Consider the following 57,671-nt stretch of genomic DNA (forward strand, 5'->3'; position numbering starts at 1 on the left):
GGATATCTTGATATGCGTAATACAAGGGAGGGTGGATGCACTGCCGCTCAGGAGATAGCATTTGGTGTTGCCTTAACTATGGCTACTGTTGATGAGCTTATCAATAGAGGTCTAAAGATTGATGATTTCCTTCATCGGATAACCTGGTTTGTCAACTCAGGTCCCGAATTTTTTGAAGAGGTCGCTAAGTTCAGGACATTGAGGAGGATATGGGCTCGAACATTTCGTGAAAGATATGGTGTTACTGATCCTCGATCTTTAATGGCAAGGATGCATTGCCAGACCTATGCTCCAACCCTTACAAAATGTCAACCCTTCAATAACCTGATCAGGAGCACAATCTATGCCCTTGCTGCCATTATGGGCGGCGTTCAGTCAATTCATATAAACTCATTCGACGAGGCCTTTGCCACACCGACTGAGTTCTCTTCTTCGCTCTCTGTTAGGACACAACAGATTATTGATCTCGAAACAGGGATAACATCAGTGATCGATCCTTTGGGCGGCTCATATTACATTGAATGGCTTACAAATAAGATTGAGGAGGATGCTCGAAATATTATTGACACCATTCAGTCTAAGGGTGGTGCATTTAAGGCCTTTAATTGGATGCAGGATGAACTCCGAAAAGCGGCCCTCAGGTGGCAGGAGGAGATCGATAGTGGAAGGCGGCTCCACGTAGGTGTTAATACACTGGTTGATGAGTATGATATACAGATGGAGGCATTTAAGGTATTACAGGAATATGCAGACTTCCAGGCAATTAACGAGTATAATCCTTCTATTAGGGATAAACAGATCAGACGGCTGAATAAGGTCCGAAGTGAGAGGGATGACAAGAAGGTTGAGATGGCCAAGGAAAGGCTTCTTGCGGCCTATAAGAGCGAAGAGAATATCCTTCCTCCAATGATTAAGGCGGTAAAGTGCTATATAACACAGGGTGAGGTTGGGCAGGTTATGGCAAAGTCTCAGGGCTATTCTTCAATGGAGGAGATTTTCAATGAAATAATCTCATCTAGATTGCTTGCGTGATATATCTTAACAAATAAAGTGGATTAAATGGATTAATCTTGTTATTGTGATTATTGGAATAAGCCCCTCATTGCTGTATTGACCAGCATTTTAAACCCCATAAGCAAGTATTGATTGTACCCCTCATGGTGATCAGCACAGCGTTTTTTCGGCAACGCGCCTAGTTGTTGAGAAAGCTTTTCCTCAGATAGAAGGACTCATATGATTAATTCATAGAATTTGAGGATTTTATTTTATCTTAATAATATTATATCAAATATCACTTGCAATTATATCCACTGAGTATAGTTTTTGAAACCTTATTGATTCAAGTGATGTTATAGAATGAATAGGGATCATTAAATTGCAGGAAACCTATACATCTTTGCATTTGAATCTTGGAGTTCTATCTCGTTGAAGACGTTTATCATGAAGATCGGAGGATTCAATGAACAGTTTCAATAATCGTATGATTCGTGCTGCTAAACTGGATGTCGACCTTTATGAAGAGGTTGAGGCTGATACTGGAGCAACTAGTCAAGCGATGGGGGTTGTTGTTCTCTCAAGCATTGCTTCTGGAATAGGAAGCATAGCAATTGGAGGACTAAGCGGAATAATTATGGGAACCATAGTAGCCCTCATCGGATGGTATGTATGGGCCTATCTCACCTATCTAATAGGCACTAAATTCCTACCCGAACCACAGACAAGCGCGGATTTAGGAGAACTGTTGCGCACTATCGGTTTTTCAAGCTCCCCTGGTATTATTCGTGTGCTGGGTATTATTCCTGGACTTGGTGGATTGATCTTTATTGCAGCCTCTATTTGGATGCTCGTTGCTATGATTATCGCTGTTAGGCAAGCCCTTGATTACAATAGCACCTTACGAGCTGTAGGGGTTTGCTTCATCGGATGGGTAATATACTCTTTATTATCGGTATTATTATTCTCTATTTTTGGTACTAACTAATTTAATCCAACATTATATCAAGAGGTTCTTGCTCCTCCCTTGAGGTGAGGAGTATAATCACTCTTTCAATAATATTATCTAATCTATTTCAGTCAACCTAAGGTACGAACATCCCTCACAGTAATGAACAACAATGTCTAAATCCTATTGACATATTTATTAACACCAAATACCCTTTCAAAACCATATGTATTAACTATGAGTAACATGAGTAAAAGAGTTAAATATAAGTATTCTACTCTAATAAAATCACAATCAACAAAACAGGAGGTCGCATGTCAGAGAATACACTCTATGCAATCATCTTCATCCAAAATTGGGGAGAAAGTAACGAATTAACTAGAGTACTAAAGACCAGTAGTAATGTAGTATCATTATTTCATATTATGGGAAGATATAGTTATTTGATTGATGCAAATTTCGACAACAAGAAACAGTTGGAGGATTGGATCAACCAATTCAAATCTATAGAGCTATCATCAGGAATGCCAGCAATAATATCCCTGCATACACAGAAGGTAATTGATGTTCATAAACAGAAGACCGATTTCAAACTTTCATGTTATCAAAATCTAAAGGAAAAATTTCATTTTTTCATGATGATCGATAACCCTCATCACGATAAAGAACTGATAGAATTACTAAAGGTTCACTCAATTGTCCATTCCATTCTTCACATACAGGGTCAAAATTCCTTTATTGTTGAGATTATATCCGATTCTTATGATAAATATAAAAAATTACTCAATGAAATGAAGGCGCTTGAATCAATTCATCATATAGAAACCCTTGAAGTAATTTTTGTTAATAAATATAGAAACCAAATACTTGATGAAGGAGGAAATCTAGTCTATCCAGAGAAGGATATAAGAGAAATTTATACATTGTAGATTTTATAGTAGACATCTTCAAATTGGGAGATGATTGCCTAAACTATTACAGATTATTAGATTCTTACTCCGATTAGGCAGAAATATCTCATACTCTTTAATTGCTCTTCGAGAAATTTTATTGCATAATAATCTATACCAGTTTCTAAATAAAGATGCTTAGCAAATCTGTATTCAATTGAAAGACCAACCCTATAATAGGGATCCTGAGATGTTGTTACATCCTCTTCTTCATTAAAATCAGACATATCTCTATCCTGTTTCGTAAATGCGACCCCACCTCCACCTCGTAGAATAAAGTTGAATGGAATGCTGAATCGTGTTGTAAAGAACAGATTGCATCCGGCAATAATATTACTCATTTCAACATGTTCCCTGTTAAATGCATCTTTTGATTTAAATCGTGTATAAGTGCTCTCGATCTCTAATCCTATAAACCTGAAAGCATGAAACAGGTTAAAATGGAGAAAATTACCTAAACAATAACCGATATTAACGTATACACCTGAAAAAGAATTATGATAAAGAGAATCCCATTCAGATAGAAGCTGGAAATAGGGAACACCAATACCCAGTTTTAAACCAAATTCTGATGGGACCTTATCCCTTTTCTTCTCCTTTATTTTGTATTTCGTGGCCCTCTGTATTTTTATATCTGCCCAATCAGACCAACTGCCCACCTTATTAAATTTATTTATCGCACCAATCCTTATACGATAATTTCCAGGCGATATGATGAAATCAACAAAATTTGAACTGACATCCCTTTTTAAAATAAGTTTTCCATATACATTTGTTATATGAACCCTATATCTTTTCGCGCCTTCAACCTCTTCCCAACTAATTCTCGTTTTTTTCGTTTTTATCTCAGCACTTTTTTGGGCATAGGTATTATCTGTATTATTAAATATTAGAATAATAAGGGTTAGTGATAGTGTTTTAATAACATTGAGCATGGAATATTATTCAAGGGTGAGAATTTTAAGTGTTCTTACCTTAGGTTTTTTCATGCGTTTCCCAAGAGTAATAACAAAATCTGTTTTTATCATAGGGCTCTCTCTAATAATCTTATGAGTACTATTATCCTTATCAAAGGCTTGTAATGTCCAGAAAAATTTTCCTTCAGCGAGTTTACTCAATTCACCAAATCTTATATTGGTTTTCTTAGTCTTCCTCCTCATTATCTGATATTTTATGTTGTTCTTTATCTGAAACAGATTTATACTGTATACATTCGCTCCCTTCAATCCCTTCCATGTGAAGGTTAATTCATCACGATCGCTCATATTGACGATATCTTTGTTGTGCGGAAATATTACATCGGGCTTATCGAGTCTATCCTTTACCAAAATTGCCCGAGGATTGCTCTTTATTAGTTCGGTTCCGTCATTATCAATAAGTGAAACCTTCCAATAATATCTACCTGGTTTAATATCAGATAAACTCTCAGAATATTTATCTACAAGACTCTCCTTAAATATCTTTTTAAAATTCTGGTTCTTGGAAACCTGAAGACTGTATCTCCCATCAATATCTGTCCTCTTCCATGTAAACCGCACATTAGCATATTTATCATCCCCTTTAGGGGTTAATATAGAATTCACTTTGGGTGAAATAAGTTCAAGAATCTCCGTCTTAATAACATGAAAAGCCCTCGCAAGTGAAGGGGCTGTCTCCTCTTCACCTTCAAGAACACCCACTACTCTCCAAAAATATCTGCCTAAAGGAAGATTCTCATTGAATTGCAAGAAATTCTGATTGCTGGTTGAAGAATATACAATATTTTCAAAATTTTCATCTTTAGCTATATAATACTTCGATTTAATAATCTCAAAATTCTTTTTCCATGAAAACGCTACACGCCGCTTTTCTATTAGCACTTTGCTTATATTCTTGTTATTTACAGGATAAATCAACTCAGGCGGCTCAACCAATTCCTTTTTATCAATAATTAATTTATATATCTTACTCGATCTTACTGGTGAATCAGCGCTTATTCCAAATACCTTCTCGACCCTCCAAAAATAGGTGCCTTGTGTTAATGAGTCAACTGCAAAACTGTTATCCAAAGCCTTAAATGTATGCAGTATATTAGTCATTGCCTTCTCCCTTGAAAGGATCAAATCGTAACCCTTGGCAATCTCACTCTTACTCCATTTAAAATTTATTATTGGAAGTGATGTTCTATAGGCCACAGCTGCCCTATCCCTTGGAGAAAACAATATCACTGGTTCATCTCTGAGAACTGTCAGCCTTCTGGAATCACTCAAATCAATCTTCTTTGTAATTGTATTTACTGATTTTATCCGCCAATAGTATATCCCCTCTTGGAGCATAATATTTGTGAAATTTTGCTTTACCTTCTTCTTTACGATAGTTTTATCAAACGTATTGTCTCGAGACATCTCTATGAATAAAAGGAGTTTACCTTTAACAGGTTCCCATGAAAAATTTATCCTTTTCTTTTTTGAAGCGACAAGAAAATAGCTATTAGGTATTGGATTTACTAATTTTAATTTTAATTTCTCCACCTCAAACTCTTTAGCATCCTTAGTCACTATTACACGCTCATCTGTATTAACCACCTTTGCTCCACTGCCAGCGCTGATCTCCGCATTCCCCTTGCTTACTGATAGATTTAAATCTTTTCCTTTATTTTGTGAAAGTTTCACATTGCTATTCTTGAGTGAAATTGTGGTCTTCCCAGATTTTATATTCAATTTTTGCTTTCCAGATGCGCCATCCCTTAATGCAAGCATTGATCCATGAGAAAAGTCTACGCTAATCTGATCTTTTGATAATGCTAGCATAATCATGCTATTTTCATTGAGTGCAATTTCAGTGCCATCCTTAAGATATATCACCGCTTCAGAAAGATCAGCAGTTCTAATAGAATCGTTATTATATAAAATTTCATCCCTTTCAATATTCTCCCATACAACCTGTGAAGAATACTTCCTCTGAGCAGTATTTCTCTTATATTTGATATTGCCAACCACCTCAGCCGCGCCAACCTCTACCTTGTTAGTTATATCAAAATAGAATAAGAAAGAAAAGGTGCTGATTATAACAGCTCCAAATCCCAAAGCAATATAATCACCATTAAACAACTTCATATTTTACTTCTTCTCCGTCCAGATCTTCCCTTCTGCGACGAAATGGTTGCTCCTCAATATCTAAAAGAGCCCTAAGCTCATCAATAGTCCTTGGACATTGCGAATCATCAATCCTCCCGAGAACTGCATATATCTGTTGAGGCTCCTCTTTTCCCTTAACCTTTATTGGCTTCATCTTCTCTACAGCAAATACATCTCTCACTAAATTATAGGTCTCTTCACTAACCAATATGTCCGTGCCAAAGGGCTTATTCAGCGCCTCTATTCTTGATGCAAGATTCACTGCATCTCCAATAACCGTATACTCCATCCTATTCTCAGAGCCGATCTGCCCTGCAAGAGTCGGCCCAACATTTATTCCACACCCAATCTTTATTGTTGGTCGTTTCGGTCCTCCCCTACCCTTATTAAACTCTATCAGAGCCTTTCTCATTAAAAGAGCCCCATTGATTGCGTTCTCTGTATCATTGCCCTTTGAAACTGGCACCCCCCATACCGCCATAATCGCATCACCGATGAATTTATCCACAACACCGCCCATCTGATCTATACAGTTTACCATCAATGTCATATACTCATTAAGAAAATCCACTACCTCCTCAGGTTCAAGTCTCTCAGAAATTGCTGTGAAGGAGCGTATATCAGAAAATAGAATCGCAACGGTCTTCCTCTCCCCACCCAAATGGATCTCATCTCGAACTACCATATCAGCCAACTCTGGATTCACAAATTTACCAAAGGCCGTCTTTATCTTTTCCCTCTCCTCAAGCCCCCTGCCCATATCAATAAAAGCATTAGTCAATTCGCCGATTTCGTCGCTCGTAGAAGGCCTTATATCCACATGATAATCACCACCCTTGATCTTCTTAGTGGCGTAAAGGAGCCTGATAATAGGTGTGGTAAGGGTCTTCCCAAAGAAAAAAACTATCAAAATCACAACGGTTAGTGTAATAATCATCAAATAGATATTTCGTCGCTGTATATTATAGACCTCCTGAAAGGCTATCTTTTCCTCTACTGTGGCGATAACCCCACATCCTCCAAAACCTATCTTATTGAATGAACCAAGATGAATTATGCCATTCTCATCTTTATAACGCGTCTGACCATTATTAAGAGTGCTCTTTATCATCGATTTGACAATTGGAAGGTTAATTTTACTTCCACCTGATAGGACAAAAGCACTATCAGGATGAGCAATAATATCACCCCGATCATTTACCATAAATGCCTTGGTGATACCTGTAGACCTAAATGCCTTGAGAAACTTATCCAAATTTATATAACTTACCAGAACTGAGCTTGCTCCTCCATTTTTTTTCTTCTGAAATGGATAGCATAGTCCCAATACAGGAAGCCTGAATACCTGAGATACATTTTGAACAATGGTCTCTCCATCAAAGGATCGTACAAATATTTTATTATTTGCCCTATGCGCTGCTTTAATATCATCCCTCGAGACCTGAATCTCATTCATTAAAGAATCATTATAGGTATATCTCACAAAATTAAGGGATGAATCCCTTTTATTCATAACTGCAATGCCAGAAAAGATGAAATCCTTATCATTTCCCAGTATCAATTCAGAATAACGCTTCCTTTCTTGTTTATTAGTATTCTGTATCATAGCATTAACAATTAGTCTGGATTTTTCAATGAGTGAAACAAAATCTGATTTAACCTTTAATGCAATGACTTCTGATATCTTAAGATTATTCTCCTGAATCCTGATCTCATTATCACCCTTAAAAAAATGTGTAGCTAAAAATATCATTAATGATATAGCAAGCACTATGAGAAATGATATTATTGAAATCAGCTTAAATCTAATTGATAAATAGAATCGGCCAAACTTGGAGTTCTCTACTTCATCTTCAACTGAAGGCTTTCTATCTCTAATACCTTCCTTCCTACCTCCCTTATCTAAAAGGGATTCATCATCCCTCTCTTTCTGCCTTGATACAGTATCTATAATAGGTTGATCAGAAGGTCTATCTTCTCCCTCAGCTAAATCCTTAAATATAGGTTGTTGTTCTTCCCCCCTTAATCTATCCTCCTCAGTTATTCTAATGACATCTTCATCTTTTTGTATTATCCGCTTGGGTATTGCATCTTTAATATCTCTGGGATCTTCGCCCTCAGATTCTCTGTCTCCACCAATATCAAATACTAACCGATCCCCAACTACATGTTGGCGAGACCTAATATATCTCTGAAAATTATAGACGAAAAGGAACTCCTCTTCACTTGTGACAAAAGCAGAGTTTATTTCCCTGCTTCTGTCTATAGCATCTTCCACATTCTCTCCGCCATAGATCAAGACACAGGAAATTAGGGTTCCAGCATAACTCTCCCCATAGGATACAACCTGACAACTCCCCTTCTTAAAACATTCATAGATCTCCCTTGCTGCATTCTTTACATTCGGAAGATTCTCTACATCTACATCCTCAATATGAATACTCTTCACTTCAAATCCAGATCCCTGATAAAATCGTACTAACCGTAAGTAAGATTCATGATAAACTGGATGAGAAGAGATAATAAATATGGTTTTGACCCTCTTTTGTTTTAACTTCTCAATCTTCTTTTTAGATAGCCCAAAAGTATATAAAGAGGTCGAATCATCAACAGAATAAAAATCAAATAATAGTGTTCTCTTTTTGGAGGATGTTAGGGTATTCATTTTACTCTTTTTCCTACATAAAAAAAAGTGTATGCATTTTGTTGAGTAATTATAATCAACATTAATATGAAAAAGCAAATAAAAAAACATGAAAATATTTAGGGTCTCCCGAATATAAATTCGAAATGCAACAATAAATTAATTTACACTGAATTATGATCAAAGGAACTCCAGGGTAGATTTAAGTAATACAAAATTTTATCTAATTTTTTCAATTGAGAAGATTCTATTATTAGGTATAAAAATAGATTATAAGTATTGACTTTTTGATGATATCTCCTAAGTTAGGGCAAATTATTTGTTTAAATTAAATGAAAATTCGATTGATCTTTACTATGTTTTATAGTAAAAGTCATCTAGTTTTGCTTAATTGCTAAAGATTCAAGGCTTGCCCTACTAGTATTGAACTTTATCAATAGAAGCCTCTCAATGGAACCATCCTAGGCTTTTTAAAGGGATTCAGCTTAAAGCCTAAAAAGAAGTGATTAAAATCAACAATTTTTCACTTCTTAACATACTTTGGATTTACTCTTTAGACCTTGAATTCCTGAATCAACCACTGAGATGTATATTTGTAAGTAAATACAAGGGATGTCAATAATACCTCTTGAATATTCTGATGATATGTAATTCAAGAATTATGAAATATTCAAAAAAATATTTATATATACTTAACATAATCATCTTTATGACTTTTTTTTTATGTATTCCTGAGTATGAGGCTGAGGGATATAAATTTGAGTTTATAACTGTTAGTGATATTGTTAAGAGTGTTAAAAAACGATTTTCAGAGATAGATTCTTATCAGGCAAATTTTAAGATTGAGACTAAAAGACTCGAAGCAAAAAATGTTCAACATGGAATAATCAAATATAAAACATCTGACAAGTTGCTTGTCAATTTTCACAATCCCTATGGATTAAAGATAATCTCAGATGGCAAAACAATGTGGATATATATCCCTTCTATGAACGTTGTAGCTGAACAGGATTTACAGGTAGAGTCAGGATCGTTATTTTTCTCACAGACAAAGAGTGGTTTATCGAGACTATTCTCAAAATATCATTATAAATTTGCCACTAAGGAACAGCCTGAATTGCAAAAAGATGGCACCAAGAAATATACATTGCTTTTAAAACAGAGAGAGAGCAGAAGTGGATATAGAACACTCAAGTTATGGATTAGAGAAGATTATATAATTACGAAAGCTCATGGAGATACCTCAACTGGCAAAAGTGTTGATATCGAATTTAGCAATATAAACACGGACATTAATCATCCAAAAGGAATATTCAAGTTTAATATTCCATCTAAAGCTAGAATTATCAAGAATCCTATTGTTTCAGAGGAGTAGAAAGTGGAAGGAATTGGCGAAAGACTTAGAAGTGCACGAGAGGCTAGAAAGCTAACAGTGAAGAATGTTTCTAATGATACGAATATAGCATCAATATTTATTACTGCTTTAGAAAATGAGGAGTTCGATAAGTTCCCTAGCGAAACATATATTGTCGGTTTTTTAAGAAATTATTCTGAATATCTAAAACTGGACGCTGAGGAGATGGTACAGTCCTTTAAGGGGTATAAAATAGGTGAAAGCGCAACCCCTGTTGAGCAGCTGATAAAACCAACCCAACCTAAAATTATATTAAATTTCTCTAGTCTTTTTCATAAGTATAGAAATATATTTTATTTATCCGGAATCATTATCATTTTAGCGTTTGCTGGATGGATATTTCGAGGGATCTTTCAATCTGATATTGATATAGAGAATGTAGATTCAATTGAGAATATTAAGAATGAGTATAATAATACAAAAAAGAGAACAAATATTCGTAACATAAGAAATTTATCATTATCAAATGATAGCGGATATGCTCTTGTATATCGGGATGAGGCGGTTCAGCTTCTTGTGGATAACGAAGAATTCATGTTTCTTTTAAAAGATATAAAGAACAATTTAGTAATATTGGAAATATTTCCTGGCAACACCCTAGAAATTTTCAAAATTGAAAAGCCAAGGACTATTAGGGTTAAGGATTTTTCAAGAGAGATTATTTTTACACTAAAGGGTTTAACAGAAAATCGTGCAAAGTTATTAGTGATGTTAGGTCAAAAGATAGAGGGTGAAACAGAAAGCGCTTCCATTGTTAACGATATATCAAAGGATAAGGATAATACCAAAGTCTTTGCACAAAATGAAAAAAATCTAAAAATTGTATTTGAAGCTCAATTTATACAAAAGACTTATCTTGAATTATATCTTGATGGCATGAGGAAGATGAAGGGTATAATCCCTGCTGGAAGAAGAGAAAGATGGGAGGCAGTGGAGTATATCCAGTTAAAGATTGGCAATGCTGGAGGTTTGAAAGCGAAGATAAATGGGAAGGCCTATACATTTGGCCATTCAGGTCAAGTAGCAAATAAGGTAATCACCTGGAAAAAGGATTTAAAAAATCCCAACCTATATCATATTGTAGTTAAAGATTGGTGATAAGTGTTTTTATCCAGTGATATTTCTTTCTATATTATTTCTCTTGGATGTTCAAAAAATCTGGTTGATTCTGAGAAAATTAATGGAGAAATGCTATCCTGCGGATTTAAAAGAGCATCCACACCTGAGGAAGCTGACATCATCATCATCAACACCTGTGGTTTTATTGAGGAGGCGAAGAAGGAATCAATTGATGTTATCTTTGAGTCAATAAATCTAATAGAGGTATTCCAGAATGAAGAGCATCTATTGCCATATTATAAGGGTGATCAAATAGATGCCCTGAATTTTAAAAAAAAAATAGTAGCTATTGGTTGCCTATCCAAAAGATATTATGATGAAATATTAAGTGATATACCTGAAATTGACCTTCTTTACGGTCTTGTGGATGATAATCTCATTAAACACCTATGCCATAGATTTGATATTAGATCAGCACATAGTAACAGAAAAAAAAGAAGTCCTCTTATTGATAACCTTCCATATTCATATATAAAAATTTCAGAGGGTTGCTCCAATAACTGTAGCTATTGCGCCATTCCTCTAATTAGGGGAAATCTTATATCTTTCCCCATTGATATGATTTTGCATGACTCCCAGGAGGCTGTCCAAAAAGGAGCAAAGGAATTAATCATCATTGCTCAGGACATCGCCTCATATTCCTATGATAAATATCGTCTACCGGATGTTGTAAAAAGGATCTCAGATATTGATGGAGTAGAATGGATTAGATTGTTATATTGTCATCCGGATAATCTATATGATGATATTATTGAATTAATACATATTAACAAAAAAGTAGTAAAATACATAGATATACCATTTCAGCACGTAAGCAAACGGATACTCAAATCAATGAGTAGGAAGGGAGACTATCAGAGCTATTACAGGTTAGTAATGAACCTAAGGGAGAGGATTCCGAATATAAGAATACGATCAACCTTTATGATTGGATATCCTGGTGAGACAAAAGATGAGTTTTCAGAGTTAGTGAAATTTATTGAAAGGGTTAGACTCGATAGGATTGGATGTTTCATGTATTCCAAAGAGGAGAATACAAGGGCATCGATGTTGAAAGGTCATCACCCCGAAGAAATTAAGAGGAATCGATATGATGAATTGATGATGATTCAGAAGGATATTTCAAAACAGAAATTGAGAGGGATGATTGGTTGGGAAGTGGAGGTTATGATTGAGGATGAAATTGATGAAAAGACCTGGCTTGGCAGATCAACATTTGACGCGCCAGAGGTGGATGGTGTTTTTTACTTGACAGGGGATGATGTCGCTCTAAACACAATTGTGAAAGCTAAGATTACTTCAACGTTAGAGTATGATTTAATTGGAGAGCTGATTTGAATATTCCCAATTTGCTTTCAATATTAAGAATTGTATTAATACCACTATTCTTGTATCTTATCTTCATCCCCAATGTTCAATCAAGGGTATTGGCGCTGATTGTATTCTGTTTTGCTTCATTAACTGATCTTCTGGACGGATGGAGCGCTAGAAAATTGGGCCAGGAAACGAGTACTGGGAAATTCCTGGACCCCCTTGCTGACAAATTTTTAGTAATCTCCGCCTTAATCGCATTTCTCATTCTCGATTCTCTTATTCCCTTTTGGATGATATTGATAATTGTGAGTAGGGATATACTCATCACTTTTATGAGGTATCTTGCGTTAAAGGAGAATAGAATTCTCAGAACCACCAGATTTGGGAAGATAAAAACGACATTCCAAATGATCTCTATTATAGTTATAATAATGGTATTTATCTACAGAAGCACAGGGATGAACGTATATGATCAATTTGAATATGGGTATTATCCGGAATTTGCTTCAGTTTATGACATATTTATTTCTGATCATCCCAATAAGTGGTTAATTATTGGCCCCTATTGTCTGATGGCTATTGTCACCCTCCTCACTGCTATTTCAGGAATTAGGTATATTATGACAAATTGGAGACTTTTTTGGCCTTCACATTCCGAAGATGAAAGAAGTTAGTTGATGTGGTGGAAGAGACTCTTATTTACTGGCCTTTATACAGGATACTCCCCTATCGCCTCTGGCACCACAGGCAGTTTGCTAGCGCTTGTAATATATGTATTTGAATATTTAATATTTGGAGATATTAGCTGGGTCTTAAATGTAGTTATAGTCCTAGTGATGTTATACCCCTCTATCAGATTAGGGGATGCTGGAGAGATATATTTTGGGAAGGAAGATCCTTCAGAGATTGTCTTGGATGAGATTATGGGATATTGGATATCTGTATTGTTTTATCCATTCAGCTGGAAGATTGCCATTCTTGCATTCCTTATTTTCAGGTTCATAGATATCCTAAAACCATATCCACTTTACAAGCTTCAGGAATTAAAGGGTGGTCTTGGAGTGATGTTGGATGACTATGTTGCAGGTATACTAACAAATTTATTATTGCTTATTATTGTAATAATAACTCATTTAATGGGCATATCAATATATTAATACTTTTGAAATTATTAGATTACTATTGAGATTTCCATGTTTTGGATGTGGAAATACACCAATAATAAAAATCTCAACAATAATCATTCCATATAATAACCTGTTGAAAATTCAGGGGGAATAAATGGTAACAGGAACCTTTCGAAAGATTCTAATACTAATCACTATACAACATTTAATATTTGCTTTTAATACCTATGCAAAAAATGGAGAAAAGGAGGATTCTCAAGCTGTTGGTGATGAGAGCAACTCCTGTATAGATTGTCATATAAAGCTAAAGGGGAAACTGAGATCTGTAGTACTCGAATGGCAGAGGAGTGTTCATGCGAAGAAGGGAAATAAATGTCATATATGTCATGGCGGCAATCCGAATTCCTCTGATAAAAAGCTTTCAAAGGCTCGGGATTATGATTTCATTGGAAGGCCAAAGAAGGATGAAATTATAAACTTTTGTGGAAGAAGCGAGTGTCACAGCAAGGCCTTTTACCAATTTAAGAAAAGCCCGCATTATCAATCTGTAATTGATTCAGGGGACCCAAATTGTACAAGCTGTCATGGCAAGCATAATATACAGAAATCATCTATTCACATTATTTCAGATAAAACCTGCTCCGGCTGCCATTCAGTTGAATACTCAAGGGAGATAATCGATTCGATATTTAAGATTGAGAATGACATCAATGATATTCAAAAAAAAATAGATTATTTGGCAAGTGAGAATACTGATGTTAAGGAATTAACGAATCTCCATTGGATGGCCATACACCTTTTTCATCAACTTGTTCATGTTTTCTCACGTGATGAAATGGAATTCACAAAAAAGATACTTGATCTAGAGGTTCAATCTCTGAAAAGTGCCCTGGATACAAAGATAGCTCTGGTCAAGAGATTAAAACTATTATATAATCTCACTATTATTAATATAATAATAATCTCTGTTGGATTTATAATCTATATTCTTTGGGGTAATGTCAGAAGGAGAAGAAAAGAGAATTAGATTATCTGCAATAATTCCTAAATTCAAAGGACAGGAAAGGGATTGGATTTATTAGCTAGCTGAATGGTAGAGTGATAATTGTGAAGAATCATTTATTCAATACTGAAAAAATCAGTTATATAAAGGGCGACAAACCGAAGGTTGACTGTATACTCTGTGCGATTAGAGATCGACTCTCAGAGGTAAAGATTCTTGAGGTTTTCAGGACAGAGAGCTTTATAGTATCATTAAACCTCTACCCCTTCAATCCTGGACATTTAATGGTTTTTCCATCAAGACATGTAGAGAATCTTGTCGATATTACTGATGAGGAGGCTCTTGAGATGCATCATCTGACCACAAAGGGTATTAATATTTTAAAGGATGAATTTAATCCATCAGGCTTTAATATCGGATATAATTTAGGTCAGGGAAGTGGAGCCAGCATTGCTCATATTCATCAGCATATTGTTCCAAGATATGGGAATGAGATTGGATTTATAGATATTCTTTCTGGTACAAGGGTATATGTTTCAGATCCAGTTGAAATTATGAATAGGCTGAAGGATAAATTTGTACTCTGAAAGGAGAACAAGTAAGGAGAAACATGCTTCAGATAAGGATGAAAAAGGGCATAATGATGATCAGTTGTTTGTTTTTCGTTTTTAATAATTGTGGAGGTGAATCCTGTCAGGATTACTTCACATTTAAGTCAGTTCGGACTGTAAGTAAGGAGAACATAAAAGAGCTAACTGAGAGAGCGAGTAAACATGAAGAAATATTAAATGAAAAGATAGAGTCAGCGGATAATCTCGGCATTATTTACCAACAACTTGGAGAGAAGTATCTTGATAGGAGGGTTTGGAATTTAGCAATTGAATCATTGGAGAAGGCGGTCGGATATGGTCAAGATACCTCTATTGTCCATTATTCCTTGGCAATTGCCTATGCAAACAGAGGGCAAGAGGTAGCCAGCGATGAGGATATAAGAAAAGCGGAGAATCATTATAAGAGAGCCTTGGAGATAACACCCAATTATTATGATGCGAGTTATGGTTTAGGAATCCTTCTATTTTATGCTAAGGGAGATAAAGAGGAAGGGCTCAAGATAATTGAGGGTCTCATCATTAAAAATAGGGATTATTACAGGGCTAGATTTGTTCTTGGCAGGTTCTATTATGAATTGGGAAGGCTCAATAAGTCTCTATCGATTTATGAATCACTCTATTCTGATCTGAATACACTAACGGACTCACCACAGACAAAGGAGTATCGAAAGAGTTGTCAGGAGAATATTGAGAGAATTATCCTGGAACTCTCGAGAAAAGGATGAACTCTGAAGAGAAGTTATATTCAATTGCTCTATCGATCATCTCATCACCCGCTCATAACAAGATATGGGATTACATCTACACCTCACATCCTTCAGAGATATACAATAGGATTGAAGGAAAAAACAAATTAAGGGTTCAAGGATTTATCTCTGCCAAGTATAAAGGGGAGCCGTTTGAGGCAGCTAGAGCAATCTATGATCATGCGATTTCCCAGTCAATTAAGATGATTGATTTTTGGGATAGAGATTATCCGCCTTTATTAAAAGAGATAAACAAACCGCCATTGCTCCTGTATTATAAGGGTCATCTAAATACATCTAGATCACTAGCGATTGTTGGAACCAGAAATAATGATAAAAAATCATCCCAAGTAACTAGAAGAATTTCCAGTGAACTCTCCAAATTAGGATTTACTATAATAAGCGGAATGGCAATTGGAATTGATAGAGAAGCTCATCTTGGCGCGCTTCAATCTAATGGATCAACGATAGGTGTATTGGCTAATGGCATAGGTATAATTTATCCATCCTTTAACAGAGATTTATACACAGCAATCCTATCAACAGATAATTCATCTCTAGTATCTGAATATCCACCGGATGTATTTGCCGGCAAGTGGACTTTTGTCAGGAGAAACAGAATCATCAGCGGATTATCACTTGGGACAATAGTAATTAAGGCAGGAATGAATAGCGGAGCCCTAATAACCTCGAGATATGCTATTGAACAAAACAGGGAGGTATTCGCATGTCCGGGATTAGCCTTTGATGAGGAATATTCAGGTTGTCACAATTTGATTAAGAATGGAGCAGTGTTGGTTTCTAGTACAGAGGATATATTAAGGGAACTACCTATTTCAAATGATATACAAACAAGCCTCAATGCTCTTGAATTTGAAAATAGGAGTGAAGATATCAGCAATAGAAAAGTCTTTGTTGATGAAAATAATTTGAAGGGTGAATTTAAGGAAGATTCGATTGAACGAAAAATATTGAATCTATTAACAGATGGTGATAAAGATATGGATAGTGTAGTGCGTTTAATAGATTGCAATACAAGTGAGGCAAATAAGGCGATTCTTATGCTTGAGCTATCAGGTGAAATAACACGAGATGGTAACAGGATATCTAAATCATAAATCTATACAGAGAGAAGGATCATCAATCACCTGCATTATTACCGCATAATTCCCACAAACTCGTAATAATAAAAAGCTATATGCATTCTTTATTTTTAATGGAATAATACGATAAATATATTATAACACAAAGGTGATACATGGAGAGCAATATTGATTATCAAATATATGTTTATTATTATTTTAGTCTTATTGACGTTGATTTCTATCTCCCAGATCTTTTCTATTCCCCCCTTTGCTGAGGATATTTTTTATATCTATAAATCTGGATATTTTTCCGAACTAGAAAAAGAATTTGATATAATCAAGGATTCATTTATTAATATAAAGATGATGAGCAAAGCTGTCTATGCTTGGATATTTCTTCAAGATATTAGCAAAAAGCATGAAATAGATATAAGGGTATATAACAGAAGAGGAAATGAGGTTTTCGCACCGGGGGAAGAGACTGTTGAGGAAAATGAAAGGGTAATAAGATTATTGAATACCTCAAATCCAGATATTATATCTGAGGCAAAGGGAGAGAAATATTATTCTGCTATTCCAATTTTAATAGAAAGAAGGTGTAGATTTTGCCATACTATCAATAATAAAAGCAATATTGTTGGGGTAATGACATTTGAGAGGGAGTACAATCCCTATATCTATTATTCATCCGAGAGGGTTATTCTTTTCGCTCTTATCTCAACAGCTTTATCTATCATCTTGTACTTTGTTGTAAGATGGGATCCAGAGAAAAGGATAAAACGACTCTTCAACGATTAATATATTTCCTGCTTAACATTTGACAAAATGTAATTTTTTTTTTAATTTGACATCCTATTGTATTCATATTGTCAATTAATATATACTGACAAATATACAGACAAAATTGAGATTGTAGCGCATATTACATAATATCGGATAATAATTATAAGAGTACTAGATGAAAAAAGATAATGAGAAGACACTGGTAATTGTTGAGTCACCATCAAAATCGAGAACAATCAAGAAATACCTTGGCAAGAAATTTGTTATTTCATCATCAATGGGACATATAATTGATCTACCTAAATCACGTTTGGCTGTTGATGTTGATAATAATTTTACTCCAGAGTATATTACCATACGAGGCAAGGCCAAAATCCTTAATGACTTAAAGAAAGAGGCATCAAAGTCCTCTCAAATACTGCTGGCAACAGATCCCGACCGTGAGGGAGAAGCAATCTCCTGGCATCTCTCCAATGCACTCTCCCCAAAAAACAGTAATATAAAAAGAATAGAATTCAACGAGATAACTGAATCTGCCATTAAAGAGGCTGTAAAACATCCTAGAGAAATAAATATGGACCTTGTTAATGCTCAGCAGGCAAGAAGGATACTGGATAGGATTGTTGGATACTATATTAGCCCCCTACTCTGGAAGAAAATCAAAAAGGGGCTTTCAGCGGGTCGGGTTCAATCCGTTGCGCTTAAGATAATCTGCTCCCGTGAAAGTGAAATAGAGAGATTTGTCCCGGAGGAATATTGGACTATTGAAGCCCTTCTCTATCATAATAGAAAAGAATTCACAGCATCTATCCATACATACAGGGGGGAAAAAATATTACCGAAAAGGAAGGAGGAAGTAGACAATATCCTTAAGCAGTTGGAGAATGAAAAATTCATAGTTGAAAATATTCAAAAGAAGGAGAGGAAGAGATACCCAACTGCCTCCTACAATACAAGCAAGCTACAGCAGGATGCCGCTAATACCCTCAATCTAACATCTTCAATTACAATGATGATAGCCCAGCAGCTATATGAAGGGATAAATATTACAGGCCAAGGACCTGTGGGACTTATTAGCTATATGCGAACTGATTCAACAAGGATCTCCCAAACGGCATTACAATCTCTTCGTGAATATATCGGAAATAATTACGAGGATGCTTATCTTCCGGAAAAAGCAAATTTTTATAAGAATAAAAAGGGGGCTGAGGATGCACATGAAGCGATAAGACCTACTAATGTATTATTGACTCCAGAATCTATCAAACAAGACCTGACAAGGGATCAATTCAGACTATATAACCTTATATGGAGGAAATTCGTTGCCTCCCAAATGACCCCTCAGGTTCTGGAAATAAACACAGTGATTCTGAAGGCCGGGGAATATCAATTTAAGGTAACTGGCAGCCAGGTCCTTTTTGATGGATTCAGGGTTGTAGAAAAGGAACAAAAAATAAAAAGAAGGGATCTGCCAAAACTTAATGAGGGGGATGAGGTGGAAATGAAGGAAATTATTCCACAACAACATTATACTACACCTCCCCCTAGATACAATGATGCTTCACTGGTAAAATTATTAGAAGAATCAGGTATAGGAAGGCCTTCAACCTATGCCCCAATTATAAATACACTTATAAAACGATATTATGCCATAAGGTCAGGAAGACAGCTTGTACCGACAGTCCTTGGCAAGCTGGTTAATGAAGCTGTTTCAAAGCATTTTTCAAACCTAGTATCTATAGACTTCACATCACAAATGGAAGAGAAGCTTGATCTTGTTGAAGAATCAAAATCGGACTGGAAGGTGATGTTAAGGAATTTTTACGATCCCTTTAAATTGACTGTTGATGAGGCTGAAAAAGTAATGGAGGAGATGAAGGGAATTCTTGATGAGGAGACTGATTTGATATGCGAAAAATGCGGCAAAAATATGGTAAAAAAACTTGGTAAACATGGATTCTTTCTTGCCTGTCCCGGTTTTCCAGAGTGTAGAAATTCTAAGGCTCTGCCTTTAGGCAAATGTCCCATGACCAATTGTGAAGGTGACGTAATCAAGAAGGCTTCAAAGAAGGGAAGAAACTTTTATGCCTGCACCAATTACCCCAATTGCAATTTTATCTCCAATGATACACCAGCTGATAAGAACTGTCCAATTTGTGGCAGACTATTATTCAAGAAGAGGATCAAGGGTAAGGGTGAAATGCTCACATGTTATGATGAAAAATGCGGATATAAGGTTGAGCTTCTCGATGAGAAGACGATCAGGAATGAGGATGATAATCAATTGTAATTGAGGGCAGATCGTGATTAAAGAAATTGATCAGTTTATGGATTATCTTGAGTGTGAAAAGGGTGCTGCGAATAAAACCCGCCAGGCCTACAATAGAGACCTAATTCAATTCTATAAATTCTTGATGAAAGATTATTGTAAGGATAAGGAAAATAATTATTATGATATTGATGTTGTGATAAGGGACGATGATGTCTTAGTTAATTCTATTGGCCAGGATGAGATTTCGGGATTTGTTGAATTCTGCTATGACATGGGATTGAAGAAAACATCTATATCAAGAAAGATAGCCTGTATAAAATCATTTTTTAAATTTCTATATAACAATGAATTGATAAACCTTAATCCCGCAATAAGAATCAATTTTCCAAAAGGAATAAAAAAAATACCAAGATTTTTATACCATGACAAGATTAGTGAATTGCTAAGTTTTGATTTAACAAATTTTTTAGACTTCAGGGATAGGGCCCTACTAGAGCTCTTTTACTCCTCTGGGGCAAGGGTATCAGAAATAGCCTCAGCTAATATTAAAAATCTTAATTTAAGCGATGGAACCCTAAAGGTCTTTGGAAAAGGTTCAGTAGATAGAGTGGTATTTTTAACTGACGATACATCAATATGGATGGAACGGTATCTCAAAAGGAGAGAGGTGGAGTTTGGAGAATTTACAGAACCCCTTTTTGTAAATAGCGCTGGGAAAAGGATCACTGTGAGGGGTATATTCTATATTGTTGATAAGAGAGCAAAGAGTGCTGGTATGATGGAGAGGGTATCACCTCATATGTTACGGCATAGTTTTGCTACTGAACTGATGAATCAAGGAGCTGATATTAGGGCTATCCAGGAGATGCTTGGGCACAAGAGCATTTCTGCTACTCAAGTTTATACACACACGACAAAGGAGAGATTAAAAAGTGTTTATGAAAAATATCATCCCCATGCCGAGGATGAGCTAAAGGAAATGGAATAACGTATTTCTATATTTTTCTGGAATTCTCTCTTTTCTCAAGAAATATCCAAAAATTAATTAATATTGATGCTGATATTATACACCATATCGTAAAGATTACACCAGGGATAGCGACCTCAGCTGAAAAATGCTGTAATGCAAGCACAACACCGAGACCAGCATTCTGCATCCCTATCTCAATTGAAAGGGTTTTCTTCCTCTTAAAATCTAATCTGCCAACTGCACCAGCATAATAGCCTAGTATCATCCCCACAAAATTATGAGATATCACAGCTATGAAGATAATCACAGTTGCCTTTCCAAGATTGGTCTTATTCGCCGCCACCACATAGGAACAAATGATTATTATGGAAGTTACTGAGATGGCGGGTGGTATTTCAGTAATCTTATTAACAAAATCGGTAAAATATTTTCTTACAACAAATCCTATAATAAGAGGTACCACAACTGTATATATTATTGTTAAAAACATTGACCCAAAGGGCACTGGAGTAATCTTACCGGCAAGGAGGAACGTTAAAAGAGGTGTAAGTATTGGACACAATAGCGTTGCTAGAGCAGTTAGTGAGACTGAGTATGCTGTGTCTCCATGAGAAAGATAAGTAATAATATTGCTTGTCATTGCGCCTGGAGCTGATCCGGTTAATATTAAACCAATGGTAAATTCATTTGGGAGATTGAATATACTAGCCGTAAGCAGTGCAAGAAGAGGCATTATTGTAAACTGACATAGATTGCCAAAAAGAATGATAAATGGAGTTTTGATAATATTTTTATAGTCCTCCTCAGTAATAACAAGGCCTATTCCAAACATAGTGACAGCAAAGAAAAAGTTTATATAGGGTTTTATTCTCACAAAGTCAGATGGGAAGAGGTAGGCTATAATAGCAAAAAAAACAACCCAGAGTGATAGATGATTATTGTAAAAATTTATAACGGATCGAATCATAAATTATCCTACCAATCAACAATTTCAAAACAACCATTCATTAATAAAGGCTGAAGTAAGTAGATTAAATAACATATGTTACTTCAAGAATTGTTTTGAAAAAGTCAACCAATTTGGTAATTTAGAGACTTATTGTGCTAACCTTCAATTACCTCATTACAAATCATAATGCTTATTAAATTAAGAATAATATTCTTAATTTTTTTTATATTTTCTTTACAATAACAATATATTTTTTTTATATTTTCCCTACATTATATTAAATATAAATCTTTTGTATTGGAGGTGAACATGCAAATATTTAGATTTATTTATTATTAGTAAAATAAAATATATCAAATAGGAGAAAGTAGTGATTTCAAGCAAGTATTTCATTTTTATAGTAGCTCTTATGATTTTTGTTAATCAAGGATTATTGCTAGCACAGAAAAAAGAAATTTCAAAAGAGATACCCATTCAACAAAAAAAAGAGCAGAGTCACAACATCGATCTATCTGGCAAAATTTATTTTAATTGGCATACTGCATATACTCAAGATGCCTATAATCAAAACACATTTGAAATTCAAAGGTTATACTTAACTTGGAAGGAAAAATTTAACGATATCTTCAGCGCAAAAGTAACCACAGATATTTCAAAGACTGAAAAAAATTGTGATGTTGTACTGGACTTTGATGACGATGGGATTATTGACCACACGATTAGTGACAACAGAACGCAGAAATATGAACTCAATGTCAAATATGCTTATCTGCAAACAGAACTCAAGCATGTTGAAAATATACATGATAAATTGAAAGCTAATGTAACAATTGGCATGATAGCTACGCCTATCATAGGCTTTATTGATAAGCAATCGGATGCGAGGTGGATTCATAAAAATTCTATCGATGATAGCAAAAAAATCGTTGGCAGTAATGTTTTTCATGGCAATATTGATCATTCTGCTGACCTTGGATTATCGGTTCAATTTGAAGCCATGAAAAAAGTAACCCTTATTGGCGCAATAACCAATGGAGAGGGTTATAAGGATGTTGATGAAGGAGATGATAATAATAAAGCCTATTATGGTAGACTAACAATTACACCAATCACACATCTGTATTTATCAGGCTTTTACAAAAGGGAGGGCACAGATGCAGGTAGACCGGAAGATTTCTATAGAGGATTTTATGGTGGTTGTGTATCATGGATGGATGATATAATAAAAGCTGGCATCCTTTACATAATACCTTTCGTCTATGAAGATGGCAGTGTGATGGAATATGATGATGGCGACAAGGCTGAGATGTATATTATGGATATTTGGCTAAATATTAACGTTAAATCCATTATTGACACCCCGCTATTCCTTTATGGAAGATATACATTAGGAGAAGATAAGGGTATAGATGAAAGCAGGGTATATTATTGGGGAACAGGCATTGGTTATGAATTCAATAGACATGTCCGGTTTATCGCTTATTATGATTCAAAAAAAGAAGAATCAGAAGATGATCCTGAGAATACGATATGGCTAAAATCTGAAATTAAGATTTAGCTCAAATTATAATGAACAAGAAAAAAATGGATTATCTTTTAATATATGTTAATTGATCAGTAATACCATATTCAATGAGCAATCTGATGCAAAAGCACAGAGGAGAGGATAGCAGAAGTTATCAACCTGATTGACTTTTCAGGGTGCAATAAGCAACCGTGATGGCTCTTTTTTATTAACCTACTTTAGATATTTTTTCTATTATGCATCGAAAGCTGTTCAGAAGATTTTCCATAAATGAGTGATCTTTGGGAATTTTGATTACTTTTAAACATACTCCATTTATTTCAATGCTGACTAGCACACATCTTTAGGAATAGTTAATCCTCATAGTCTGTATGTATACCAATACCCAAATATAGGGTTACCCCAGTCAATCTTGCTGTACATTTTGCGCCATACCTTGTTATCATAACTTCATGACCGGATTTTAACGTCTCCACTTCACCATAAAGATATTTCAACCCGATAAAGAACATCATAAAATGATCTTCTATCCCAACTTCGAAAATACTGTGTACAGCTAGAGTATCACCGCTATATTCCTTATCAAATAGTGAACTATATAGAGCCGGATGATCCTGGTCATATAATATCTCTACATCATACTCTGCCCAATATATTCCAGTTCCGATTCCTACAAGAACATAAGGCACATACTTAAGTGAATATTCCTTACAATATTTTTTGTAATATAAAGCACCATAAATATTAGTCACTGATAAATCTGACCGCATAAAGGATATTTCACCAAATTCACTCTTTATTGACGTATCAGTATTATCTATAATAGTGAAAGCTCCAGCTCCCAAACCAATCCCAAAACCGTAATTAGTAAAAAGACGTGTTTCAACTTCAATGCCTATATCAACATTATATTCATTGGTCGAATTCGCGACATAGCAATTATCACATATACCTACTTCATTCTGTAAATACTCAAGATATATATGAGCATAGTCATTTGTCCAATCCTTGACTTTAGGATTTCTTCTCCCGCCGATTCCAATATTAAATAGAAAAAATATATTCCAAGGGCTATCCATATGAGTAGTTATTTTAGATTCAGGTTCTAATGCAACGCTCTTATTATCAGATTTATCTGGGGTCTCATCATTGAGAGATGTAGTCCTTCCATCAGCATATACGATCTTCAGCAGATTGCCCCTGGGGTAATGTTCATAGGTTTTGTTTCCAACAGGATCATATGCAATATACTCATCAGTAATTTGAATGATTGAGCCTCTAATTATTTCGCCATCCTTTGTATAGATTTCATCCAACATTTTTTCTACATTGCCGTCATCATAAATTATCTTAAATATACTCTCCTTCGAAACTCTGTCAAATAGGATGTTACCCTCAGGTTTGATTTCAATATATACTCCAGCAACTCGAATTATGCGACATTTGATTATTTCACCATCTAATAAATAGATCTTATCATAGAAATCTACCTCTTTACCGCTACTATATACTATTTTAAGAACATCATTTCTTGATAATTCAATTAATTTGTTCTCATCTTCAGCATTATACTTTATTGCAGTTGCTGTCACTTCAGTGACTGTGCCATTTACTATATCTCCTTTGCTTAGATATATTTTGTCAGCCCATGTTATTGATGGAAAAAAAATAAACATCAATAAAAATATCTTTTTCATTATTTACTTCCAAATCTTTTTGATGTCTCAGAGAGTCTAATACTTCCTCAATACTGTATTTTGAAAATACACATCTCCAACAAATTCATCTTCAATACTGTTACAGTTAAATTATAAAAAATCTAACATCTTTAGCATTTCCTCAACTTGAAATAAAGTTGCACTCCTTTGGTTCTCATACTAAAGGTTAGACATGTATCATTAGAAGATGTATGGGCTTATAAGTTCGTATTTGAGAGATGGCACCTATAGGGTTTCAGAACACGTCCTTTTTGTACCATCGCTAAAGAAGTGTTTATAATACTATGATCATTATCAGAATCAGCATGACTCACTCTTCAGTGGTGTCTCTAGAGTATGTATAGGAGGAGTGTATATTTCCATACATTTAAGGAAAAAACTCAGAAAAGGCTGAGATCTAATCGGTCATTTCCAGAACCTTCCCCATAAGAGACTGAACAGATTCATTACTGGTAATGTTTTGCAGAGCCATCATCTTTGTTAAATCGCCCTTAACCTTGACTTTTCGTGTAGCCATTCCCTTCATAACAGCGGATAGATCATTCTCAAGAAGCACCTTGCGAGCTAAGTCATATGTAATAGTAATATTTGTAGCTGCAAGATCAGCCTTGCCCTGATAAATTGTACCACCCTTTAAGTGCAATTTCTTTTCCCCATCAGGTCCGCCAGTAACACGAATGTTTATTGTGAGTTTCATTAAATCTTCAGGAACGCCAAGGTCTCCGGCATCCTCACGTAGCCTTTTTACTTCTTGAAACCAATCATTAGATAAAAAGTGAAATCCCATAAAAGCACCTCCCACCCTATTTTATTGGATCAAAATGATCCATTTATTATCAAGAATATATATATTATCAATTTTCCTTAAATTATGGAGAATAAAGATTAGCTAACAGACCCTGACTTGACATGTTTTACCCTTGGATGGATTAAATTTAATGCTAGGGAAGTTTACTATTGAATGATAGATTATTACTCCAATCATCTAAGATTTACCGCGTCCACCAATCCCTTTAGTCTTCTTGGTTACTATTTTCTCCTTTTCCTTTGGTCTTAGACTTCTGCAAGCAGCTCCAGCCATCCACATCTCAGAGTCACGAATCTCAGCAAGTTCTTTATTCAATCTTTCCTTGTAGTCCTTCTCTCCGCAAACCTTGAGAACGCGCTCCGTCTCTTTGCCATTGATAACGCGTTTGTATAACTTTTTAAAAACTGGCATCACTGCCTTTTTAAACTTGGGCTTCCAGTCAAGCGCACCCCTCTGTGCTGTGGCTGAACAATTAGCATACATCCAGTCCATTCCATTCTCATCTACTAATCGAATGAGACTCTGTGTCAACTCCTCAACAGTTTCATTAAATGCCTCACTCGGGGAATGCCCATTTGCCCTTAAAACATCATACTGAGCCTCCATGATGCCTGCAAGCGCGCCCATAAGAACACCCCTCTCACCTGTAAGGTCACTATAAACCTCATTTTCAAATGTAGTTGGGAATAGATAACCAGAACCAATCCCTATTCCAATTGCCAAACAACGCTCTTCAGCCTTTTTTGTGTAATCCTGAAAAATGGCATAACTGGAATTTATTCCTTGACCAGATAAAAAATTTCGCCTAACCGATGTACCAGAGCCCTTGGGAGCAACCATGATTACATCCACATTCTCTGGAGGAACAATATTCGTCTGATCCCTATATACAATTGAAAAACCATGAGAAAAATAAATTGCATCGCCCTCATTAAGGTTTGCCTTGACTACTGGCCAAATCTTCATCTGCGCAGCATCATTTACCAATATCTGAATAATAGTACCCCTTTGGGTTGCTTCATCAATCTCAAAAAGATCCTTGCCAGGTTTCCATCCATCATTTACTGCCCTGTCCCAATCCTCTTTAAAAGCCTCTGATTGCCCAATGATTACATTAAAACCATTATCCTTAAGATTAAGACCCTGTGCTGGCCCCTGGACTCCATAACCAATAATTGCAATAGTCTCATTTTTTAATATTTTTCGTGCTTTGGGAAGTGAAAACTCCTTACGTGTAATAACAGTCTCTTTAATACCACCTATATCAATCTCAGCCATACTACTCTCCTTAAATGTTGTTACTCTTTCGCTACGTTATATTAATTTTGTGTAAATTATCTTTTTACATAAGTTTGGTGTCTCTTCCCTTCAATATGAGTTATTCACTATCTTCAATTGAAGGTCAGATATGTTTACACTTACTTCTTGAGGGGATATCATTTTTCAAGTAAAAAAAATAAAATAGTTAAAAAAAAGTCTATGCTATTTTTAAGGACTAAGCAATATCCAAATAAGTTGAATTTTATTATATCTGTCGGGGAAAAATAATTTCCAAAGGTGATATTTTATATGTTATGCATAGTATATCTAGTACTTATAGTATTTCTGTAACAATTACTAATCCTAATAGACTTAAGGAGGAAATAGAAAAATTGTTGACTCACTTTAATATTCCATGAATCATTATAATCATAAAAATATTGAGGAATTGGGATTGAAACAATAGCAATAATAGAATTTTTAAAATCATCCTGTGACAACTAATCTGATAATTCTATTCCGCAATTGTCATATAGCATTCCCGTACTCCTCTGCGAATAGAGGCCTTGACAGATGTGAAAGCAATCATGAATACCTTAATTCATACTCTGTCCTAGATTAACCCATGATTATATTAAACCACTATTCGAATATTAAATTCATACAACCTAGTTAATCTATCATCTGAAAGGCTGAATAAAACGTTGATAATGAGCATTGATAATTTATATCTATGGAAAAAAAATCACTCTATCCTAGCCCATTCCCTGACAGTTTACATAATCCTCATGTCCAAGTAGTAAGTGGAAAGGACGCTTATAAAAATACCATACAAGCGCTCTCTGATATTGACCTCACTACGATAAAGGGCAAAAAGGTCCTATTAAAACCCAACGCAGGCCGCATTGCAAATCCTGGATCTGGAATCACAACCAACCCACAGGTCGTGGCTGCAGCAATAGACACCTTTCATAAGGCAGGTGCCAGGGTAGCTGTTGGCGAAAGCCCAATAACAGGAGTCAATGTAATTGAGGCATTCGAGTCAAGCGGAATTGCTTCTGTGGTTCGCGAACGCAATTGCCCCTTATTAGATATGGATGTTGGTCAACCTGCTAAAACTGCTATTAGGGACGGAATTGTAATACAGTCAATCAAGGTGTGCTCAGTTGTATTCGATTATGATATAGTCGTGTCTATCCCTGTTATGAAGACCCATATGCATACTGGAGTCACCCTTGCTATTAAGAACATGAAAGGATGTCTATGGCGTCGCAGTAAGGTAGAGCTACACATGCTGTCCAGAATTGAGGGCATAGACGACATGCCTCTTGATATCGCAATTGCTGATATGTCATCAATTCTCCGTCCAAGTTTATCAATCATTGACGGCACAACAGGTATGGAGGGTTTGGGTCCAAGTGCCGGAGAGGCCAAAAGACTCGATGTAATCGTAACAGGAATTGATTCCTTTGCAGTAGATTCCATAGCATGCTCGCTCATGGGATTGGACGCAAATAAGGTGCCACATCTGCGAATTGGAGCTGAGCGTGGATATGGTGTGATCGATATCTCCAGGATAAAGGTAAGTCCAGATACATGGCGTGAATCATCCTCCCCTTTCAAACCACCCCCCTTAAACCTGTCAATACAATTTCCTGGCATCACTATTCTTGATGAACAATCATGCAGCGCATGCCAATCAACCCTGTTGTTGTTCCTGAAAAGGTATGGCGAGGAATTATTTGACTACTTCCCAGGGAAAGATAATCTAACCATTGCTATTGGCAAGGGACATAAGTCTGTCTCAAGCGAAACGCTCTGTATCGGTAATTGTGCGAATCAGCATAGGAATGATTGTATTTTTGTGCCGGGATGTCCGCCTGTAGCAAGCCAAATCCTCAAGGTTATTTCTACACAAAATCCCAAATCTAATCCGAAATAATTATGCTGTTTTAGTGAATAACGCACTGTTGGGTTGAATTATAATGTAAACAATATACTAATGCACCTAACCCCTAGGTGAATCCTTTGTTAAAAAGTATAATTCTTTAAACAAAGGTTAATTACTTATACCTCAATTGTGCAAAAATTTAAGCAGCAATACCTAAATTTTCTGAAATATATTTATATAATTTTTCTGTTGCCTTGTTATTTGATAGGCTTAAAGTATACTTCCCATTCGGTCGATTAACTATACCAGCTTTATATATCACAAGAAACCGAATTGTCTTAAATCTCAAATTTTTATACCATCTTGTAGATGCAATATTTCTCTTCTCTGTTTTACTGTATCCCATCGCATCAAGCTGAAATGAATTCATGAGATTATAACTCATCATGCTAATTTGTTGAAATGTACTATTTGCATTAAAGGATGAAGAAGGCAACTTATCATAAGCAAAATCACTCTTTAACTCACCTATTGCTTTCTCTTGAGCAGACCTCCCTGACATAAACCTTATAATATTCTTTGCTTTAAGTTTGATATTTGTACATACTACTAAATATTCATAATCAATATTATCAGGAGAAAAAAGATCAAGCTGAAGCCCTTTTACTTTCTTCTTCTTGGGAACCTCCATCCTTATGAATAAAAATAATCTGTCACGATCCCAACTAGCAAGTTTAATCTTTTTATAAAAATACAATGTCTTCGAGTCAAGCCTTCTCCAGTTCCGTCTGGAAATAATTTTGTTCTTGAAGACCGGATATCTGTAAAAAGGAACTTTCGACGCATATTCTAAACCTTGAAGTTCATACATTTTAAGGTTTTTGTCGCTAAAAAATGCTCCATCATGCCTTATTCGAAGCCTTACTCTACCGCCAAGCATAAACTTCAAACTTGTTATAAATTCTTCTATGAATTCAGTTGAACCATTGCTGTCGTGTACATTACCAGAGCGGTTCTTTATCTTTATAAAATGTCCTGTTTGTGCAAGGTAAGCTGTCAGTGGAAAATAACTATATACTCCCCTTTTTATTGGATTGTATCCTTTGCCGCTTAGCTCAGGATTCCCTCGACTGCTCACAACTGTACCATCAATATCAATAGTAAGTGTCGTCAGACCTAATTTCTTTATTTGTTCAACTAGTAGTACAGAATTCAACTCAATGAAACTCTTTAATGCGTCATCTGTAAAGTATTTCAGAAACCTTGCAATCGAATAACGACTCGAAAGCCTATCCAACTCACATAATCGTTTAACTAAAGGATCATCTTTTATATATTCTATATTTGATACTCTTTCAACTCCAAAAATAATCATCGTAATGAGCAAGAGAATCATTTTGTGAACAGGGTAATCTCCTTGATAACCGATGTTCTTCATCCTGGCTTTGATGCTTTCCTTTAATCTAATTATTCGGTAATATCTTTTTATCAGTTCCAATCCCGAATAGCTTGTTAAATCTTGTCTTATAAATTTTATTCCTAAATTACTGTTGACTCTTGATCCTATTTCTGATTTCTTTAACCTCATAATAAATGGCCTTTATCCTTTGTGTGGTTTCGTTTGATAAATCTCCATATTTCAGGATAATGGCCATTCTTCAACTATAATCGATATTCAAATAATATTATTTTGCACAATTGAGGTTATATTTATTATCCTATAAATGCATTTTAATAAAATCTAATTGACATAATCAGAAAATATCATTAATCAATAACCCACCTATATTGAGTGGTGTAATCATATACCTCCATAACACACCCATCATCCGTCATGCTGTGATTATAATAAACTAACCAAGTATTACTCATTTATTATCTGGGAAACCAATGATTATTGAAAGCCTTCTTGATACAGACCTTTATAAATTTACAATGCAGCAGGTTGTCCTTCATAGATTTCCTGGCATAGATGTTGAATATGCCTTTAAGTGCAGAAACAATGGAATAGATTTTTCACCATATTTAGAAGAGATAAACAGAGAGGTTGACCATCTATGCTCCCTGACCTTCATGGAAGAAGAACTTGAATTCCTCAATGGATTGAGGTATATAAAGAAGGATTTTGTCGATTTCCTTAGAATCTTTCGCTTGAACAGGGATTTTGTTGATATAAATTGTATTAACAATGAGCTAGAAATTGCTATTAAAGGCCCTTGGCTTCATTCAATACTCTTTGAAGTACCTATCCTAGCAATAATTAACGAAATATATTACAGAAATACTAATCCTGTACCTGGTTATGAAAAGGCAAGATATTACCTGAAAGAAAAAATTCAAATTGTCAAAGAAAACAGCCATATAGTCTTTTTTTCTGACTTTGGGACAAGGAGACGGCGCTCAAAGAGTTGGCATCAAGAGATCATAGAAGGGATCATAACGGAGATTCCAAATAATTTCAGTGGAACTAGCAATGTACTCTTAGCATCGAAATATGGGATTACCCCTATCGGAACGATGGCTCACGAATTTCTTCAGGCTTGTCAGGCTATTGATGTAAGGCTTATAGATAGCCAGAGATTCGCGCTTGAAAACTGGGCACAGGAATACAGGGGAGACCTTGGAATAGCCCTGTCTGATGTATTGGGTATGGATGTATTTTTACGGGATTTTGATCTCTATTTTTGCAAGCTCTTTGACGGCGTAAGACATGACTCAGGAGATCCATATGTGTGGTGTGATAAATTGATTGCTCACTACAGAAAGATGAGGATCGATCCAAAGACAAAGGTGGCTGTATTCAGCGATGGGCTTGATTTTAAAAAGGCGCGGGATATTGCGCTGAGATACCATGATTCGATAAATGTGGCTTTTGGCATAGGCACAAATCTTACCAATGATTTTGGAAATGAACCTCTTCAGATTGTAATCAAGATGGTAAGGTGTAATGGACAACCTGTAGTGAAGCTGAGTGACTCGCCAGGAAAAAGTATGTGTGATGATGAATCCTATGTTGAGTATATAAAAAAAATTTTCAGGATAACCTAATAGTTGTTAAAGCTTGATTGTAACATTTTGTATATGGAAAGGAGGGCAGCTTGAATCATAAAATCCAACTACTGATTATAGATGCTCAATACGATTTCTGCGATCCCAATGGAGCCCTCTATGTACCAGGGGCGCAAGAGGATATGAAAAGAACAACCTCAATGATAAGGAAGGGGAAGGACAAGATCGAAAAGATCAGAGTAACTCTTGACACCCACAGGAAACAGCATATTGCGCATCCCATCTGGTGGATCGATGAGAATGACAATCATCCCAAGCCATTTACTGCAATAAGCACTAATGATGTTATCGGAAATCTGATAAAATGGAGAGCCAGTAATCCTGAATATAATGAGAGATCAATCGAATATGTCAGGCAGCTTGAGAGAAACGGAAGATACACCCTCACTATCTGGCCTCCCCATTGCCTTATCGGAAGCAATGGGCATAAAATCTTCCCTGATATCTTTGACGCCCTTGATGAATGGGAAGATATGTATGCATCTGTTGATTACCTGACTAAAGGAACTAATATCTTCACTGAACATTATTCTGCCATAAGGGCTGATGTAATCGATCCTGATGATAATGGAACATATTTTAACACAGGCTTTATTGAAAGACTCGATGAGGCTGAGATAATAGGGATCGCAGGCGAGGCATTATCTCACTGTGTGGCCAATACGGTAAAAGATATTGCTGATGCACTCCGTGATAATCATATCGAAAAACTGGTATTACTGGAAGATGCCACCTCACCGGTTACAGGATTTGAAGACCAAGCCTTAGATTTTATTAAGGAGATGAAATCCCGCGGTATGCGAATTGCCAGGACAACTGACTTTCCGGGCTGACACTTTATATGTTTTATGCTGTTCTATTTCATATGGCTTTCCATAAAGACTTTTTTAGTACAATTTTCGGACTATCGAAATCATTTTTTTTTACCCTGCATATATGATTCTGATTGGATAACACCCAACCTCAAGATAAAAATACAGATTTAGTAATGAAGAGATAGATAACTATTATATCTATTAATATTGTAATGATTACCGATTTAACTAAAATTCCCAAATTTATAATCAACAATCCTCTTTCGTATTGGACCTTTCAATAAATAGTAAAATGCACAATATACCCATTTAAATAATGTAATGAATTTACCCTCCTGTTCAAATCTCCTAACAGAGTAATACATTTTCTTTGAGGTAATCATTCGAAATTTTCCAATCTTTGAAATCCTCTGTGAATACTCATGATCCTCTCCAATAATAATAGTGACATCAAATCCATCGACACTATCATGATATCTCTTTTTAACTAATATTCCTGCTCCGATCGAAATCGGTTTAACATATTGGGCGAAAGAACATAATACAGTAAAACAAAAAGAATATATTTTATAAATAATCTTTTTTGAATTAAAAATAAAATAGAATCCTGCAATATCCAATTCTTTTTTAGTAAATTCCGTCATTATTGTTGAAAGAAAATTCTTTGGCAAAATGGCATCTGCATCAATAAACAATAAAACGTCCCCTTTGGCCTTTTGTGCGCCATTATTCCTCTGATGTCCTGGATTTCTCCTTTTACTTGAAACGAATTTACATCTATTTTTCTTAGCGACCTGTTTAGTGTTATCTTCTGAATTCGCATCAGAAATAATAATTTCATAATTTTTATAGTCCTGGGATTTGATTGAATGCAATAATCTTGGAAGATATTTTTCTTCGTTGAAGGTGGGAATTATAATCGATAGCATGATAAATAATTATATTCGAAGCTTGAACCAATAAATAGAACATTTTTTAGAGGGAAAATATTATATTGAATTAAAATGCCCTCAGTATTCAACTTCAATATCATATGCCCGAATAGTAATAAAGTCAAGTTGTTCACGAAGATGTATGCGAATTGGATGCAATAGCAATAAGGGTATGTTATGCTATAATCCCAGTTTGTGAGATATTTTCTGCATTGCGCCAAGCGCGATCTCAATAAATCTGTTCACCTCCAAGTCAACATTTTCACACTCCATGATGACATCTCTGTTAACAGATCTGGCAAAGGCCTTTTCCTTCATCCTTTTAGTAACTGATTTGACCTTCACACCCTCAAGCCTTTTATCCGGATACACAAGAGCAGTGGCGATTATTAAGCCAGTGACAGTCTCTCCAGATGCAAGGGCGTGCTGCAACCTTGTACTTCTCTTTTCCCCTGGATAAGGCACTTCATTATGCAGTCTTATAGCTTCGATGATATCATCATCGATTCCCTCATCCCTCAAAATTTTCACTCCCTCTTTTGTATGAATGTTAAGATCAGCGTTAGTGATCTCTACATCTATGTCATGAAGGAGACCAGCTATTCCCCATTTGTTTACATCCTCCCCAAGTTCTTTAGCTAATGCTCGTAAAACGGTCTCAGAGGCCAGGGAATGTTTAATCATATTTTCATTCTTTATATATCTTTGTAAGAGTGTTAACGCTTGTTCCCTTTCCATCATTGCTTGTTTCCCTTGATCAACGTATAATTTATCTCAACTTGATAATATCATTTGCAACGAGATACATTCTATTATCATCCCCAATGGTATTCACAAATACAGCCTCAATCTCTACCTCATCACCATTATGAATTCCAGCAGGAAATTTTTCAGAATACACATCAATAATCCCGGAAAATATATCACCCTTTTCATAATCTATTAGTAGATTGAAGAGCAGCTTGCTACCCTTCTTCTTGATATTCGCTACCCTGCCCTTCCATCTGACAAAAATTCCTTTATACAAATATGGCTTATCAGATATCTTAATAAAAGGGATATCACTGGACTCTCTATCTTCAACATTCAAAATAAACTTCCTTAAAAACTCAACCCTTTCTTTTACACTAAAATTAGAATTGCTGTTCTGAATCTTATTAAGCAATATCAGCGCTCTGTTATAATCATTGCCCTTTATCAATCTTTTTGCTTTATTGAAGTCCCTTATAACCTCATCATTTGAATAATAGAATACAGGGGTTTTCTTTTTTTTAATCTTATCAATCAAATCATATCTCATACCATTTAGATACACATGATCAACCTGCGTTGTATTATCCTTAAAATTCTTTTCTTGCCTTAGTGGAAAATAGATTGCTATTGGCAAGATTATTACAATTGAAAGAATGCCAATCATAAGGATAAATATTCTAGTATGAAATTGCCCCTTACCCCTCCATTTACTCGATAACCAAAATCCCTTACTAGGCTTTGGAATATAGACAAAATCACCAAGGAGAGCATCCTTCTGAAATTCATTAAAATCATCCGCTTTTCGCAGGGCATTTAAGGCTCTGTTAAGATATTTATCCTTTGAATATTTTTCAACAAGCTCAATATACCTTGCCAATGCAAGATTTAGATCTGCCGCTGATTTTAAATGGATGAAGGATTCCAATTGGTGAGATGGGAGATAATCCGGATCGATCATCTTAATTCTTTTTACCATCAAATCAGTTTTATCATATTGGCTGGTTAACAAATAGGATAGGGCTAAGAGAAAAAGTAGATAAGGGGATTGTGTTTTATTTGAAGATACTTCGCTGGTTAATAATGATATAACATCCCTATATCTCTTTTTCTTGAATAAATTATATGCCTCTTGTATTATTAGAGAATCTTTATTCTTCACTAGTCAGCATTCATTCATCTTTTTTCCTGAAGAGGTTGGATAGTTGATCAGAAAGTGAAATATTCTCATCCCTGCTTCTTCCTAAAAAATAGCCTGCTAACATAAAAAGTAGAATCAGCAAGGTTTTATATAATCCCACAGTAAAGAGCAAAATCCCAAAAATAAAACCAGAGATGATTCCAACTGCCTTCCCCGGATTGCCATTAATCCAATTCAGGATATATTTAATAAAACCATCGCTATTGTTTAACTCTTTCAACATACTCCCCCTTTCGAGTATCAATTTTAATAATATCCCCTTCATTAATAAATAAAGGTACATGAATCTCAGCACCTGTTTCAACCTTAATCGATTTGGTCACATTTGTAGCTGTGTCGCCTTTTACGCCTGGCTCAGCATAAATAACCTTCAATTCCACAAAGGTAGGAGGAATTAAAGATATCGGTTTATTCTCGTAAACAGATATTTCTACCTCCTCACCCTCCTTGATGAAGTCCAAAATATTAGCTACCTCATCCTTTGGTATAGACTCCTGTTCATAGCTTTCAGTGTCCATAAAGACGAGTGAATCACCTTCATCATAAAGATATTGCATCATCTTCTTCTCAACCCTTACATCCTCACACTTTTCGCCACCCCTAAAGGTTTTATCAATAATTGATCCCTTGGTAAGAGATTTCAACTTAGTTCGAACGAATGCCCCACCCTTACCCGGTTTGACATGCAGAAACTCCAATATTGAATATATATCACCATCTAATTTGATCACCATACCCCTTTTAAAATCATTGCTTGTAATCATCCACTACCTCGATAATCTAAATCACAATTATTTCCTTTGACGATTTTGTAATCACTTCATAGCCTATATCGTTAATAATAACAATATCTTCAATTCTCACACCCCCAGAATCTGGAAGATAAATCCCAGGCTCAATTGTAATCACAACATTCTTCTTTAATCTGAATTTATTACCCATTTTTATACTGGGTTGTTCATGAACATCTAATCCAACACCATGACCCAAGGCATGGCCAAAAGCCTCTCCATATCCCTTTTCTGCTATAATATCCCTAGCAATCCTGTCAACCCTACTAGCTGAAATCCCAGGCCTTAAAAAAGAAATAGCCTTCTCCTGAGCGCATTTTACTATATTATAAATCTTTTCAAATTCTGGATCAATATACCCTAAAAAAATAGTTCTTGTCAAGTCAGAATTATACCCCTCATATTCACAACCCATATCAATGAGTAAAATATCGCCCTCATCAATCCTCTTTGTCATCGATGTTAAGTAATGCGGCATTGATGATCCCTTCCCAGACGCCACTACTGAATCGAATGCTGATTTTCTGCATCCATTCTTTCTGTAAAAATATTCAATTTCTACTGCTAAATCCCATTCCAGCATACCTGGTTTCATGATGCCTGTTAGATGCTTAAAACATCTATCCGATATTTCAACGGCCTTCCTGATGAGCCCTAACTCCCCATCATCTTTTATAATCCTAATGGCAGATACTTCATCATCATTAGGTATAATTTCAATGTTACCCAGCTCTTTCTTCAACATCAGATAAAAGGATAGAGGGATTGAATCTTCTATGTATACTCTATCTTTGTTGATTGTATTAAATATGTTTTTTAATGCTTCAATAATATTTCTCTTCTGTAAAATGAACTCAATTGACTCAGGAATTATTTCCTTAGCGTATTCTCTATATCTTGAATCTGATATAAAAAAGGACCTCTCCCTATCAATAACCAAATGACCATATGAGCCCTCAAAACCTGTTAAATAGAATATATTTTTCAGGTTGGAAATTAGATAGGGAAATTTATTCATCCTTGAAAGTTTTTTCCTCAAACTCTTTAATCTCATATGTTTCAATTCCTATCTCTATTATTTTTAATGATTTGAATCTATAATTGTTTGTTTTGTGAAGACCTTTTCATCAAGTTGATATCTGATCAATCTAAAGCAAATTGTATAGTCTATTCATACTTTAAGATAAGATAGCAGTACAATTTTGTACCAGATCTAATCAAATGCTACATTTTTGTACCAAACCACAACACTAAGGGGGTAGAATTTACAAGAGGCCACGCTTGTTTTCATTCAAATTCGTATCAAACAGCTATTATTAGGAATTTTTCTTTGTATTTCATAATTTATGATACCAACTACTTAATTAACAACAACTTTTTACTTAATTGGCATAGATATTGCGTTATCAATAAGCATAAATCAAATAAAGGAGGTTCTTCTATGAAATGCTTATTGTTACCCTTGATTGTTTTCACATCAATCTCAGTATTGCAAGCAGAGGAAATAGCGATAAGTTCAGATATACAATCCAGTGATGTTGTATGGACCTTAATAGCCGCGTTTTTAGTCTTTTTTATGCAGGCGGGTTTTGCAATGGTAGAGATTGGATTTACAAGGGCAAAAAACGCAGGGAACATAATAATGAAAAATCTTATGGATTTTTCTATTGGTTCAATTTCGTTCTTTATTCTTGGATTCGGCCTAATGTTCGGGGATTCGATCTCCGGTTTTTTAGGATCATCCAAATTTATTCTCTCAAATGCATCACCTGACAATCCGGATGGATTATGGGTATTTGCATTCTGGTTATTTCAGGCTGTATTTGCTGCCACTGCCGCTACTATTGTCTCCGGGGCTATGGCAGAGAGAACTAAGTTTACCTCATATCTCTTATACAGCCTATTTATCACTGCAATAATATACCCAATCTCAGGGCATTGGATATGGGGTGACGGCTGGCTCGCTTCCTTAGGATTTATCGATTTTGCCGGCTCTACAGTTGTTCATTCTGTTGGAGGATGGGCAGCTATGATGGGGGCATTATTCCTTGGTCCGCGAATCGGAAAATATGGAGCTGATGGCAAGGCCAAAGCAATCCCAGGTCATAACATGCCAATAGCCGCGTTGGGTGTATTTATACTCTGGTTTGGGTGGTTTGGATTTAATCCGGGAAGCACAACATCCGGCAATAATTTGAGCATCGGTTTTATAGCTGTAAATACTAATCTTGCAGCAGCGGCAGGAGCAATTGGAGCCATGGCTATTATATGGCTTAAGAGCGGTAAGCCGGATGTTAGTATGAGCCTAAACGGAGCGCTTGCGGGACTTGTAGCTATTACTGCAGGATGTTCATCAGTCTCTCCGATAAGTTCAATAATAATCGGATTGATTGCTGGCATTATCGTGGTGATCTCGGTTGAACTATTCGATTTTGTATTAAAGATAGATGATCCAGTTGGAGCGATTTCTGTTCATGGAATTTGCGGGGCTGTTGGAACAATTCTTGTTGGATTTTTTGCAGAAGCTCAGTATGCAGGCGAAGGTGTTAACGGACTCTTTTTTGGAGGTGGATTTAATCTTATAGGTATTCAAATACTTGGTGTACTGGCCGTTTTTGGTTGGGTTGTGATAACAATGGGCATGGTCTTCTTCTCAATTAATAAAATATTTGGCCTCAGGGTATCACGTGATGAAGAATTAAGAGGATTAGATATTGAGGAGCATGGCATGGAGTCCTATGCCGGATTCCAGATATTCAGAAATCAGTAAAGGAGGTGGTACAATGAAACTTATAATAGCTTATATTCAACCGGAGAGGCTGAATGATGTTAAACAGGAATTGTTCAGAGAAGAAGTAAAAAAAATGTCTGTGACAAATTCCCTGGGATGCGGCCAGCAGGGAGGATATCATGAAACCTATAGGGGTATTGATCTTGAAGTTAATCTGCTTCAAAAGGTTCGTGTAGAGATAGCTGTAAACGATGACTTCGTCGAAAAAACTGTTAAGGCTATCATTAGGGGTGCCAAGACAGGTAAAATTGGCGATGGTAAAATATTTGTTCTAAATCTTGAAAATTGCTACCGAATAAGAACCGATGAAGAAGGTGAGATGGCAATTGGTTAGCTTTAGAATTATAAACAGTGTAATTCATTTACAAAAAATAATTCAAAGGAGAAAAAGTATGAAGAAATTATTAACATTAGTATGCATGTTGTTCATACTGATTGGCCTTAATGGAGTAACGAGATTTGATCTATCAGCTGATGAAAAATTGGTAACAATTCCACTCTCTATATCATATAGTAGTATATATTGGTGGAGAGGCACTGTCTTAAATGACGGGGCAGGTACATTCTGGCCAGACGCTGAATGTAATATAAAGGATTTTTCTCTTAGCATTGCTGGGTGCATTAGTGAAGAGTGGTTTACAAAGAACGACTCTGCATCAGAAGATACCGCGAAATCCTTTACTGAGATTGATTACGGCCTCTTTTATTCAAGAGATATCAATGATATTTCTCTCTCTGCAGGTGTCATGTTTTGTCATTGGCCCTTTTATGACGAAGCAGATGATTCAGCAGAAGATCCATCCTTCTGGGAAGCCAGTCTTTCAATAGGGGTTGATACAATTTTGTCACCCACACTGGAATTCTATTATGATTATTATATAGAATCATACGAGGGATCATATGGCAAGGATGTCCCAACTGATGAAGATTATTATATTAGATTCTCAGTGGGGCATGAACTAATAAACAGAAATGATAATCTTATCATGAGTGTTGGGGCATGGATAGGCTACTACAATGATCCCTATTTTGAGGCTGATGGATGGAGCGATATGGTTGCTCTTGTCGGTTTCTCTAATCAATACAATAATCTTTCCTTTAATTCAAATTTTTACTATGGAAGAACACTTAGCAAGGATTTCAGGGACGCAAATGATGGGATTATGAATCATTTCTGGTGCGATTTTGGTATCTCCTATTCACTATAGGATATAAATTATTGTTACTAGTTTGCGCTATAATAACCGGAAAGAGTACCAGAGATATTTATTCTTTACTTTTTCCTGTTATTCTATTTAAATTATGCAATAATTTCTATAAATAGCAAATAATCCTCGCCTTGAGCAGGGATTACTGCATATTTACATATATTGCGAATCTACATTAAGCTAAATCAATAGAATAAATTAAAAATTTGTCCGAATCAAGCAACTTGTATTGAGGTATGAAACAACTAAATAATAGATATAATGAATTAATCTGTGAGATTGGAAGGCTATTCATGACCTCAAAGGACATGAATCTTTTGCTTTTCAATGTAATTGAACTTTGTGCCAGGTATATACCAATAGAGAGAGCCATGATAAATATACATGACTTAAGCACAGATGAAATATTTATCGATGTCTCCTATGGTTACAGTGACGATGAGGTCAAAAAGGGTAGATATAAGGTCGGTGAAGGGATTATTGGAACAGTGATATCCACAGGAGAGACACTAATAGTGCCATCTATCCATGATGAACCAAGATTCCTCAATAGAACAGGTGCACGTAAAGATGAAGTACAAAAAGACATATCTTTCATATGCATACCTATAAAAATTGCTGGAGAAACGATTGGCACCATTTCTATTGATATAAATTTAGATGATCAAAACTCGCTCTTTGAGGAGATTCAGCTTCTTAACACATTGGCAGTCATTACAGCACATGCAGTAAAGGTCAGAAGAGATATGCTTCAAATGGAAAGAGAGTTAAGAGCGGAAAATGAAATATTAAAGAATAAAATATATGCTATTGAGAGCCCAAGAAACATAATAGGTAGTTCAAGAGTTATGAAGGAGCTTTACGAAAAAATAGTTATGGTTGCTGGAACCGACTCAACAGTTCTAATACTGGGTGAAAGCGGAACAGGGAAGGAGTTGATTGCTGAAGCAATACATCATAACAGTAATCGGAAGGATAGACCTTTAATAAAAGTTAATATTGCTGCTCTGCCACATGATCTTATAGAGAGTGAACTCTTTGGATATGAACGAGGGGCCTTTACTGGCGCATTTTCACAAAAAAAGGGAAAATTTGAGTCAGCAGATGGAGGGACAATCTTCCTGGATGAAATAGGGGATTTGAATTCTCATCTGCAAATAAACCTTCTTAGGGTTTTACAGGAGAAAACTATTGAGAGGTTAGGTAGTACAGAGACTTTACCGCTTGATGTTCGCATAGTTGCAGCAACACATCAAGATCTTGAAAAAAAGATTAAAAAAAACGAATTTAGATCAGACCTCTACTATCGTTTGAACGTTTTTCCAATTTTTGCGCCTCCCTTGAGAGAGAGAAAGGCTGATATCATCCTGTTGGCAGATTATTTTCTTGAAAAATACAACAGTAAGATCAACAAGAAGATCAAGAGAATCAGCAGCGATGCTATTGATATGTTAAGCAACTATCACTGGCCTGGTAACGTTCGCGAACTCGAAAACTGCATTGAGAGGGCTGTGATAGTGAGCAATGAAAAGGTAATAAGAAACTACCATCTTCCCCCATCTCTGCAGATGGCAGAAGGGGGGACAGAACAGCCCAGAACCCTTGAAGAGATGACTAATCTATTCGTAAAGGAAATAATCATCGATCACCTCAAGGTCACTAAAGGGAATATCGCTCAAGCAGCCAGGATGTTGGGAAGCACTAAACGAATACTTGCGTATAAGATCAATAAGCTTGGTGTTGATTATCATAAATATAAAAATTGAGAATAGGTGGAATGAGTATCAATTAATAATCAATCAGGCACTTTATCCCGCAACTCATTCAACCATGCAACAGCCTCCGCATCGCTTGGCGCCCGCCAATCGCTGCGGGGTGAGAGGGAACCTCCTGAACCCACCTTAGGCCCATTAGGCAAAGCGGATCTTTTAAATTGACTGATTTTAAAGAACCTATAGAGGAATACCTCCAACCATTTCTTGATTGTGGCAAGATCATATTCATTGCGTTTCCCTAAGGGTATAAATTCGGGCCAAATTCCTGAGTTCTTATCACTCCAAGCGTTATAGCATAGAAATGCAACCTTACTTGGGCGAAATCCGAAGCGAGATATATAATAGAGGTTAAAATCCTGTAATTCATAAGGGCCAATCTCTGACTCAGTCCTTTGAACTGGCCTGTCAGTAGGGCCGCTTTTATCTGGAATGAGTTCAGGCGAAATCTCAGTATTGAGAATCGATTGAAGAATAGAATTTGTATTTGAATCGAACTGATTAGTCTTTATGATCCATCGAATTAAATGCTGTATCAGCGTTTTTGGCACTGAGGCATTGACATTGTAATGTGACATATGGTCACCAACGCCATAAGTAGTCCACCCCAGCGCCAATTCGCTGAGGTCTCCTGTTCCAAGCACTATGGCATTATGGAGATTCGCCAATCGAAAGAGATGTGATGTGCGTTCTCCAGCTTGAACATTCTCGAACGTTACGTCATATACGGATTCCCCTTTAACATAAGGGTGTCCAATATCGCGAAACATCTGCATACAAGAAGGCCGAATGTCAACTTCATTTGCTGTAATCCCAAGAGCCTCCATCAATCCATGCGCATTTTTATTAGTAATTCTGCTGGTGGCGAATCCAGGCATGGTGTAACCAAGAATATTATCGCGTGATAGTCCCAATCTGTCCATTGTCTTGGCAGCCACAATGAGAGACTGAGTTGAGTCTAATCCACCGGATATGCCTATCACCACCCTTTTGACATCAGCCGTAGTCATTCTCTTCATCAGGCTGTGAACCTGAATATTATATATCTCAAAACATCTTTCATCGAGTTCTTTGGAACTAATGGGCACATATGGGAAGCGATGCACATCACGTATCAATGACATCTCTCCTTTGGGGATATGGAATTGAAATGGGATGCGTCGCATTTTCAATAGTTGCTTACGATGATATAAAATAGCATCGTTAAAGGTCGTCATTCGCATTCTCTCCTGCGTGATACGATTTAGATCAATATCAGCCACAATTATTTGATCCACGTCATTAAAACGCTCAGACTCGGCTAATAAAAGATTATTTTCATATATTCCGGCATATCCATCCCAAGCTAAATCTGTGGTAGATTCTCCTGGCCCAGCGGCAGAATACATGTATGCTGAAATACATTTTGCGGATTGAGAAGCGCATAAAAGACGTCTGTAATCCGTCTTCCCTACAGTAATGTTGCTTGCTGATAGATTTGCCAACACAGCAGCCCCAGCCAACGCTCCATAGGTGCTTGGAGGAACAGGTGCCCATATATCCTCGCAAACTTCAACATACAGATTGAATCCTGCGACATTCGTTGCTTCAAAGATCAGATCATTCCCAAAGGGTACCAACCTGTCTAAAAACCTCACTTCTCTATTAACAGCATTAAATGCAGAAGCAAAATAACGCTTCTCATAGAACTCCCTGTAATTCGGAATATAGCTTTTGGGAACAATGCCTAGCACCCCCCCCCTATAGATTAGAATTGCGCAATTGAAGAGCTTGTCTTCAAATCTAAGCGGAGCCCCTACTATCAATATAGAAGAGATACTACGGCTCTCATCTAATAGACAAGCTAATGAATACAGGGTGGCATCGAGTAGAGAGTCCTGATGAAAGAGATCGTCATTGCTGTATGCCGAAATACCCAACTCAGGGAAAAGTGCAATAGCAGAATGCATTTGTGAAGCACGCTGTGCCAATGCTAGTGTATGTCTAAGGTTAAACTCAGGGTCTGCTACCCGCACAGAAGGGATGCATACCCCAACCCTAATGAAACCATGAGAGTAGACTGAATAAAATGGATGAGTCATATTTCCTACCTTTAAATTCTATATTTCTACAATGATACAACATGACAATAATGATAGTTCATTATACTATAATATGCTGCTTTCTCCAATAACTTGTTTGTGACAAATGGAATATAACACCTAACGCAAAACCGTCTGACCGTTATAGAAAATATTTTATAGCAATTATCAAATTATTGTGTTTTACTATTGCCTTATAGAAGCATAGTATTTATTTTTTAAATAGATGGCGTCTAATCTGTAAATATATCAGATTACTGCTTCCCTTATTATTTTACCGCAACAGAATTTCGATAAATTACATGGAGGTAATTTATCAAAATATTCAATTAGCGGCAAAATGAGCCATGGATAGCTTATTTTATGATTGATATATTCATTAACTTATGTCAAGCTATTATAGTAAAGCCCTTTCTAATATAACAATGATTAAGGATATGTTTAATAGTTATAGCAAAAGAAAGGGATAAAATTGGGCTAGACAATATTAACTTATATTGTCGACTTCATAAACTGTTGTAATACTGGTATTATATACTTTTGTTAGTAAACCATCAGTTTTGTACTATGAATTCTATAGGACGATTTTAATTATGATATTATAGTAATATCAATCCTCTATGCAGTGTGGGATGGAAAAGCTTGAAGCCAGCTAGAGAATAATATACCTCGATTGACAAATCCTGCCAACGTGGTTGTTGATCCCTTCCATGACTCAAGTGTAAATTGTTCATCCTTTGTAAGAGTAATTACAACATTGGTTTTCAATTTATGCCATTATTGATTTCTTAGATAGATTATGATTTATAATTTTTATCCAGAATATTCAATTTAAGAGATCGCATCTTTTTTCTCCTCCTTTGAGGGGATTAGACCTATGGCACATACTATTACCAATGATTAATTTCTATTTAGTACTAAAATAGAGTTTTTAACCATCAATATTATCTTGAGATGAAGTTATGATTACATAATGGATATTACATGGTTTGAGATTCTAATTTCGATTTAGTCATTATCCAAAAAGGGGTTAAGCTATGAATAACAAAACATCATTATATATTGTACTAATGGGTTTAATAATTTGTGGATGCGCTACATCAACGAAATTGAGAAAGGCATCTGAAATAGGTGAAATATCTAATGTGCAATCATTACTTTCATCTTTTTGGTCCTACAAATTAGATGTGAATGCAAAAGATAAAGAGGATGGTTCTACATCACTGATCTTAGCATCAAAAAAGGGGTATACTGATATAACAAGATTGCTGCTTGCGAATGGGGCGAATGTGGATGATGTAAATATATTTGGATGTACTGCCTTGATGCATGCATGTGCTTATGGTCACATAGAAATAGCAAGACTGCTGTTAAATACTAATGCAGATGTTAGTATAAAAACCAAGGGAGACTTGTGGACATCTCTGATGTATGCGGCTAGTGAAGGTCATAGCGATATCATAGAATTGCTTTTGGGAAACAATGCAGATATTGATTCAAAGTCTATTAGTAGCAGGACAGCATTGATGATAGCATCAAAGTATGGCCATTATTCTACAGTAGAATTGCTGCTGGATAGAGGTGCAGATATAAATGCAATACAAAAGGATGGCAAGACAGCATTGATGATAGCATCTAGGGTTGGTCATTTTAAAATTGTTCAATTACTTCTGACGAAAGGAGCAGATGCCAATATAAGGGATATATATGGAGAAACAGCATTGATGATGGCAACCCAAAGGGGATATACAGAAATTGAGAAATTGATTATATATCATGGAATGGAGTTATAATCTTCAACTTAGAATACCATTAGGATTAAATTCGTTTATTATTATCCGGTTTCAACGCTTAAGAATTATATCCTATAATAAGCATTATAAATATAAAGGTAATGAATTAAAATTGCCCAATTAAAAATCCTAAATGACTATCTTCTAACCCTAAAAATATTAGATATAATTTGCTAAAACACTTGTCAAACTCAGATAAACCTGAATATATATCTTCATTGGAAATCCTTACATAACTTCATAGACAGAATGAATTTAGGTTATCCTTATCATTTCACCTCATTTTGAAACAGTTATAGCAATTCTTTGAATGATTTTCTATCAAATAATCGATTATTATGGTTATCTATAATGTTTAGATGATAACCAAGTATAATCATATAAGGCAGTATTATGAATAGATCAATAGTCCTCATATCAGCAGCTATAATAATGATGAGCACAATCCTATATTGCTCAAAATCAGCAGTAATCTCATCAAACTCAGATAGATTTAACGAAGATGAAGCAATAGAAAGGCTGGCAACAGATATTTATAGTAAATATGAAATATTAAAGAATAAGAGAATTGGAGTATTCGACTTCTCTGCACTCGACAATAAGGATACTACTGAAGGTATACGATTATCAAAAAAACTATTGGAACAACTAACTAAAAAGGATGGACTGCAGTTCGTCGAAAGGTCAGAAATAGATAAAATCCTTCAAGCCCAAGGTATAGAACAAGCTGGTATTGTTGATCCTAATGCTGTTAAGGATAGCGGAAAGGTTTTATCAATTGAGGTTATGATCAATGGTACTATTACAAGGATTAATAATCAAACGGAACTTTCAATAAAGGTAGTGGATATCTCTTCAGGTGAAATATATCTTGCAACTGGCACACGCTTTATTCCAGCTACATACTATTCACACCGAGAAGGCCTTCGAAACCCTGCCCAAAATAAAAAAACCCCGGGAAAGGTACAGATTATCAATAGAACCTTTTTTGCACTGGAAAGATTAAGCAGAGATAGACCTGTAATCTTTTTGCTCTCAGTTGTTGAGGAACATGATATGAATATAATTAAAAAACGTAAACCCAGATTAGCACGAGTGATAATGAGAAGAAAGGAAATCATTCATAATAGGGATCCTCAACTTAGGAAAAAGATCACTCAGCTTAGAGAGGGATTGAGATTAATAAAAGATCATGCACCTGATCGGTATGAGATTATTATGAAAAAAAAGGTTGAACTGATAACAAAAGAAGGGCCATCACCATTTCGCTCCTATCAATTAGCGCCTACTCAGTTGGACTCCTTAAATCTATAAAGAGAATTATTCAATCAATTATTCATTATGCTATATATAAAATTCATCACTCCTAGGTTTACTTAAGCAAAATATGCACCACAAGACAAACTGTACAAAATACATAAAATGCATAATCAATAAAAAAAACCTTGACTTTAGATATGAAAGATAATCAATATGGTGACAATTTATAATTGTTTATGGATCTATCAGACCTTAACGATTAAAAATAATATTCACCTCATATGTGCCTATCTAGGCACATCTTCATTTATATATTTAGAGAAACCATTATCAATTAAGGATTAAATAGATGGGAAAAGAAAAAATATTCTGTGCTAATTGTCAAAACTGTATAGTCATAAGGCAGTATGAATCTGAGCCAGAAAAATATGTTCTTAGAGTAAAATGTTTGAAGAAGAGATGGATGAAGAGGTCAGGAGAAGAGAAGCTATACAAATATTTCACAGTTGCCAGAAGGGTTATGGAAGAATGTGAAGACTATTATGAATCTGGCGATCTTTATCCTTATATCAAAAACTTAAGAAAAGAATTGCCAATTAAGGATGAGGTTTACTCCATAAAGGAGATCTGAAAAGGAAAGCAGAATGGCTTTAAAAACATTCAGAGGTGGAATTCATCCCTCAGAGAACAAGCATTTCACAGAAGACAAAAAATTTACGAATTTATCCATTCCTCAACTCTGTTATATCCCGCTACAGCAACATATCGGCAAACCCGCAGTCCCAGTAGTGGAAGTGGGTGATACTGTGCAGGAGGGCCAACTGGTAGGCAAGGCTGAAGGTTTTGTTAGCGCGAATGTCCATGCCTCTGTTCCAGGAAAGGTTATTGAGATTTCAGAGCATCCTACTGTGTATTCATCAAAGGGTTTGTGTATTGTTATTGAGGTAGATGGCTCCTTCTCTACATCTTGGAAAAAGTCGAATGATAACGATTGGTTAACACTGGGGAAAGAGGAAATTTTAAATAGAGTCAGAGACGCTGGCATCGTCGGCATGGGAGGGGCGGCATTCCCAACTACCGTTAAGCTATCTCCACCGGAAAACAAAAGCATTGATACACTAATTATAAATGGCTCTGAATGCGAACCATACCTAACAGTGGATGATCTTTTAATGCAGACATTTCCTGAGGAGATTATTGTAGGGATTAGAATCACTCTTAGGATTCTCGGAATTGAAAATGCTGCGATTGGCATTGAAAACAATAAACCTAAGGCTATCGCTTCTCTTCAAGGGGCCTTGAAAAAGATATCTTTTAATGAAAAGATTGAAATAATGCCCTTAAAGTGCAAATACCCCCAAGGCGCTGAAAAGCAGCTTATTTATAGTATCCTCAAGAGGGAAGTCCCTTCAGGTGGATTACCGATGGATGTTGGTGTGGTAGTCCAAAATGTCGGGACAATATTTGCCATTTATGAAGCAGTAGTGCTTAATAAACCTCTTTTCGAAAGATATCTTACAGTAACTGGAAAAATTGTAGACAAACCCGGCAATTATAAGGTCAGGATCGGAACAAAAATATCAGATATAATCAACGAATGTGGTGACTTGAAAGAGAATGCTGTAAAAATAATTTTAGGTGGCCCCATGTGTGGAATTTCCATTGACAATATAGATATTCCTGTCACAAAGGGGACTTCGGGTATTTTATTTCTTTCAAGGAAGGAAGTCCATATTGAAGATTACAGGCCATGTATTAGGTGTGGGAAATGTGTATCAGTATGTCCTGTCAAACTTCTTCCCTGTGAACTAGGTAATGCAGTTGAGAGGGACAGGATGGACCTTATGGAGCAATTGAATCCTTTCGATTGCATATTATGTGGCAGTTGTACTTATGCCTGCCCATCAAGAAGACCAATCCTCCATTTTGTTAAGGTTGCTCAGGAGAAATTGCGCGCCAAAAAATCCGCCTAATCCAATATAATTTATTAACAGTGAGTTAAAGCTATAATGACCGAAGAGAAAGAGCCCAAAACAGAGTTTATCCTTTCAAATGCGCCTCATACAAAAGATGAGATGTCACTCAGAAAGGTGATGTGGTTTGTTGTAATAGCGCTTATGCCTTCTGTTCTATTCTCTGTGCATCTATATGGAATATCTGCAGCTAAATTGATGATAGCATCTATAATAGCGGCAGTTTTGGCTGAGGTACTATTTCAGTTTTTAATGAAGCGTACCATCACTGTAACTGATGGATCAGCAGTGATAACAGGTATGCTGTTAGCTATGAATATTCCACCGGAAGCGCCAGTGTGGATGGTAGTAATCGGATCATTCTTTGCAATTATTATTGTCAAGCAACTCTTTGGAGGATTGGGCTTTAATATATTTAACCCGGCCCTTGCAGCAAGAGCATTTATGCTTGCATCATGGCCGGTTCATATGACTACCAGATGGTATGAATTTTCACCCTCAAATGTCTTGGCAAGTGACATAAAAAATATTTCAGGGATCGAGGAAACAGCCTTCGATGTGGTAACGCAAGCTACCCCCCTTGGCGCATTAAAGGAAGTGCCCAAACTCCTATCGGATATGAACCTGCCCCTTGAGCCCCTTTATGATCTACTTCTATCTAAGGAAATGTTAATGTCTCTATTTATTGGAGACATCGGGGGTTGTATTGGTGAAACCTCCGTACTATTCCTTTTAATTGGGGGAGCCTTTCTTTTATACAAAAGGATAATAACCTGGCATATCCCTCTCATATATATAGGCACATTTGCCACAATTATTCTATTATATTATACCCTAACAGATTTCCCATACCCCTTTAAGGTTACCCTATTTCATCTTTTATCTGGGGGACTAATGCTTGGAGCCTTTTTTATGGCTACGGATATGGTTACAACACCAGTAACAGCAAAGGGCATGATAATCTTTGGGATCGGATGTGGCGTCATAGCCTCTGTTATTCGGCTATGGGGAGGATACCCTGAGGGTGTATCTTACTCCATCCTATTGATGAATGCAGTTGTGCCCTTGATTGATAAGTATACAAAACCTAGGGTATTTGGTGTTAATGATAAAGAGTGAGTATTGACCACAATATAATGCTTAGATATAATAGATAATAATAATAATGAACCCTAATATAAAAAACATTTTAAAATCAACTGTTGTTCTTGCAATAGTAGCTTTTAGCGCTTCTTTTGTATTATCTCATGTATATAGGATCACCCATCCTAACATACTGAAGCAGGCAAAGGAAAAACAAGAGAGGGCTTTGTCAGTGGTCTTGCCGGGATATTCGAATATTACAGAAAAGAAGATAAAAATTGATGAGAAGGATTTTCAGTATTGGATTGGCAAGAAGTGGGAGGATGGTAAGACAAGAAAGGGATATGCTTTTATTGCAGAGAAGGCAGGATATAGCGGACTAGTGAAGACAATGGTTGGAGTTAATGAACTCGGTATAATTCTTGGAATTTCAATTCTTCAACAGACAGAGACTCCCGGACTTGGCGCCAGGTGTATTGAGTTGCCAGCCATGGAGACATTCTGGGGATACCTCTTTGGCGAATCATCAACAGATGATGTTGAGAGTATTTTGCCTTGGTTTCAGGAACAGTTCAATGGACTTAATGCCAATAATAGGATCGAAATCCTAAAAAAGGGGGATTGGAATCCGGATTTGAGAAATGAGCTTCTTAAAAAGAATGCTATCTCAGCAATTACAGGAGCCACAATAACCACAAGGGCTGTTAGGGATGGAATTGAGACAGGATTTCAATTGCTTGGCATGGCAGAGAAGTAGGAGATACTAAATGGATGGGATGATGAATTATGTGAGAGAGGTAACAAAGGGATTATGGAAAAAAAATCCCATACTTGTGCTTGGTCTCGGTTTATGTCCAACACTTGCCGTTACAACATCTGTATCTAATGCCCTCTGGATGACATTAGCGGCATCGTTTGTTTTAATCTGCTCAAATATCCTTGTTTCCTTAATCAAGAATGTTGCGCCAAGTCATATTAGAATTCCAATTTTTATAATAATTATTGCCACCTTTGTAATAGTTGTAGAGCTCACCCTAAAGGCTTTTCAGCCAGAAGTTTATAAGTCTCTGGGAATATTTATCCCATTAATTGTTGTTAACTGTATAATCTTAGGAAGAGCTGAGGAATTTGCATCAAGAAATAATGTGTTTAGTTCTATATTAGATGGGCTTGGAATGGGGATTGGCTTTGGTTTTGTCTTATTCATTCTTGCCTTTGTAAGAGAAACGCTGGGAGCGAATAAGCTCTTTGGCTACACCCTGATAAAGGGAATGGAACCGGCTTTAATAATGATATTAGCCCCTGGAGCATTTTTTACATTAGGTCTTATGCTCTGGGCGATGAATTCAATTAAATCCAGGAGCAAGAGGTAACATCGTGGAGATAAAGCTTCTCTTTGTCATATTATTGAGCACCATTTTTATTAATAACTATGTCTTATCTCAGATGTTGGGATTATGCCCCTTTTTAGGAGTATCTAAGAAGCTAGATTCCGCCTTGGGAATGGGTTTTGCTGTAATATTTGTTATGACAATGGCATCATTCTTCACTTATCTAATATATAAATATCTGCTATTCCCCTATGATATCACCTATTTGAGGACTATTTCATTTATCTTTGTAATAGCATCCCTAGTTCAGCTAGTTGAGATGACTATTGAAAAGCTATCCCCTCCCCTTTACCAGGCTCTCGGTATATTCCTTCCGCTAATAACCACAAACTGTGCTGTGCTTGGTGTTGCTGTCTTGAATATAGATTCTGGGTTTGTTGATGCTAATCTGGGTTTACTAAAAACAATTTTTCAAGGATTTGGGGCTGGTATCGGTTTTACCCTTGCACTTCTATTGTTAGCTGGCATTAGGGAGAGATTAGAACTCGCTGATATCCCAGAGAACCTGAAGGGATTGCCAATCACCTTTGTGGTGGCAGGACTGCTAGCTATCTCATTCCTCGGCTTTTCAGGCATGAAGATATAATAATCATTTATCGGATATGCTACCCATCACTGAGAATCCTGCAAATAGACTATACTTTTCTGAGTAACCCACAAAACCATTCATCACTGCGCAAACTCCTCTCAATGAGAATAATTACCTTTAACATACCCAGGTAGTGGGAAGGTAAAGGGTTTTTTTGTAATGGGATTTTCAATAACTATGCATGGCGTGTTGAATAACTCCTCAATCAGCTTGAAAGTTACTACATCCTGAGGCGCACCATCGAAAAATGTGTTCCCATTCTTAAGTGCAATTATCCGCTTACAATAGTTTGACGCAATATTTATATCATGAAGAACTGTTATGATTGTAGTGCCATTTATGCTAAGATGATATAGGATGTCCATAATCTTGATGGAATGGCTGATATCCAAGTGGGATATCGGTTCATCCAGAAGCATAACCTTGCTGCTCTGAACCAAGGCCTGAGCTATAAATACAAGCTGTCTCTCTCCACCAGAGAGTTCCGTTATAGTTCTATGCCTAAAATCGGATATGCCAGTGACTTCAAGAGCCTTTTCTATAATCTCCTTATCCTCTTTCGTCTCGATCTGCCATAGCCTCTGATGTGGGAATCTTCCCATCCTGATAAATTCATAAACCGAGAATGGGAGGAGGTTTTCAATAAATTGATGAACTACCGAAATCTCTCTAGCGTATGATAATCTGTCATATTTTTGTAATAGTATATCCTTATACCGAACCGTGCCCCTTATGGGTCTGATGTTATATGAGAGTACCTTTAGTAGTGTACTCTTTCCAGCTCCATTCGGCCCTATGATAGAAATAAAATCTCCCTTATCAATAGTTAAATCAATATTATCTATAACAATCTTATCTCCATATCCTGCACAGAGATTTCTGGCTTTAAAAAGGGTCATTGCGGGATAATCCTTTTCTAAATAGTAATAGGAGAAAGAATGCACCGCCAATAAAACCTGTTATGATCCCTACAGGTATTTCATAGGGCGGCACTATGCTCCTTCCTATAGTGTCTGAGATCATTAAGAATAGAGCCCCTCCAATGGCTGATACAGGAACTAGCCTAAGGTGATTTGATCCGAAAATGTATCGCATTACATGTGGGATGATGAGTCCGATGAATCCTATTACCCCTGCCAGGGTAACAGAGATTGCTGTGAGTAGAGAGGCAATCAGGAATATATTCCTAATATCACGCTCATTTATTCCCAGATTTTTTGCAAACCTTTCCCCAAAGGATATAATGTTTAGCTGTTTATAGAAGGTCATAGAGAGTAATATTAAAATGCATGAGAAAATCCCCATCTTCCAGAGTTCACTGAATCTCGCTAATGACATATCACCCATTAACCAGAACATCGCCTTATGGACATCTTCTGATTTGGCTAAGGTAAATATTAGAAGTATTCCTGCTTGCAGAATAAAACTGAGAGCAATTCCAGATAGAATTAGCGATGTGCTTCCCAATAATCTTTTAGTAGATATGAAGTATAGAAAAGATATAATCGCAATGCTTCCTATTAATGCAAAGAGTGTAATATAAAAATATGGCATTGAAAGGACAATTGCGATTGTGGCACCTAAAGCCGCTCCGCCAGAAACGCCTATTATTAGTGGATCTGATAGCGGATTTTTTAGGATAGCCTGGAATATCGCCCCGCTCACAGAGAGTGAAGCTCCAATTATAAGGGCCATTAAAATTCGGGGGAGTCTGATATTTAATATTATCTGATATTCGATCAATTTATTATTATTATCAGATACCAATGTACTAATCAATTTTAATGGCGAGATGAAGGTTGACCCCAGGGAAATAGAAATTATTATAATAAATATTCCTAAGAGTAGCAGCAGGGTGAGCTTAAGGCTATTTTTCATTTCTCTTTGAACTCGCTCTTTCTATTATCTTCGATAGGATCGAAGTAGATTCTACATAATTTTTGGGTGTATAATAGCATATAATCTCAGGATCAATTGAATAAATGTTGTTATATTTAATAGGATTCAAGTCTTGAAAATCATTCAGTATGTGGTTAAGATATTCATCAGCGGCGCTCATTGTTGATACAATTATTTCTGGATTTAGCCTGATTAAATACTCTATGGATATAAGGGGATAAGGAATCCGTAGTTCCTTGAATATATTTGTCCCACCAGCATCCTGAACCATCCTCCCTATATATGACAAATTTGAGGCGGCCATTAATGGATCATGTGAAACTAGAATTGCCACACTGATATCCCTAGATTTTCTTCTGCATTCCACTAACCTTGATCTGTATTTTTCAATTTTAACCTTGGCTAGCTCTTCTCTTTTAATTATCCTTGCCAGTTCCATATAGTTATTAAAGACATCATTTAAATGGGTGTTTCTATTGAAGGTATAGATTTTCATACCTATTGCAGCAAGCCTTTCGGTGTTCTGTACAGAATTATCCTCCTTTGAGAGCAGCACTATATCTGGATTTAGGACTATTATTTTTTCAATGTTTGATTGAATTAGGGTGCCAACAATCTCTACATTTCGGGATAGAGGGGGATGATATGACGTAACACCCACGAGCATATGCTCTGACTCAAGATCAATGATATCCCTGGTAATTGAAGGTGACAGGGAGACTATTCTGGTTATTGTATCTGATATCTCACAACCCCCTTGTTGTTCTTCACGGGACAGGAAGAGGATGAAGAACATAATTAGTGTAGAAAGAATGATTAGATTAATTCTCTTGAGAATTTTCATATCCATAGAGTGAGTGTGAGGGATAATTAATCAATTGTTTTTCACAATAATTTTGAGTAGTTGTTGATATATCTTAAGGTGTCACTTTATTGAAAAGTGAGTGAGGATAGTCAACAATAGAGTATATTGTTCTATTGTTGAGATATAAATGGAAAGTTTATGGGAATATAGATTATGCAAATGAATTTATATTTGATCCTTTAATATTTTCGGATTCCTTCTTTACTATCTCACCGCCTACCAACATGAAAAGAAAATTTTTCACATCATCTGAATCCATGATAACCTTTTCATAATCGATTTGGATCTTATTGCTGGTAGTGATTGGCAACTCAACACTATTTGTAATGGACTCGTCCATGATATCCTTTACAACATTGGGTTGGTGAAAAGTGGATGCATTAATTAAACCGACTTCCATTTCAAGCACCTCCTTCCTTGGATTGGGTCTCTATTGTTATTTTCGTCATTTATGCAAAAAAAATATCAAATATTTCTATTCTTTTCCTAAAAAAATGTGAGTCCTCAATTAATTTAAACCTAAGTCACTCTATCCTCGTCGCAACCTGTGGTATAATATCAACGAGGAATATAGATGAAACGGTGTATCATAACTTACCAATTATCATACCAATTATAGAATATGTCATTCATGTATATAGGGGGGGTCGACATGAAATGATTTTTTTCATCCCCATGAATGAAAGCTTATGAAGCATCTTGAAAGTTATTAAGTTTTGCTGATCACTATTAGCAACGTTTTATTCAGATATAAATGGAATAAGGGATTTGTTAATAAAAATTTCAGGAGGGTTGATAATGAGTTAACTAATCACTAACTTTTGGGTTAGTGATTAGCTTCTGTAAATATGTATAATCCGTACAATCTAATGTCATTGGGGTAATTGAGATATAACCCCTTTTAACCTCAGTAATATCAGATCCAATATTTTCATGAGATGAAATGGTTCCTTCTAATTGGAGACTCATATGACAATCACTCTTATTTACAATTTTAAATAGATCAATATATTTTCTCTTTCCCAGGAATGTGTATTTGATCCCATTTATCAGTTCTGGGGCTATATCTGGATAGTTGATATTTAGGCAAATAGGCTTTCCATCAACAATATTATTAAGATTGTCAATAAAGTCTAGAAGGAATTCTGCTGCATCGCTAAAGTAAGCAGAATTACCTGTGCAGTCTATCGATATTGATATACCTGAAACCCCGAATATAAACGATGCTCTAGCTGCTGCTACAGTTCCGGAAAAATAGACATCATCGCCTAGATTAGCTCCATGATTTATTCCAGAAATAACTAGATCGATCTCAGGTAAGAATTTACCATTAAGCCCCACACTCACACAATCAACAGGAAATCCATGCACAATATATTGTTTATCTGATATATTCTCAACTTTCAGGCGATCTCTCAACGTTATAGCGCTGGATGAACCACTTTTCTCTTCATTAGGCGCAATCATGTATACATTGTGATTATTTGATAGAACCCTAAATAATGAGTTAATCCCATCGGCATACATCCCATCATCATTTGTTAATAATATATTCATTAATTTAAATATTATCTGAATATGACAGATTTATACTTAGTGACAATAGATTATCTTAAATTATTTAGGTCTACTTGCACATCTCCTGATAAGCAATATGTGACATATACTGATCGAGAAGAACTATAGCCATAAAAGCCTCAGCCACAGGCCAAACTCTAGAAACGATGGTTGGATCACGACGAGTAACGGCTGATAACTTGGCATCAGTAAGGCTGACCTTATCAATTGTCTTCTGATCGCGCGCTATAGTAGGTGTAGGTTTAACTGCTAAACGCGCAACAATATCCTGACCAGTAGAGATCCCTCCAGTAACTCCTCCACTGTTATTGCCACTGAAGACAACCTTGTCATCCTTAATGGACATCTGATCATTACAGGTGCTGCCCCTTAGATCCTTTGCATTTATACCAGCGCCAACTTCCACAGCCTTTACAGCCCCAATGCTTAACATACGTCCAAGCTCTCCATCTAATTTATTAAATATTGGTTCTCCAATTCCTGCAGGTACTCCTGTTGCCACTACTTCGACAATTCCTCCACTTGAGTCACCATCATCTCGAATTTCTATAATTCTATCATACATTGCCTTTGCTGCCTTTAG

The 57,671-nt window shown here is 36.0% G+C and carries 52 protein-coding genes (2 of these 52 running past the window's edge); 31 read left to right on the top strand and 21 right to left on the bottom strand.

What is annotated here, in order from left to right; genetic code table 11:
- The 3 genes from SVZ03_14290 to SVZ03_14300 all read left to right on the top strand — a co-directional run.
- A protein-coding gene (locus tag SVZ03_14290; GenBank protein ID MDY6935380.1) for a methylmalonyl-CoA mutase family protein crosses the window boundary here: on the top strand, window positions 1-1,032 show its 3' portion. The gene continues 651 nt to the left of window position 1, outside the view; 1,032 of the gene's 1,683 nt are visible here — the last part of the coding sequence; its start codon lies beyond the left edge, outside the window; its stop codon occupies window positions 1,030-1,032.
- A gap of 427 nt (window positions 1,033-1,459) precedes the next feature.
- A complete protein-coding gene (locus SVZ03_14295; protein ID MDY6935381.1) occupies window positions 1,460-1,981 on the top strand; it encodes a YIP1 family protein in 522 nt (173 codons plus the stop codon).
- Window positions 1,982-2,256: 275 nt separating this feature from the next.
- Window positions 2,257-2,871: a hypothetical protein gene (locus SVZ03_14300; protein ID MDY6935382.1), complete on the top strand. Its 615-nt coding sequence runs from the start codon at window positions 2,257-2,259 to the stop codon at window positions 2,869-2,871.
- 56 nt (window positions 2,872-2,927) lie between these two features.
- Here SVZ03_14300 and SVZ03_14305 read toward each other — a convergent pair whose 3' ends face one another.
- The 3 genes from SVZ03_14305 to SVZ03_14315 are packed head-to-tail and all read right to left on the bottom strand — an operon-like array spanning window position 2,928 to window position 8,673.
- Window positions 2,928-3,827, bottom strand: a complete 900-nt coding sequence (locus tag SVZ03_14305; GenBank protein ID MDY6935383.1) for a hypothetical protein — start codon at window positions 3,825-3,827, stop codon at window positions 2,928-2,930.
- A gap of 6 nt (window positions 3,828-3,833) precedes the next feature.
- Window positions 3,834-5,987, bottom strand: a complete 2,154-nt coding sequence (locus SVZ03_14310; protein MDY6935384.1) for a FecR domain-containing protein — start codon at window positions 5,985-5,987, stop codon at window positions 3,834-3,836.
- The gene (locus SVZ03_14315) at window positions 5,974-8,673 is read right to left on the bottom strand and encodes an adenylate/guanylate cyclase domain-containing protein (GenBank protein MDY6935385.1); all 2,700 of its coding nucleotides are present in this window, start codon (window positions 8,671-8,673) and stop codon (window positions 5,974-5,976) included. Before SVZ03_14315 ends, SVZ03_14310 begins: the two co-directional genes overlap by 14 nt.
- Window positions 8,674-9,361: 688 nt before the next feature.
- On the opposite strand from SVZ03_14315, the gene SVZ03_14320 reads away from it, so the two are divergent.
- The 12 genes from SVZ03_14320 to SVZ03_14375 all read left to right on the top strand — a co-directional run bounded on the left by SVZ03_14320 (window position 9,362) and on the right by SVZ03_14375 (window position 21,114).
- Window positions 9,362-10,027, top strand: a complete 666-nt coding sequence (locus SVZ03_14320; protein MDY6935386.1) for an outer-membrane lipoprotein carrier protein LolA — start codon at window positions 9,362-9,364, stop codon at window positions 10,025-10,027.
- A 3-nt stretch (window positions 10,028-10,030) separates the two neighbouring features.
- On the top strand, window positions 10,031-11,164 hold the full coding sequence (locus tag SVZ03_14325; protein ID MDY6935387.1) for a DUF4115 domain-containing protein: 1,134 nt from the start codon (window positions 10,031-10,033) through the stop codon (window positions 11,162-11,164).
- A gap of 3 nt (window positions 11,165-11,167) precedes the next feature.
- The gene (rimO, locus tag SVZ03_14330) at window positions 11,168-12,523 is read left to right on the top strand and encodes a 30S ribosomal protein S12 methylthiotransferase RimO (protein MDY6935388.1); all 1,356 of its coding nucleotides are present in this window, start codon (window positions 11,168-11,170) and stop codon (window positions 12,521-12,523) included.
- The gene (gene pgsA / locus SVZ03_14335; GenBank protein ID MDY6935389.1) at window positions 12,520-13,173 is read left to right on the top strand and encodes a CDP-diacylglycerol--glycerol-3-phosphate 3-phosphatidyltransferase; all 654 of its coding nucleotides are present in this window, start codon (window positions 12,520-12,522) and stop codon (window positions 13,171-13,173) included. The genes rimO and pgsA overlap by 4 nt, the downstream gene beginning before the upstream one ends.
- Window positions 13,174-13,176: 3 nt before the next feature.
- Complete coding sequence (locus tag SVZ03_14340) at window positions 13,177-13,656, top strand: phosphatidylglycerophosphatase A (GenBank protein MDY6935390.1); 480 nt, start codon at window positions 13,177-13,179, stop codon at window positions 13,654-13,656.
- A 124-nt stretch (window positions 13,657-13,780) separates the two neighbouring features.
- Complete coding sequence (locus tag SVZ03_14345) at window positions 13,781-14,653, top strand: multiheme c-type cytochrome (GenBank protein MDY6935391.1); 873 nt, start codon at window positions 13,781-13,783, stop codon at window positions 14,651-14,653.
- An 80-nt stretch (window positions 14,654-14,733) separates the two neighbouring features.
- Complete coding sequence (locus tag SVZ03_14350) at window positions 14,734-15,216, top strand: HIT domain-containing protein (protein MDY6935392.1); 483 nt, start codon at window positions 14,734-14,736, stop codon at window positions 15,214-15,216.
- Window positions 15,217-15,239: 23 nt separating this feature from the next.
- Complete coding sequence (locus SVZ03_14355; protein ID MDY6935393.1) at window positions 15,240-15,965, top strand: tetratricopeptide repeat protein; 726 nt, start codon at window positions 15,240-15,242, stop codon at window positions 15,963-15,965.
- A complete protein-coding gene (gene dprA / locus SVZ03_14360; protein MDY6935394.1) occupies window positions 15,962-17,104 on the top strand; it encodes a DNA-processing protein DprA in 1,143 nt (380 codons plus the stop codon). Before SVZ03_14355 ends, dprA begins: the two co-directional genes overlap by 4 nt.
- Before the next feature lie 153 nt (window positions 17,105-17,257).
- On the top strand, window positions 17,258-17,869 hold the full coding sequence (locus SVZ03_14365; GenBank protein ID MDY6935395.1) for a hypothetical protein: 612 nt from the start codon (window positions 17,258-17,260) through the stop codon (window positions 17,867-17,869).
- Window positions 17,870-18,029: 160 nt separating this feature from the next.
- Window positions 18,030-20,144 carry a type I DNA topoisomerase gene (topA, locus tag SVZ03_14370; protein MDY6935396.1) on the top strand — a complete coding sequence of 705 codons (2,115 nt, stop codon included), beginning with the start codon at window positions 18,030-18,032 and terminating at the stop codon, window positions 20,142-20,144.
- A gap of 13 nt (window positions 20,145-20,157) precedes the next feature.
- Window positions 20,158-21,114 (top strand): tyrosine-type recombinase/integrase, encoded by a 957-nt coding sequence (locus SVZ03_14375; protein ID MDY6935397.1) that lies wholly within the window; start codon window positions 20,158-20,160, stop codon window positions 21,112-21,114.
- Window positions 21,115-21,121: 7 nt separating this feature from the next.
- Here the strand turns inward: SVZ03_14375 and SVZ03_14380 are convergent, their stop codons facing one another.
- A complete protein-coding gene (locus tag SVZ03_14380; protein ID MDY6935398.1) occupies window positions 21,122-22,063 on the bottom strand; it encodes a bile acid:sodium symporter family protein in 942 nt (313 codons plus the stop codon).
- Window positions 22,064-22,415: 352 nt separating this feature from the next.
- On the opposite strand from SVZ03_14380, the gene SVZ03_14385 reads away from it, so the two are divergent.
- A complete protein-coding gene (locus SVZ03_14385; protein MDY6935399.1) occupies window positions 22,416-23,603 on the top strand; it encodes a hypothetical protein in 1,188 nt (395 codons plus the stop codon).
- 320 nt (window positions 23,604-23,923) lie between these two features.
- Here SVZ03_14385 and SVZ03_14390 read toward each other — a convergent pair whose 3' ends face one another.
- The 3 genes from SVZ03_14390 to ilvC form a co-directional block, all read right to left on the bottom strand.
- Window positions 23,924-25,267 (bottom strand): hypothetical protein, encoded by a 1,344-nt coding sequence (locus SVZ03_14390; GenBank protein MDY6935400.1) that lies wholly within the window; start codon window positions 25,265-25,267, stop codon window positions 23,924-23,926.
- 418 nt (window positions 25,268-25,685) lie between these two features.
- The gene (locus SVZ03_14395; protein ID MDY6935401.1) at window positions 25,686-26,075 is read right to left on the bottom strand and encodes an SCP2 sterol-binding domain-containing protein; all 390 of its coding nucleotides are present in this window, start codon (window positions 26,073-26,075) and stop codon (window positions 25,686-25,688) included.
- A gap of 198 nt (window positions 26,076-26,273) precedes the next feature.
- Entirely contained in the window at window positions 26,274-27,374 is a 1,101-nt protein-coding gene (gene ilvC / locus SVZ03_14400) for a ketol-acid reductoisomerase (protein ID MDY6935402.1), read from the bottom strand.
- A 715-nt stretch (window positions 27,375-28,089) separates the two neighbouring features.
- Between ilvC and SVZ03_14405 the strand changes: the two genes are divergently transcribed.
- A complete protein-coding gene (locus tag SVZ03_14405) occupies window positions 28,090-29,298 on the top strand; it encodes a DUF362 domain-containing protein (GenBank protein MDY6935403.1) in 1,209 nt (402 codons plus the stop codon).
- A 148-nt stretch (window positions 29,299-29,446) separates the two neighbouring features.
- On the opposite strand, the gene SVZ03_14410 is transcribed toward SVZ03_14405, so the two are convergent.
- Entirely contained in the window at window positions 29,447-30,835 is a 1,389-nt protein-coding gene (locus SVZ03_14410; GenBank protein ID MDY6935404.1) for an IS1380 family transposase, read from the bottom strand.
- A gap of 302 nt (window positions 30,836-31,137) precedes the next feature.
- Here SVZ03_14410 and pncB point away from each other — a divergent pair, with 302 nt between their 5' ends.
- Window positions 31,138-32,295 carry a nicotinate phosphoribosyltransferase gene (pncB, locus tag SVZ03_14415; GenBank protein ID MDY6935405.1) on the top strand — a complete coding sequence of 386 codons (1,158 nt, stop codon included), beginning with the start codon at window positions 31,138-31,140 and terminating at the stop codon, window positions 32,293-32,295.
- A 50-nt stretch (window positions 32,296-32,345) separates the two neighbouring features.
- Window positions 32,346-33,149, top strand: a complete 804-nt coding sequence (locus SVZ03_14420) for a hypothetical protein (GenBank protein MDY6935406.1) — start codon at window positions 32,346-32,348, stop codon at window positions 33,147-33,149.
- Window positions 33,150-33,355: 206 nt separating this feature from the next.
- Here SVZ03_14420 and SVZ03_14425 read toward each other — a convergent pair whose 3' ends face one another.
- The 6 genes from SVZ03_14425 to SVZ03_14450 form a co-directional block, all read right to left on the bottom strand.
- Entirely contained in the window at window positions 33,356-34,060 is a 705-nt protein-coding gene (locus tag SVZ03_14425; protein ID MDY6935407.1) for a glycosyltransferase, read from the bottom strand.
- 183 nt (window positions 34,061-34,243) lie between these two features.
- Window positions 34,244-34,804 (bottom strand): HDIG domain-containing protein, encoded by a 561-nt coding sequence (locus SVZ03_14430; protein ID MDY6935408.1) that lies wholly within the window; start codon window positions 34,802-34,804, stop codon window positions 34,244-34,246.
- A gap of 28 nt (window positions 34,805-34,832) precedes the next feature.
- Entirely contained in the window at window positions 34,833-35,975 is a 1,143-nt protein-coding gene (locus SVZ03_14435) for a hypothetical protein (protein ID MDY6935409.1), read from the bottom strand.
- Between the two features lie 10 nt (window positions 35,976-35,985).
- Complete coding sequence (locus SVZ03_14440; protein MDY6935410.1) at window positions 35,986-36,237, bottom strand: DUF2273 domain-containing protein; 252 nt, start codon at window positions 36,235-36,237, stop codon at window positions 35,986-35,988.
- Window positions 36,215-36,778, bottom strand: a complete 564-nt coding sequence (efp, locus tag SVZ03_14445; protein ID MDY6935411.1) for an elongation factor P — start codon at window positions 36,776-36,778, stop codon at window positions 36,215-36,217. Before efp ends, SVZ03_14440 begins: the two co-directional genes overlap by 23 nt.
- Window positions 36,779-36,794: 16 nt before the next feature.
- Window positions 36,795-37,859, bottom strand: a complete 1,065-nt coding sequence (locus SVZ03_14450) for a Xaa-Pro peptidase family protein (GenBank protein ID MDY6935412.1) — start codon at window positions 37,857-37,859, stop codon at window positions 36,795-36,797.
- 387 nt (window positions 37,860-38,246) lie between these two features.
- Between SVZ03_14450 and SVZ03_14455 the strand changes: the two genes are divergently transcribed.
- From SVZ03_14455 to SVZ03_14470, 4 genes are all read left to right on the top strand, one after another.
- Window positions 38,247-39,575 (top strand): ammonium transporter, encoded by a 1,329-nt coding sequence (locus SVZ03_14455; protein ID MDY6935413.1) that lies wholly within the window; start codon window positions 38,247-38,249, stop codon window positions 39,573-39,575.
- A 13-nt stretch (window positions 39,576-39,588) separates the two neighbouring features.
- Window positions 39,589-39,930 (top strand): P-II family nitrogen regulator, encoded by a 342-nt coding sequence (locus tag SVZ03_14460; protein MDY6935414.1) that lies wholly within the window; start codon window positions 39,589-39,591, stop codon window positions 39,928-39,930.
- Window positions 39,931-39,988: 58 nt separating this feature from the next.
- A complete protein-coding gene (locus SVZ03_14465; GenBank protein MDY6935415.1) occupies window positions 39,989-40,804 on the top strand; it encodes a hypothetical protein in 816 nt (271 codons plus the stop codon).
- A gap of 236 nt (window positions 40,805-41,040) precedes the next feature.
- Complete coding sequence (locus SVZ03_14470) at window positions 41,041-42,570, top strand: sigma 54-interacting transcriptional regulator (protein ID MDY6935416.1); 1,530 nt, start codon at window positions 41,041-41,043, stop codon at window positions 42,568-42,570.
- A 29-nt stretch (window positions 42,571-42,599) separates the two neighbouring features.
- Here the strand turns inward: SVZ03_14470 and SVZ03_14475 are convergent, their stop codons facing one another.
- Window positions 42,600-44,657, bottom strand: coding sequence for an NAD(+) synthase (locus tag SVZ03_14475; GenBank protein MDY6935417.1), 2,058 nt, complete (start codon window positions 44,655-44,657; stop codon window positions 42,600-42,602).
- Between the two features lie 1,037 nt (window positions 44,658-45,694).
- Here SVZ03_14475 and SVZ03_14480 point away from each other — a divergent pair.
- The 8 genes from SVZ03_14480 to SVZ03_14515 all read left to right on the top strand — a co-directional run bounded on the left by SVZ03_14480 (window position 45,695) and on the right by SVZ03_14515 (window position 52,743).
- Window positions 45,695-46,450, top strand: coding sequence for an ankyrin repeat domain-containing protein (locus SVZ03_14480; GenBank protein ID MDY6935418.1), 756 nt, complete (start codon window positions 45,695-45,697; stop codon window positions 46,448-46,450).
- Window positions 46,451-46,843: 393 nt separating this feature from the next.
- Entirely contained in the window at window positions 46,844-47,764 is a 921-nt protein-coding gene (locus SVZ03_14485; GenBank protein ID MDY6935419.1) for a FlgO family outer membrane protein, read from the top strand.
- 295 nt (window positions 47,765-48,059) lie between these two features.
- Window positions 48,060-48,341 (top strand): hypothetical protein, encoded by a 282-nt coding sequence (locus SVZ03_14490; GenBank protein MDY6935420.1) that lies wholly within the window; start codon window positions 48,060-48,062, stop codon window positions 48,339-48,341.
- A 13-nt stretch (window positions 48,342-48,354) separates the two neighbouring features.
- Window positions 48,355-49,683, top strand: a complete 1,329-nt coding sequence (rsxC, locus tag SVZ03_14495) for an electron transport complex subunit RsxC (GenBank protein MDY6935421.1) — start codon at window positions 48,355-48,357, stop codon at window positions 49,681-49,683.
- Window positions 49,684-49,719: 36 nt separating this feature from the next.
- Window positions 49,720-50,802, top strand: a complete 1,083-nt coding sequence (locus SVZ03_14500) for an RnfABCDGE type electron transport complex subunit D (protein ID MDY6935422.1) — start codon at window positions 49,720-49,722, stop codon at window positions 50,800-50,802.
- A 46-nt stretch (window positions 50,803-50,848) separates the two neighbouring features.
- Window positions 50,849-51,523, top strand: coding sequence for an FMN-binding protein (locus SVZ03_14505; GenBank protein MDY6935423.1), 675 nt, complete (start codon window positions 50,849-50,851; stop codon window positions 51,521-51,523).
- A 10-nt stretch (window positions 51,524-51,533) separates the two neighbouring features.
- On the top strand, window positions 51,534-52,139 hold the full coding sequence (gene rsxE / locus SVZ03_14510; protein ID MDY6935424.1) for an electron transport complex subunit RsxE: 606 nt from the start codon (window positions 51,534-51,536) through the stop codon (window positions 52,137-52,139).
- 4 nt (window positions 52,140-52,143) lie between these two features.
- On the top strand, window positions 52,144-52,743 hold the full coding sequence (locus SVZ03_14515; GenBank protein MDY6935425.1) for an RnfABCDGE type electron transport complex subunit A: 600 nt from the start codon (window positions 52,144-52,146) through the stop codon (window positions 52,741-52,743).
- A gap of 101 nt (window positions 52,744-52,844) precedes the next feature.
- Here SVZ03_14515 and SVZ03_14520 read toward each other — a convergent pair whose 3' ends face one another.
- From SVZ03_14520 to SVZ03_14545, 6 genes are all read right to left on the bottom strand, one after another.
- On the bottom strand, window positions 52,845-53,645 hold the full coding sequence (locus tag SVZ03_14520; protein MDY6935426.1) for an ABC transporter ATP-binding protein: 801 nt from the start codon (window positions 53,643-53,645) through the stop codon (window positions 52,845-52,847).
- Window positions 53,632-54,624 (bottom strand): iron ABC transporter permease, encoded by a 993-nt coding sequence (locus SVZ03_14525; protein ID MDY6935427.1) that lies wholly within the window; start codon window positions 54,622-54,624, stop codon window positions 53,632-53,634. Before SVZ03_14525 ends, SVZ03_14520 begins: the two co-directional genes overlap by 14 nt.
- Entirely contained in the window at window positions 54,614-55,489 is an 876-nt protein-coding gene (locus SVZ03_14530; protein ID MDY6935428.1) for a helical backbone metal receptor, read from the bottom strand. The genes SVZ03_14525 and SVZ03_14530 overlap by 11 nt, the downstream gene beginning before the upstream one ends.
- Before the next feature lie 172 nt (window positions 55,490-55,661).
- The gene (locus SVZ03_14535) at window positions 55,662-55,910 is read right to left on the bottom strand and encodes a hypothetical protein (GenBank protein ID MDY6935429.1); all 249 of its coding nucleotides are present in this window, start codon (window positions 55,908-55,910) and stop codon (window positions 55,662-55,664) included.
- 407 nt (window positions 55,911-56,317) lie between these two features.
- A complete protein-coding gene (gene surE / locus SVZ03_14540; GenBank protein MDY6935430.1) occupies window positions 56,318-57,067 on the bottom strand; it encodes a 5'/3'-nucleotidase SurE in 750 nt (249 codons plus the stop codon).
- A 70-nt stretch (window positions 57,068-57,137) separates the two neighbouring features.
- Window positions 57,138-57,671, bottom strand: partial view of a chorismate synthase gene (locus SVZ03_14545; GenBank protein ID MDY6935431.1) — the end only. 789 nt of this gene lie beyond the right edge of the window; 534 of the gene's 1,323 nt are visible here — the last part of the coding sequence; its start codon lies off the right edge, out of view — the gene reads right to left on this strand; it ends in the stop codon at window positions 57,138-57,140.

It is taken from the genome of Spirochaetota bacterium, assembly GCA_034190085.1.
GTDB lineage: Bacteria > Spirochaetota > UBA4802 > UBA4802 > JAFGDQ01 > JAXHTS01.

Excerpts from the sequence above, each read along its gene's own strand:
- SVZ03_14310 (MDY6935384.1), bottom strand. The coding sequence starts at position 5,987 with ATGAAGTTGTTTAATGGTGATTATATTGCTTTGGGATTTGGAGCTGTT.
- SVZ03_14380 (MDY6935398.1), bottom strand. The coding sequence starts at position 22,063 with ATGATTCGATCCGTTATAAATTTTTACAATAATCATCTATCACTCTGG.
- SVZ03_14440 (MDY6935410.1), bottom strand. The coding sequence starts at position 36,237 with ATGTTGAAAGAGTTAAACAATAGCGATGGTTTTATTAAATATATCCTG.
- SVZ03_14505 (MDY6935423.1), top strand. The coding sequence starts at position 50,849 with ATGAACCCTAATATAAAAAACATTTTAAAATCAACTGTTGTTCTTGCA.
- SVZ03_14490 (MDY6935420.1), top strand. The coding sequence starts at position 48,060 with ATGGGAAAAGAAAAAATATTCTGTGCTAATTGTCAAAACTGTATAGTC.
- SVZ03_14355 (MDY6935393.1), top strand. The coding sequence starts at position 15,240 with ATGCTTCAGATAAGGATGAAAAAGGGCATAATGATGATCAGTTGTTTG.
- topA (MDY6935396.1), top strand. The coding sequence starts at position 18,030 with ATGAAAAAAGATAATGAGAAGACACTGGTAATTGTTGAGTCACCATCA.
- SVZ03_14315 (MDY6935385.1), bottom strand. The coding sequence starts at position 8,673 with ATGAATACCCTAACATCCTCCAAAAAGAGAACACTATTATTTGATTTT.
- SVZ03_14535 (MDY6935429.1), bottom strand. The coding sequence starts at position 55,910 with ATGGAAGTCGGTTTAATTAATGCATCCACTTTTCACCAACCCAATGTT.
- SVZ03_14425 (MDY6935407.1), bottom strand. The coding sequence starts at position 34,060 with ATGCTATCGATTATAATTCCCACCTTCAACGAAGAAAAATATCTTCCA.
- efp (MDY6935411.1), bottom strand. The coding sequence starts at position 36,778 with ATGATTACAAGCAATGATTTTAAAAGGGGTATGGTGATCAAATTAGAT.
- SVZ03_14295 (MDY6935381.1), top strand. The coding sequence starts at position 1,460 with ATGAACAGTTTCAATAATCGTATGATTCGTGCTGCTAAACTGGATGTC.
- SVZ03_14320 (MDY6935386.1), top strand. The coding sequence starts at position 9,362 with ATGACTTTTTTTTTATGTATTCCTGAGTATGAGGCTGAGGGATATAAA.
- SVZ03_14525 (MDY6935427.1), bottom strand. The coding sequence starts at position 54,624 with ATGAAAAATAGCCTTAAGCTCACCCTGCTGCTACTCTTAGGAATATTT.
- SVZ03_14455 (MDY6935413.1), top strand. The coding sequence starts at position 38,247 with ATGAAATGCTTATTGTTACCCTTGATTGTTTTCACATCAATCTCAGTA.
- SVZ03_14470 (MDY6935416.1), top strand. The coding sequence starts at position 41,041 with ATGAAACAACTAAATAATAGATATAATGAATTAATCTGTGAGATTGGA.
- SVZ03_14520 (MDY6935426.1), bottom strand. The coding sequence starts at position 53,645 with ATGACCCTTTTTAAAGCCAGAAATCTCTGTGCAGGATATGGAGATAAG.
- SVZ03_14340 (MDY6935390.1), top strand. The coding sequence starts at position 13,177 with ATGTGGTGGAAGAGACTCTTATTTACTGGCCTTTATACAGGATACTCC.
- SVZ03_14395 (MDY6935401.1), bottom strand. The coding sequence starts at position 26,075 with ATGGGATTTCACTTTTTATCTAATGATTGGTTTCAAGAAGTAAAAAGG.
- SVZ03_14475 (MDY6935417.1), bottom strand. The coding sequence starts at position 44,657 with ATGACTCATCCATTTTATTCAGTCTACTCTCATGGTTTCATTAGGGTT.
- SVZ03_14480 (MDY6935418.1), top strand. The coding sequence starts at position 45,695 with ATGAATAACAAAACATCATTATATATTGTACTAATGGGTTTAATAATT.
- SVZ03_14390 (MDY6935400.1), bottom strand. The coding sequence starts at position 25,267 with ATGAAAAAGATATTTTTATTGATGTTTATTTTTTTTCCATCAATAACA.
- SVZ03_14465 (MDY6935415.1), top strand. The coding sequence starts at position 39,989 with ATGAAGAAATTATTAACATTAGTATGCATGTTGTTCATACTGATTGGC.
- SVZ03_14460 (MDY6935414.1), top strand. The coding sequence starts at position 39,589 with ATGAAACTTATAATAGCTTATATTCAACCGGAGAGGCTGAATGATGTT.
- SVZ03_14485 (MDY6935419.1), top strand. The coding sequence starts at position 46,844 with ATGAATAGATCAATAGTCCTCATATCAGCAGCTATAATAATGATGAGC.
- SVZ03_14500 (MDY6935422.1), top strand. The coding sequence starts at position 49,720 with ATGACCGAAGAGAAAGAGCCCAAAACAGAGTTTATCCTTTCAAATGCG.
- rsxC (MDY6935421.1), top strand. The coding sequence starts at position 48,355 with ATGGCTTTAAAAACATTCAGAGGTGGAATTCATCCCTCAGAGAACAAG.
- surE (MDY6935430.1), bottom strand. The coding sequence starts at position 57,067 with ATGAATATATTATTAACAAATGATGATGGGATGTATGCCGATGGGATT.
- SVZ03_14450 (MDY6935412.1), bottom strand. The coding sequence starts at position 37,859 with ATGAGATTAAAGAGTTTGAGGAAAAAACTTTCAAGGATGAATAAATTT.
- SVZ03_14305 (MDY6935383.1), bottom strand. The coding sequence starts at position 3,827 with ATGCTCAATGTTATTAAAACACTATCACTAACCCTTATTATTCTAATA.
- SVZ03_14530 (MDY6935428.1), bottom strand. The coding sequence starts at position 55,489 with ATGAAAATTCTCAAGAGAATTAATCTAATCATTCTTTCTACACTAATT.
- dprA (MDY6935394.1), top strand. The coding sequence starts at position 15,962 with ATGAACTCTGAAGAGAAGTTATATTCAATTGCTCTATCGATCATCTCA.
- SVZ03_14300 (MDY6935382.1), top strand. The coding sequence starts at position 2,257 with ATGTCAGAGAATACACTCTATGCAATCATCTTCATCCAAAATTGGGGA.
- SVZ03_14345 (MDY6935391.1), top strand. The coding sequence starts at position 13,781 with ATGGTAACAGGAACCTTTCGAAAGATTCTAATACTAATCACTATACAA.
- ilvC (MDY6935402.1), bottom strand. The coding sequence starts at position 27,374 with ATGGCTGAGATTGATATAGGTGGTATTAAAGAGACTGTTATTACACGT.
- pncB (MDY6935405.1), top strand. The coding sequence starts at position 31,138 with ATGATTATTGAAAGCCTTCTTGATACAGACCTTTATAAATTTACAATG.
- SVZ03_14430 (MDY6935408.1), bottom strand. The coding sequence starts at position 34,804 with ATGATGGAAAGGGAACAAGCGTTAACACTCTTACAAAGATATATAAAG.
- SVZ03_14405 (MDY6935403.1), top strand. The coding sequence starts at position 28,090 with ATGGAAAAAAAATCACTCTATCCTAGCCCATTCCCTGACAGTTTACAT.
- rsxE (MDY6935424.1), top strand. The coding sequence starts at position 51,534 with ATGGATGGGATGATGAATTATGTGAGAGAGGTAACAAAGGGATTATGG.
- SVZ03_14410 (MDY6935404.1), bottom strand. The coding sequence starts at position 30,835 with ATGAGGTTAAAGAAATCAGAAATAGGATCAAGAGTCAACAGTAATTTA.